The 57,671-nt window shown below is 55.2% G+C and carries 39 protein-coding genes and 1 pseudogene (2 of these 40 only partly in view); 29 read left to right on the top strand and 11 right to left on the bottom strand.

The window, feature by feature from the left end; genetic code table 11:
- The 3 genes from ACR0DU_RS10230 to ACR0DU_RS10240 form a co-directional block, all read left to right on the top strand.
- On the top strand, positions 1–493 hold the 3' portion of the coding sequence (locus ACR0DU_RS10230) for a hypothetical protein (protein ID WP_139056602.1). The gene continues 641 nt to the left of window position 1, outside the view; only the last 493 of its 1,134 coding nucleotides appear in the window; its start codon lies beyond the left edge, outside the window; it ends in the stop codon at positions 491–493.
- A 168-nt stretch (positions 494–661) separates the two neighbouring features.
- Entirely contained in the window at positions 662–1,735 is a 1,074-nt protein-coding gene (locus ACR0DU_RS10235) for a DegT/DnrJ/EryC1/StrS family aminotransferase (RefSeq protein WP_480874234.1), read from the top strand.
- A 581-nt stretch (positions 1,736–2,316) separates the two neighbouring features.
- Positions 2,317–3,531, top strand: a complete 1,215-nt coding sequence (locus ACR0DU_RS10240) for a glycosyltransferase (protein ID WP_480874237.1) — start codon at positions 2,317–2,319, stop codon at positions 3,529–3,531.
- Positions 3,532–3,548: 17 nt separating this feature from the next.
- On the opposite strand, the pseudogene ACR0DU_RS10245 reads toward ACR0DU_RS10240, so the two are convergent.
- A pseudogene (locus ACR0DU_RS10245) lies at positions 3,549–4,304 on the bottom strand (IS5 family transposase).
- 262 nt (positions 4,305–4,566) lie between these two features.
- On the opposite strand from ACR0DU_RS10245, the gene ACR0DU_RS10250 reads away from it, so the two are divergent.
- On the top strand, positions 4,567–5,802 hold the full coding sequence (locus ACR0DU_RS10250; RefSeq protein WP_480874238.1) for a glycosyltransferase: 1,236 nt from the start codon (positions 4,567–4,569) through the stop codon (positions 5,800–5,802).
- Between the two features lie 133 nt (positions 5,803–5,935).
- Here ACR0DU_RS10250 and ACR0DU_RS10255 read toward each other — a convergent pair whose 3' ends face one another.
- A complete protein-coding gene (locus tag ACR0DU_RS10255) occupies positions 5,936–10,942 on the bottom strand; it encodes a PA14 domain-containing protein (RefSeq protein ID WP_480874241.1) in 5,007 nt (1,668 codons plus the stop codon).
- Between the two features lie 729 nt (positions 10,943–11,671).
- Between ACR0DU_RS10255 and ACR0DU_RS10260 the strand changes: the two genes are divergently transcribed.
- Positions 11,672–12,463: a WecB/TagA/CpsF family glycosyltransferase gene (locus ACR0DU_RS10260; RefSeq protein WP_480874244.1), complete on the top strand. Its 792-nt coding sequence runs from the start codon at positions 11,672–11,674 to the stop codon at positions 12,461–12,463.
- A gap of 65 nt (positions 12,464–12,528) precedes the next feature.
- Here ACR0DU_RS10260 and ACR0DU_RS10265 read toward each other — a convergent pair whose 3' ends face one another.
- The 3 genes from ACR0DU_RS10265 to ACR0DU_RS10275 are packed head-to-tail and all read right to left on the bottom strand — an operon-like array spanning position 12,529 to position 15,860.
- The gene (locus ACR0DU_RS10265) at positions 12,529–13,365 is read right to left on the bottom strand and encodes a CpsD/CapB family tyrosine-protein kinase (protein WP_010442179.1); all 837 of its coding nucleotides are present in this window, start codon (positions 13,363–13,365) and stop codon (positions 12,529–12,531) included.
- Between the two features lie 15 nt (positions 13,366–13,380).
- Positions 13,381–14,937 carry a GumC family protein gene (locus ACR0DU_RS10270; RefSeq protein WP_480874247.1) on the bottom strand — a complete coding sequence of 519 codons (1,557 nt, stop codon included), beginning with the start codon at positions 14,935–14,937 and terminating at the stop codon, positions 13,381–13,383.
- Entirely contained in the window at positions 14,934–15,860 is a 927-nt protein-coding gene (locus ACR0DU_RS10275; RefSeq protein ID WP_010442181.1) for an ExeA family protein, read from the bottom strand. The genes ACR0DU_RS10270 and ACR0DU_RS10275 overlap by 4 nt, the downstream gene beginning before the upstream one ends.
- Before the next feature lie 839 nt (positions 15,861–16,699).
- On the opposite strand from ACR0DU_RS10275, the gene ACR0DU_RS10280 reads away from it, so the two are divergent.
- The 19 genes from ACR0DU_RS10280 to ACR0DU_RS10370 all read left to right on the top strand — a co-directional run bounded on the left by ACR0DU_RS10280 (position 16,700) and on the right by ACR0DU_RS10370 (position 44,888).
- Positions 16,700–17,665, top strand: coding sequence for an NAD-dependent epimerase/dehydratase family protein (locus tag ACR0DU_RS10280; RefSeq protein ID WP_480874250.1), 966 nt, complete (start codon positions 16,700–16,702; stop codon positions 17,663–17,665).
- A 3-nt stretch (positions 17,666–17,668) separates the two neighbouring features.
- A complete protein-coding gene (locus ACR0DU_RS10285; protein ID WP_480874252.1) occupies positions 17,669–18,511 on the top strand; it encodes a sugar phosphate isomerase/epimerase family protein in 843 nt (280 codons plus the stop codon).
- The gene (locus ACR0DU_RS10290) at positions 18,508–19,560 is read left to right on the top strand and encodes a hypothetical protein (protein ID WP_480874253.1); all 1,053 of its coding nucleotides are present in this window, start codon (positions 18,508–18,510) and stop codon (positions 19,558–19,560) included. Before ACR0DU_RS10285 ends, ACR0DU_RS10290 begins: the two co-directional genes overlap by 4 nt.
- The gene (locus ACR0DU_RS10295) at positions 19,557–20,732 is read left to right on the top strand and encodes an FAD-dependent oxidoreductase (protein ID WP_480874255.1); all 1,176 of its coding nucleotides are present in this window, start codon (positions 19,557–19,559) and stop codon (positions 20,730–20,732) included. The genes ACR0DU_RS10290 and ACR0DU_RS10295 overlap by 4 nt, the downstream gene beginning before the upstream one ends.
- Positions 20,713–21,132, top strand: a complete 420-nt coding sequence (locus tag ACR0DU_RS10300) for a GtrA family protein (RefSeq protein ID WP_480874258.1) — start codon at positions 20,713–20,715, stop codon at positions 21,130–21,132. Before ACR0DU_RS10295 ends, ACR0DU_RS10300 begins: the two co-directional genes overlap by 20 nt.
- Positions 21,133–21,136: 4 nt before the next feature.
- A complete protein-coding gene (locus ACR0DU_RS10305) occupies positions 21,137–21,973 on the top strand; it encodes a glycosyltransferase family 2 protein (protein ID WP_170546040.1) in 837 nt (278 codons plus the stop codon).
- A gap of 185 nt (positions 21,974–22,158) precedes the next feature.
- Entirely contained in the window at positions 22,159–23,811 is a 1,653-nt protein-coding gene (xrtD, locus tag ACR0DU_RS10310; RefSeq protein WP_480874261.1) for a VPLPA-CTERM-specific exosortase XrtD, read from the top strand.
- An 82-nt stretch (positions 23,812–23,893) separates the two neighbouring features.
- Positions 23,894–24,460 (top strand): dTDP-4-dehydrorhamnose 3,5-epimerase, encoded by a 567-nt coding sequence (gene rfbC / locus ACR0DU_RS10315; protein ID WP_480874264.1) that lies wholly within the window; start codon positions 23,894–23,896, stop codon positions 24,458–24,460.
- A complete protein-coding gene (rfbB, locus tag ACR0DU_RS10320; protein ID WP_010442191.1) occupies positions 24,460–25,500 on the top strand; it encodes a dTDP-glucose 4,6-dehydratase in 1,041 nt (346 codons plus the stop codon). Before rfbC ends, rfbB begins: the two co-directional genes overlap by 1 nt.
- Entirely contained in the window at positions 25,497–26,360 is an 864-nt protein-coding gene (rfbD, locus tag ACR0DU_RS10325; RefSeq protein ID WP_480874266.1) for a dTDP-4-dehydrorhamnose reductase, read from the top strand. Before rfbB ends, rfbD begins: the two co-directional genes overlap by 4 nt.
- 18 nt (positions 26,361–26,378) lie before the next feature.
- Positions 26,379–27,245, top strand: coding sequence for a glucose-1-phosphate thymidylyltransferase RfbA (gene rfbA / locus ACR0DU_RS10330; protein WP_010442193.1), 867 nt, complete (start codon positions 26,379–26,381; stop codon positions 27,243–27,245).
- Positions 27,246–27,489: 244 nt separating this feature from the next.
- Complete coding sequence (gene mprA, locus ACR0DU_RS10335; RefSeq protein ID WP_480874269.1) at positions 27,490–28,128, top strand: MprA protease, GlyGly-CTERM protein-sorting domain-containing form; 639 nt, start codon at positions 27,490–27,492, stop codon at positions 28,126–28,128.
- A gap of 433 nt (positions 28,129–28,561) precedes the next feature.
- Positions 28,562–29,254: a sugar transferase gene (locus ACR0DU_RS10340; protein WP_010442195.1), complete on the top strand. Its 693-nt coding sequence runs from the start codon at positions 28,562–28,564 to the stop codon at positions 29,252–29,254.
- A 294-nt stretch (positions 29,255–29,548) separates the two neighbouring features.
- Positions 29,549–35,995, top strand: a complete 6,447-nt coding sequence (locus ACR0DU_RS10345; protein ID WP_480874270.1) for a type I polyketide synthase — start codon at positions 29,549–29,551, stop codon at positions 35,993–35,995.
- A 2-nt stretch (positions 35,996–35,997) separates the two neighbouring features.
- Positions 35,998–37,008, top strand: coding sequence for a glycosyltransferase family 2 protein (locus ACR0DU_RS10350; RefSeq protein ID WP_480874274.1), 1,011 nt, complete (start codon positions 35,998–36,000; stop codon positions 37,006–37,008).
- Between the two features lie 2 nt (positions 37,009–37,010).
- Positions 37,011–41,627 carry a MupA/Atu3671 family FMN-dependent luciferase-like monooxygenase gene (locus tag ACR0DU_RS10355; protein WP_480874277.1) on the top strand — a complete coding sequence of 1,539 codons (4,617 nt, stop codon included), beginning with the start codon at positions 37,011–37,013 and terminating at the stop codon, positions 41,625–41,627.
- Positions 41,624–42,328 (top strand): 4'-phosphopantetheinyl transferase family protein, encoded by a 705-nt coding sequence (locus ACR0DU_RS10360; RefSeq protein ID WP_480874279.1) that lies wholly within the window; start codon positions 41,624–41,626, stop codon positions 42,326–42,328. The genes ACR0DU_RS10355 and ACR0DU_RS10360 overlap by 4 nt, the downstream gene beginning before the upstream one ends.
- Positions 42,325–43,263 carry a hypothetical protein gene (locus ACR0DU_RS10365; protein WP_480874281.1) on the top strand — a complete coding sequence of 313 codons (939 nt, stop codon included), beginning with the start codon at positions 42,325–42,327 and terminating at the stop codon, positions 43,261–43,263. The genes ACR0DU_RS10360 and ACR0DU_RS10365 overlap by 4 nt, the downstream gene beginning before the upstream one ends.
- 134 nt (positions 43,264–43,397) lie before the next feature.
- Positions 43,398–44,888, top strand: coding sequence for an O-antigen ligase family protein (locus ACR0DU_RS10370; protein ID WP_480874284.1), 1,491 nt, complete (start codon positions 43,398–43,400; stop codon positions 44,886–44,888).
- Here the strand turns inward: ACR0DU_RS10370 and ACR0DU_RS10375 are convergent.
- The gene (locus tag ACR0DU_RS10375; protein WP_480874287.1) at positions 44,885–45,412 is read right to left on the bottom strand and encodes a serine O-acetyltransferase; all 528 of its coding nucleotides are present in this window, start codon (positions 45,410–45,412) and stop codon (positions 44,885–44,887) included. The genes ACR0DU_RS10370 and ACR0DU_RS10375 overlap by 4 nt on opposite strands.
- Before the next feature lie 63 nt (positions 45,413–45,475).
- Complete coding sequence (locus ACR0DU_RS10380) at positions 45,476–46,315, bottom strand: 2OG-Fe(II) oxygenase (protein WP_010442203.1); 840 nt, start codon at positions 46,313–46,315, stop codon at positions 45,476–45,478.
- A 391-nt stretch (positions 46,316–46,706) separates the two neighbouring features.
- Here ACR0DU_RS10380 and ACR0DU_RS10385 point away from each other — a divergent pair, with 391 nt between their 5' ends.
- The 4 genes from ACR0DU_RS10385 to ACR0DU_RS10400 all read left to right on the top strand — a co-directional run bounded on the left by ACR0DU_RS10385 (position 46,707) and on the right by ACR0DU_RS10400 (position 51,137).
- Positions 46,707–47,843, top strand: a complete 1,137-nt coding sequence (locus ACR0DU_RS10385; protein WP_480874291.1) for a Gfo/Idh/MocA family protein — start codon at positions 46,707–46,709, stop codon at positions 47,841–47,843.
- Between the two features lie 3 nt (positions 47,844–47,846).
- A complete protein-coding gene (locus ACR0DU_RS10390; RefSeq protein WP_480874293.1) occupies positions 47,847–48,671 on the top strand; it encodes a glycosyltransferase family 2 protein in 825 nt (274 codons plus the stop codon).
- Between the two features lie 94 nt (positions 48,672–48,765).
- Positions 48,766–50,367, top strand: coding sequence for a GMC oxidoreductase (locus ACR0DU_RS10395; RefSeq protein WP_480874295.1), 1,602 nt, complete (start codon positions 48,766–48,768; stop codon positions 50,365–50,367).
- Positions 50,364–51,137 carry an SDR family oxidoreductase gene (locus ACR0DU_RS10400; RefSeq protein WP_480874297.1) on the top strand — a complete coding sequence of 258 codons (774 nt, stop codon included), beginning with the start codon at positions 50,364–50,366 and terminating at the stop codon, positions 51,135–51,137. Before ACR0DU_RS10395 ends, ACR0DU_RS10400 begins: the two co-directional genes overlap by 4 nt.
- A gap of 46 nt (positions 51,138–51,183) precedes the next feature.
- Here ACR0DU_RS10400 and ACR0DU_RS10405 read toward each other — a convergent pair whose 3' ends face one another.
- Together ACR0DU_RS10405 and ACR0DU_RS10410 are read right to left on the bottom strand one after the other, a co-directional pair.
- Positions 51,184–52,440 (bottom strand): protoporphyrinogen/coproporphyrinogen oxidase, encoded by a 1,257-nt coding sequence (locus ACR0DU_RS10405; RefSeq protein WP_480874300.1) that lies wholly within the window; start codon positions 52,438–52,440, stop codon positions 51,184–51,186.
- A 51-nt stretch (positions 52,441–52,491) separates the two neighbouring features.
- On the bottom strand, positions 52,492–53,721 hold the full coding sequence (locus tag ACR0DU_RS10410) for a glycosyltransferase family 4 protein (RefSeq protein ID WP_480874303.1): 1,230 nt from the start codon (positions 53,719–53,721) through the stop codon (positions 52,492–52,494).
- A 350-nt stretch (positions 53,722–54,071) separates the two neighbouring features.
- On the opposite strand from ACR0DU_RS10410, the gene galE reads away from it, so the two are divergent.
- Positions 54,072–55,073: a UDP-glucose 4-epimerase GalE gene (gene galE, locus ACR0DU_RS10415; protein WP_010442210.1), complete on the top strand. Its 1,002-nt coding sequence runs from the start codon at positions 54,072–54,074 to the stop codon at positions 55,071–55,073.
- Between the two features lie 47 nt (positions 55,074–55,120).
- Here galE and ACR0DU_RS10420 read toward each other — a convergent pair whose 3' ends face one another.
- Positions 55,121–56,521, bottom strand: coding sequence for an oligosaccharide flippase family protein (locus ACR0DU_RS10420; protein ID WP_480874306.1), 1,401 nt, complete (start codon positions 56,519–56,521; stop codon positions 55,121–55,123).
- Positions 56,522–56,554: 33 nt separating this feature from the next.
- Positions 56,555–57,671, bottom strand: partial view of an NAD-dependent epimerase/dehydratase family protein gene (locus ACR0DU_RS10425; RefSeq protein ID WP_480874309.1) — the 3' portion only. Its footprint extends 992 nt past the window's final position; the window shows 1,117 of its 2,109 coding nt (coding positions 993–2,109); its start codon lies off the right edge, out of view; the stop codon is at positions 56,555–56,557.

Raw genomic sequence — 57,671 nt, forward strand, 5'->3', positions numbered from 1 at the left:
CGATGCCATGTGCACGCGCTTGTTGAGCGCTGGATTGATTGATCGATTGTGTGGTGGAATATTTCCATGGCTGGTAGACGGATTTGGCGGCACGACTTCAGCGGTGAAGGTTATCGTTCTGGTTCGTGTGAACCTTGCAGTCGTAGCGCTGATGATCGCGCTGCTGCTGTTGTCCTGTCTGTGGATCGCGACCCGAGTTCTGAATGGGTGGTTCGAATGGGCGTTGTTTCTAGTCAGCGCCGGAACCCCTTTCATGCTGTATCCGATCGCTACTGACTGGAGCCGTTGGTTGTCGATGCAGGTATTCGTTATGACATTTCTGTTGTTGGTTTTGGCGGAAACACGCAAAGCCATAAACTTGCCAGTGCACAGGGCAACGTATGTTGTGGTTTTGAGTTTCAGTCTACTTGTAGGAATTAGTCATATAGCGCCAGAGCCAATCGAAGGTTTCGTTTTCCAATTCGTACATGCTGTAGGAGTCGTCTTAGGATGAGCCCGCCTTCACCTGAGTATCAACTGTTTTTGTATTGCGGACATTAGGCGCAGGTTCGATTGATTGTAGCAGCGCGAAGGGTTTCAGTAGACGGCCATAAGTATTTTTTTATGCATTTGTTGGCGGCTAGGGTAGAATCGGCAAGCATTTCTATTGTGGGATGACTCGATGCCTGGTCGCAAAGTACTGTTTGTTGAAGAAAAACAGCCAAATATGGCCCGTGTATCCGAGCTGCTGCAAGCCTGCGCCAACCAAAGCCAATGGGCGAACCGGGGACCTCTATATCACGAGCTGCGTGCGCTTTGCATTGATCATGTTGGGTTACCCGAAACCTGGGATGTCGTTCCATTGGCCAATGGTGGTATGGCTTTAGAGGCGCTGGCAGCCCTGCAATCGTACCGCGCAGGCCGCCGCATGAAATGGGTTGCTTCGGCATATACATTCCAAAACCTTGGACGGGGACGTTTCGATGATGTCCTGTTTCTCGACTGTGATGACAGAGGCCTGTTGGATCTGCACGCGCTCGAGGCGTTAGATCCGGTCACTTACGATGGTATCATCGTGACCAACCCTCTTGGTCTATACCAGGACTTTTCGGATTATTCAGCGCTAGCGCGTCGCCTGTGCAAACGGCTGCTGCTGGATAACGCGTCGGGGTTTCACACAAAACTTCCGAATGTGCCATGGCAGGCGATCAGCCTTCATCACACAAAACCCTATGGTTTGGGCGAGGGCGGTTTGGCGATCCTCCCAAAAGATCAGGCGGCCCATCTGGTCGAATTGACCAGCTATGGCTTCGATTTGGCCGACAGTGCCTTTTGGGTGGGCAATTGTAAGATATCAGACGTCGCCTGCGCCTTTTTGATCGACCGTATCGAAAGCGCTGGAACCTGGGGACCACCTTCGATTGAACAACGTGATCGAGTGATTTCGATCGCGACAGGTCTGGGTTTGAAGCCGCTGCATACGCCGGTTGCGAATATTCCAATGACCAGTATTCCCTTTCTGGCATCCGATCATGTACCTTATGAGCAGATGGCGCTTACCCGCCATCTGACTTTCCAGAAATACTATGTACCGGCAGCCCCCCGACCCAATGCTGTTGATATCTTCAACCGCGTCGTGAATATCCCTTGCCATAAGGATGTGGCCAAAGTGAACGACGACGAGATGCGTGACGATATCCAGAGAGTCTTGGCCCAATCTCGTCCAACGGAAAGTTGTCTAGGTATTGCCAGATGAACTTGACTTGGGATGTTTTGATAGCTCGGGTAGCCTCTGGTGTTAGCTGATCGCAAGTTGGGCGACCACTTTCGAAAAAGATATGGACAAGGATATCCATACCTGCGGACATCAAGACTTCTTTCCCATCTAACATTTCGTTTTGTCGGCGAAATCCCGTTTAAAATTGTTCCGCAATGTCGTGCACCTGCGGGTGCGAGAAATCAGCAAACAAGCGTGCCAGGACAAAGGTATCGAAATCTTGAGCGCATCCCCAGCGAGCATTGTGTTTTGCTCATCATGTCTGATTAAGCACAACGAGAGCTTCAAAATGCAGGTGCGAGGTAGCAAGAGGTGCAATTAAACTGCGTACTGGTACACGATTACGAAGCTAGTAGTTGAAAGATGGTGTAGTGGACACACAAGCGTTCTGTTCCACCTCTAGACTGGCGAGTGAAAATTGAATGGCTGTTCCACCACCCCCCTTGCAATGAGTTCAGAGACCGATAAGCTATCCTATTTGTATTCCTAGTGGGCCATCTCGCTGATGAGGGATTAGCAGTTGGTCACTATAGTTTCGACAAAATACCGGACATGATTTCTTGATTTACCCTAGCAAGCCAAATGAACTCATCCTGTTGCCGGTGTTGAAGGCCCACCGCGGTCCTGGCGGAGGGCTAGTTCTAACACAAAAGTACCTCGATGGGGCAGCCGAATACGCAAAGCACTGGGACGGTGAAGTAACAACTCTTGCTGAAGTTTCTCCGACCGCCTCTTCCGACATGGATCATGTCGAAGTTCACCCTGACCAAAACCTGCGTACTCGGGTTGAAGAACGACCCAAAGCATTGGCTGATTTGATTCAGCGTATAACTGGAGCGGGGGCTGTCGTTGGTTTTCTTGACCCGAGTCAAGCAGAACTGACGCGCCAGTGTTTTTCTCGTGGGATACCCGTGATTCACGTGTGTGAGTATACATTGAAAACCGAATTTCAGATTATTGACGCTATGCGGGTGAACTTTTTAAGAAAACTGCGCCGAAAAATATGGATCTGGAATGCAGAGCGTACCCGAAGGGAACTGCTCGGTTTCGTGGCCGGACTGCAATGCAACGGTGTGCCAATACATGATGCGTACAGACCCAACCGGCCTGATGCGTTTGTGTTTTTTGACAATCGGGTCCGCAGATCAGACGTTGCAAGTGACGACGACCTTGCAAGGAAGGCGGAAGCATTGCGCTCCGCAAAACCACTTCGCCTGATCTTTGGCGGGCGCTTTGTTCCGATGAAAGGGGTCCTGCATCTACCGCGCGTTGCGCGCGGACTTGTCGACCGTGGTATCAACTTCCAGTTTCGCATCTATGGATCAGGGCCGGAGGAAGCCCGTCTTGTCGACGCTATAAAGCGAAATGGCGTCGAAGACTGGGTCACAATCCACCAACCTATGGATTTTCTATCTGGTTGGGTTCCATTGCTCAAACGCGAGGCAGATTTGTTCGTCAGTTGCCACCCACAAGGTGACCCCTCAAGCACGTATTCAGAGGTAATGTCCTGCGGCGTGCCTATCGTCGGATTTGCAAACGAAGCTTTCATGGGCATAGCATCACATGCTGGCAGTGGGTTTGTCAGACCTTTAGGTGATGCCGAAAGTATGGCGGAGCAGATCGCAGTACTTGATCGCAATCGCGAAATGCTGATTGAATCCGCATATCGTGGCCGAAACTTTGCTCGCGAACATTGCTTCGAGAAGACTTTCAAGCGTCGCGCGCACCACTTCGCCGAGGCAGCAAAATCGTGGCGACGTAGCAGAACTCGCTAGGCTCCAGACTCATTGATTTACAGCCATAATAAGACTGTAGCAGCGAGAGCGATGGCCGAGAGGAATACCTTTGGGCATGTGTCTTATCGGGTGGCGACGCCGCCAATCCTTCAGGCGTCCGAACATGACCTCAATGCGGTTGCGTCGTTTGTAGCGGCGCTTGTCGTATCGGACGGGCTTATCGCGTGACTTTCGACCTGGGATACAGGGCTTTTTTCCCCTGTCATTAAGGGCTTCGCGGAACCAGTCGGCGCCATAGCCGCGGTCACCCAGCAGCCAGTCAGCCGAAGGCAGATTGTTTACCAGAATCCTGGCGCCCGTGTAATCGCTCACCTGCCCAGCGGATAGGAGGAAACGGATGGGGCGTCCCAGACTGTCAGTAACAGCGTGCAGTTTCGTATTCATACCACCCTTGGCACGCCCTATCAGCCTGCCACGCCCCCCTTTTTCAACCGCAGGCTGGAAGCCGTGCGGTGCGCTTTGAGGTATGTTGCGTCAATCATGATGGTTTTATGATCTGTTCCCTGCGCAGCCAGCCCGTTCATGATCCGAGCGAACACACTCATATCGCTCCATCGTTTCGAGCGATTGTACAGTGTTTTTGGCGGCCCATATTCTCGCGGCGCATCGAACCAACGTAACCCATTGCGACTGATGAAGATAATTCCACTCAGAACACGTCGATCATCAACCCTCTGCTTACCATGGCTCTTTGGAAAGTAATGCTGAAGCCGCTCCATCTGCTCGTCAGTCAACCAGAATAGATTGCTCATGTTATACCCCTGAAACTCACGGGTATGAATCACGCAGGCCGGATGACGGCAACCAAATTATTAGGTTCAGAACATAACAATCAACTTTGACCAGTCAGATGAGGCTGCTCATATTCAGTTAATGCCCTTCGGGGCTCTATTCAACGAACTAGGAACAAATCGTTGACAAATTATTGATGTATGAAAAATCTTGTAGTCCAAATATGATGATGAGCTAGGATCATTTTTCAGTCTGATAGTGTCAGTAAGATATAGGTTAAAGATGGAAACAGAGAAACATGGCACATTGCTTTTGTACGCCCCTGCCCCCCTTTATTCCCAAAATGACACTCTGTTTGCAGAGGATCAGGCTTTGAATGGTCTGAGACTTTGGGCGAAATCTTTTGAGCGCGTCATGGTGATGATGCCGCTTATGAAAGGGGCCCCACCTCAAGGTTGGAGTTCGATAGAAATCAGCAAGAATTTGCTTGATCGGGTTGAGATTATCCCAATGCCGGAGGCCTTTCGTCCGGATCAGTTTTATAGACAATTACGCGCAACCAGACGCCGAATAGCAGGGTATATCGCTCAAGCCGACTATCTCTCTTTCGCTATTGGCGGTCTGTTCGGTGATTGGGGATTAGTATCTTGCAGCGTTGCGGTTCAAATGAACAGACCGCATGCTGTTTGGACAGATAGTGTACACTCGCAAGTAGTGTGGAGGACACGAAACGAAGGAAACTGGCGTAGGCGCCTAATGGCACGTGTGACTTACCTTCCGATGGTGGTGTACGAGAGGAAAGCAATACGCCAAGCGAACCTCGGCCTTTTCCACGGGCGTGACACGTTCGAAACCTACAAACAATATTCGGTCAACCCGCAGATTGTGCACGATATTCATTATAGCGCTGAAGACCATATCACAGAGACAGCATTAAACCGTAAGATTGAGGGCGCCCAAAGTGGTCCGATTAAAATAGTCTATACGGGCCGAGCTGAAGAGTTAAAAGGGCCTCTGGACTGGATAGAAGTTCTGGAAAATCTCGCCTCGGATGGGATAGATTTTCAGGCTACGTGGCTGGGCGGCGGATCGCAGATGTCGCGGATGAAAGAGCGTATTGCCCGGAGCGGGCTGTCGGACAGGGTTCGAACGCCTGGGTTTGTCTCAGATCGAGAAGAGGTCTTAAAGGCAATTCAAGAGGCACATATATTCCTATTTTGCCACAAAACACCTGAGTCCCCCCGTTGCCTGATCGAAGCTCTTATTTCAGGCACGCCATTGATTGGGTATGATAGCGTATACGCTCGAGATCTCGTGGATGTCCATCAGGGTGGAAAATTCGCTAAAATCGGAGAAATTGATAAGCTATCAAGTCTTATCGAAGAGCTCGAAATAGATCGTACCTTCCTCGCGGACCTCATCACCAAAGCAAAACTGGATGGCGAGCCATTCGACGATGAAGCGGTTTTTATCCATCGCAGCGATTTGATCAAAAAGCACCTACCCGTTAATCCATGAAGCGTCTTCACGATTGTGATTTGGATCACTTTCTCCTTTCTATACAATTCTGAAAAAGCCCACCATTTTTCCAATGATGGGCCCTTATAATCACAAAAGCAGAGAAATTGTATCTGCGTTTAGCTCGCAGAGATCAGATATCGAAGACCTCAATGGTGACGGTTGCTTCGGTCAACTGACCGGAGGAATCCGCAACCCAGTAATCGAAGCTATCCGTTCCCTCATAGCCGAGATCTGGCTGATACAGCAAACTGCCATCTTCCTGCACGTATACGTCACCATGCTCAGGGTCAGTGAAACCGCTGACATTCAGCACCGCATCTTCTGCATCAGAGTCATTGGCCAGCACGTCAACCAGGATTCCCTGACTCACGTTGGTGGAGAAATTGTCATCCCGTGCATCCGGAGCTGATCCACCCAGATTGATCACACCATTATATCTGGCACCGTTTGCGGCATTGTTGATCATCCAGTTGTTGGCCAGCTCTTCATGGGTCATTTCCAGCGTCACAACGTGAGTGATCCGGGTCAATTCACCAGTGGCGCGGTCGGCAAGGAAATCGTCGATCAGAATGACATTTCGGCCATCTGGCGTGGAATAATATCCCTCTTCCGAGATGATGTGGATGATATGATTATAGAAATCGAGCTCCAGTGGATCCTGAGACAACACACGATCGCGGGTTCCGATCGAGTCCGTCTTGATCCCGTCGAAACTGAAGCTCTCACCCACTGCAAGGCTGGTGTCGCCATTGTGGATAAACTCCATCCGACCAGGTGTGAGATCATCTGATGTCAGCAATTGATGCTGGTTCGGATTGAAACCATAAAGATCAGTTCGGTTGTTGATGCCTTCATAATCAATAATGATGTGGGCGATGTCTTCATCCGGAACGGTCCAGTGCGGATCCCATTCCATGTCAACACCTCTGTCAAAGCCTTCGACACGCAGACCATTGAACACCATATCGGTCGTGTTGCTGCCTAGAAGTACCCCATAATGCGTGACATCGCCAAACCGCTCGGTCGTGTTGATCAGATCAAAGTCTATCAGCGTGTAATGCGATGTATAGCTCAGATTTACCCCGTTCGCGGTCTCCCAGTTCAGGAACCCGTCAAACACAGATCGGATTTCATGCGTCTCCTGCCAAGGCATGTCTTTGAGAACGATAATGCCTGTGTTTGTTCCAAAGGCTTCATTGTCACGGAAACCCTGAATCGGAGCATAGTTGTTCAGAATCTCATCTTGACCATACGCGATCTCGGGGTGATCCAGGTTTGCAGAGTCAGGATTCTCTTTGCTGTTGCGATGCATCCAGACGAAGCCGTTATTGGTGTTCGCCGCGACGTTTTCAGCCGCTTCCACCAGACGTCCGGCGAAAAAGAAACCGTCTCCAGTGTGGCCGGTGTCCTGCGCGGCGACGCGCGTTGCGTCTTTGACGTTCCAGTCACCCCAGTTGGTACCTTCGACGTTGATCGCCATATTTCTGAGCCAAATACCGGTTTCATCCCCGGCTTCTGCCGCGAAGGCTGCACCAAAAATGTCGAAGGCGACGTTATCGGTGAAATTCGCATTACTGGAGTGGTGCACAAAACCCCAACCCGGAGAGCCATCAACAACGTTCCCGACAGCCATTGCCGGATCATCTGGGTCCGACGTACCGGTTCTGTGGAAATGAAGAGAATAGCGTCCCTGAATATTGCTGTCTGGCTCTACAACCGCCAGATCCGCTGTGCTCTGAACGGCGAGGAAAGATTTATCGGTACGACCAAGATCCTCGAACGCTGCGTAACGCACATCGACATCATCGTTATGCATAAACATCACGTGCCCGCGATGATGAGTTTCGGTGGCGTCACCATCCTCGCTCGAGATCGTGATGTTGCGTGACATGTTCGAGACGTAAGCGAACAGATCTTCGCGCGGAGTATCATGATCATACTCCAAAGGAGGTTCAAAGATAATCTGGTTGCCGTTGATCGCCGTGATCGTCAGTTCTTCATCCTGAGGCTCGACATAACCCTCTATGGTACTGGAATGGCCCCTCTGGTGCGTGCCAGTAAGTACAATTTTGTCGCCCACTTGCCAGCCATCGGGCACCTCAGACAGAGACAAACTAGTATCTCCAGTCATCGGTGCTTCAGAGACATTCAAAAACGCGTCTTTCTCAGCGCCATAAATCTCAACCTGGCCGTGCGAAATCACCCCGCGCGACAGCAAGGATGGATCCCAGTTGACGTCGATATCACCATTGTTGGCAATGACAATGTCGACATTCACATTCGCCGCAATCGGATTCTCGGCGGTGCCAATTTCAAGCCGGCCCGATGTATCAACCACCAATGTGTCGACAACCATGCGGCTATCAATATCGGTTGCGAATGAAAGCTCACCATCGACACGAACCGTGAACAACGAAGCTTCACTTTCGCCATTATAACGGACCGCAATGTTTTTCGGGATCAGAACATTGGCCCCTGCATCCGGTATTCTACCTTCGTGCCATGTATTGGGATCGAACCAGTCGCCATCAGACACCGCCACATGCGTTGCCTCTGAGCGCGGAACCAGGTCCAGCAATTGGCCGTGTTCCACCATCCTGCTCGTGTCATCGCCATGCGCATGCGCATTCGGTTCGGCCATCACCGCTTCAACGAAAGCATCATACTCTTCCGGGCTGGTCGGTTCCGGGATTGTGCCCGGAATGTTGGCACCGCCGTGGTCCACATGGTCATCTCCACCATGACCGCCATGGCCACTGTGGTCGGTTCCGTCGGTGGTATCAGTGCCATCTGTGGTGTCAGTACCGTCGTCACCGCTATGATCCGTACCATCGGTGGTATCGGTCCCGTCTGTCGTGTCCGTGCCATCGTGACCGCCGTGGTCCGTACCGTCCGTGGTATCGGTGCCATCTGTGGTGTCAGTACCATCGTGACCGCCGTGGTCCGTACCGTCCGTGGTATCGGTCCCGTCTGTCGTGTCAGTACCATCGTGACCGCCGTGGTCCGTACCGTCCGTGGTATCGGTGCCATCTGTGGTGTCAGTACCATCGTGACCGCCATGATCCGTACCATCTGTGACATCAGAGCCGTCCGTGGTGTCGGTACCATCTGTCGTATCGGTACCGTCGTGCCCGGAATGATCCGTATCATCTGCACCGTTTGCCGGTTGCGTCAGGCTGTCGCCCGAGATAACTTCGGTCGCCCCGTTTGTATCGGGACCGCTCCATTCCAATCTGAGGACCTGTTCGCCCCAAATCTCGAAATACCGGATTTCGATGTCGTGTTCGCCCGCTTCCAGATCAAGTGTGACCGGGACAGTTACGCCAGCATGGGCGCCGTCATTGTCGATAACCTGCTCACCATTCAGATAAAGCGCAGAGCCATCATCAGACGTCAGATAAATCGTGTAAGTTCCGGCCGCTGCCACATTCAGTGTGCCAAAATAACGCGCCGCGAACTCATCATGCACACCGCTCTCCCAGAAAGGGTCATTTGAGCTTTGGAAGTTCAGTTCAGAAACGGAACCAGTGGCATCAGGCGTCGCATCGAAATCGATATCCGCAAGGCTCCAAGCCGCTGTTGGCAATACAAAATACTGAGCGGCAAGACCTCGATTTTGTGTCGCCTGATCGTCTGTGGTGCCAGTACCATCATGCCCACCGTGATCGGTACCGTCTGTCGTATCGGTACCGTCAGTGGTGTCCGTACCATCCGTGGTGTTGGTACCGTCGTGCCCACCGTGATCGGTGCCGTCTGTCGTATCGGTACCGTCTGTGGCGTCCGTACCATCCGTGGTGTCGGTACCGTCCTGCCCACCGTGATCGGTGCCGTCTGTCGTATCGGTACCGTCTGTGGCGTCCGTACCATCCGTGGTGTCGGTATCGTCATGCCCACCTTGATCGGTGCCGTCTGTCGTATCGGTACCGTCTGTGGCGTCTGTACCATCCGTGGTGTCGGTACCGTCGTGCCCACCGTGATCGGTGCCGTCTGTCGTATCGGTACCGTCTGTGGCGTCTGTACCATCCGTGGTGTCGGTATCGTCATGCCCACCTTGATCGGTGTTATCCTGATCCGCATCGGGGGCAGCGGCAGGTTCGCCATGACTCAAGCTGTTGCCACTAATCGGCACTTTGGCACCATCCGTATCCGGACCGCTCCACTGCAGCCTCAGCGTCTGTGCACCTGAGTATTCGAAATACAAAAGCTCAAGATCATGGGATCCCGCGGTCAAAAACAGAGTCTCGTGGATTTCGGTGGTCCCGTGACGTCCGTCATTGTCGATGATCTGCACGCCATCCAGAGACAAAGCTGAACCGTCATCCGATTCCAGATAAATCGTGTACTCGCCCGCCATTTCAACGTTTAGCTGGCCCGTTATCTCTGCAGCAAAACGGCTGCGTGGGCCATCTTCCCACCACGCTTTTCTGCTCTTTTCATAGTTAACCTCGGTCAAGATCTGTTCGGCAATCGGGTCAGCGTCAAAATTGATCTGATCCAACGTCTTATCCCCACGATTAATCTTGACGAACTTAGCTTCAAGACCGGGATTAGTCGTCGCCTCGGCTACAGTATCCGGCGCAGCCTCTGCGCTGGCCGCTACGCTGTCGGTGCCCTCATTTACCGCGTCGGTATCCGCCGGCAAGGAATAGTTAACTACACTGGAGTCGATCAGTTGCAGTTCATTATCAGTATCGGGTCCGCTCCATTCCAGCTTTAGCGTTTGCGCACCGCCACTTTCAAAGTAGCGGACTTCAATTTCATGAGCACCCGAGCTCAATTCCAGCGAAACCGGAACCAGTTTTGCGCCATGGTTACCGTCATTGTTGATGACCAACTCGCCATCAACATAGAGCGCCGAACCGTCATCCGACGTCAAATGGATGGTGTAAACGCCATCCTCAATCACATTGAGGCTTCCAGTGTAGCGCGCGGCGAAGGAATCCTGAGGTCCCCCATCCCAAAAAGCGTCATAGGACCACACCGCATCCAATTCTGTTGCGATCTCGACCGCATCGGGCGATCTGTCAAAGTCAATTTCACTCAGGCTGGAAACCCAATTAGGCAAAACGTAATATTCTGCGACGAAACCCAAGCCTTGAGTTGGGATCCCGAAATTCCGAATATCGATACTGCTCATGACGTTATCCTTGGTTCAGGCAACAAAAGCCGAATTTGGCTCCAATTGATGTGGTGGCGATTACGGGGTACGGAGACACAAAGGCGAAAGTGCGGCGGGACTCTGGCAAATGAACATATCCACGGCGGAATTGTGTCCATTCTGAGTACTCTTTTGATAAGGAATAGCTAATAGCCGCAAAATCGCAGTCATTGTTTTAGGGGCCTTTGCCCAGCTGCAAGCCATCTCTCACACATAGTCCTATTGTGCCCAGCGGTCCGTAACCCCCGGGAATCATGGTCGTTTAAACGCAACGAAGTACTAGTTCACCATCCCTGAACAATGGCATACTCAGGGGGCAAATTGCCCACAACCCAGAAATACTGAATGCCATAAACGCAAGCGGGACATTGCCGAGCGCGCCCAATTTTCCGCCGAATTTATGCCCAAGACGCCGATTTTTCCGTGTGCACAGGCCGTTTGGCGCCTATTGCCGCCCAAATTTCATTAATTTTTTCATAGAATCTTCATGTAAGTTGGCAGCAGTACACTGCCGAACGCGGGAAACATGCCCTAGCATTTCAACTACCGGTTTTTTGGGCCCACTGCGTGATAACTTTGAATCGCTTTGCAAAAAACCGCCGGAACAATAAACGTATTTTGGCCGCTCCAGCAAAATCCAGCAACTAACAATAGACAACAACACATTGCTGAGCCATCAAAGGTCATTGGTTCAATAAGAGTGGAATAGTGTTTGTGAATTCCGAAACTGACATTGCGACACAACAAACAGCGCAAGGCCCGGAGTTTCTGTCGCTGGTCAGTCAGCCAACAAAAGCAGGACTTTTTGAAAGTATCGTCAGCTGCTGGGATAAAGGGCAAGGCTTTACGCTGGCCACGTTGAATCTGGACCACATCGTGAAGATGCGTCAGATGCCCGAGTTTCATTCAGCCTATATTGCGCACACTCACGTCGTCGCTGACGGCAATCCCATTGTGTGGCTGTCGCGTCTGGCGGGACGATCCATCGAACTGATGCCCGGCTCAGACCTTATCGCCCCGCTCGCGCGGCTGGCCGCCGAGCACGGCATATCCGTCGCACTGCTGGGGGCAACTCAGGACACGTTGGATCGCGCAGCGGACCTACTGGAAAAGGATAATCCCGGGCTCCGCTTCGTGACAAAGATTGCGCCCCCCTTTGGGCTTGATCCCGATGGGCCCGAAGTTGCCACCTATCTTGAAACAATCCACACGGAAGGTGCGCGCCTGTGCTTCTTGGCCCTTGGTGCGCCCAAACAAGAAATGCTGGCGGTCCGCGGGGCGCAGCTTGCACCAGCCTGCGGTTTTGTCTCGATTGGGGCTGGGCTTGATTTTATCGCAGGCAGCCAGACACGGGCACCGTCCTGGGTTCGCAAACTGGCCTTGGAATGGGTCTGGCGCATGGTTAGCCACCCGGTTCGTTTGGCAACGCGCTACGGGCGGTGTTTGGTCATCTTGCCAAAGTTGTCGTGGCAGGCCTTGTGGGCGCGTTTCACGCGTTGAATCTCGCGCCAGCGGACATTGTCTTGCTCAAGCCTGGGCAACCCCACACCTGCTGACAACAATCGTCAGTAGCCGTATTTATCCAGCGTTTCGAGATAACGGCATTTATTCAATACCACGCCCAAGAGATTGCAGCGTGCCGAAATCTCGTCTTTGCACTTCTCCAGCTCCTCAGCAGTAGAATTTTCCGCAGCGGCCACCAGAAGCACGCAGTCAATCTGATCTAGAAAGGCATATGTATCGTCGCAGGTCAGCATGGGGGGCGTATCGAATAACATGATGTCGGGCTGATACCGCTCTTCCATCCGATCAATGACATGGGCCGCATCTTTGTCCTGAAGCAACTCGGCTGACTCCGGGACCGAGTGGCTATTCAGAGCAAAAGCCAACTTTTCATCATAGCAAACGATGTGATCTTCTGGCTGACTTTCACCTTCCAACGCTTTAGCAAAGTGATATTCACCTGTTTGCAGCAACTTGTGAATCGATGGGCGGCGCAGGTCGAGATCGACCAATATCACCCGGGTATTTCGCTGACGCGCAAAGCTAAAAGCTAGATTCAGACACAGAGTTGTCTTGCCACAGGCAGAACCGGGCGATGCGATTGCGACCCGGCGCCAGTTATTGCTTTGCATCTGATGCATCATACGTGTGCGCAACACATCGAAGGATACAGATTCTGTAGTCGCCTCGTGGCCGGAAATACGTGCCCGCATCAACTGCTTCGGATTCAATTTATACTTGGGCAGGTCTGCCCACAGCTTTTCCTTAAGTGAAGCAGGAGACCCCTCTGGCTGCAGTGTTTCGACCGGCGTCGGCGCGGAGGTCTGCTCCTTTTTATCTGCATCAGAAACTCTCCGCGCTTCGCGGGCTTTCTGGATGGCAGTTTGAATACGTTCCATAACCTTCGTGTCCCGTTATCCCAAATTCAACCGATCAAGCAAATATGTCGCGCCAAGCTTTTCGGCGACCTTTTCGATAACAAGATCAAGTGGCAAGTAATATAAGTGAATGAGATACAAAGCCGCAACTGCACCCACGATCGGAAGGCACAGCCCAGCGACAATCATGCTGCGACGGATAGCGATCTCGCGTCTCGTCCACATATATGGCACAGTTCCAAAAACAGGTTCGCCAAGACGCGAGGATATATCGACAGGTCTACGTACCGTCGAATTGAGGACCTCTAGTAGTACAAACAGCCCCCCTGCCAACGCCAAACCGGCGGCCATCCCAATGGCTGCAACTTTTTTGCGACTAGGTTCCGCTGGGAACGTCGGTACAGTGGCATGTTCTGTCACGGTGATGCGCTGGCCGCGAGATTGCGCCTCGATTTGATCGCCGGTGCGAGCCTCAGCGAGGCTGGCCGTCGCCTGAGTGTATTGCAATTGCAGATTATCATAGTCCCGCTCGAGCGTGCCAAGGGCAATCGCATTAGTTGGCGTGGCCTCGATGGATTGGGCCAGTAATTCCAGTTCGGTATTGATGTCGGTTTTTTGAGCCTCGATGAAATCGATCTGCCCATCGATATCGGAAACTTGGAGGTCGAACGCTGTGAAATTGGGTGCCGTTTCAGTGCCAAGACCCAATTGGATATTGGCCGCCTCCAACGCCGCGATCTGACCGTCCAGCGACCGAATGCGCGGATGATCAGATGAATAGATTACAAGAGCCGAGGCCCGCTCGTCCTGCAATTGCCGCAGACGGCGCTGTTCCGGCGTCAGGCTCTCACCGGCCAGGTCCGAACGCCCAGTCCGTTCGTAGACTTCAACAAGCCGGGAACGACGGTCGCGCAGACCCGACAGTTCGCGATCCAACTGCAATATACGTTCCTGCAACGAGGACTGGCGTTCACGGCTATAGGTCAGGCTGTCCGGCAAGGCATCTTTATGCGCCTCTTTGAATTCAAGGATCTTGCGGTTTTGCTCTGCCATTTCACCATCCAAACGAGCCACCTCTTGCACAAAAAAGTCCAGCGTTTGCGCCGCAACACCTGTGCGCATTGCCACGTTCTCTTGCAGGATCTGCGTGACCAGTTCGTTGGTAACCCGGGCCGAATTCTCGGCATCCGGTGCCGCAAAAGATACTGTCACGAATGCGGCCTGATTTCGGGTATCAAAGGGTAACTGAAGCTCAATCCGTTCTTCCATATCCCAGACGATTTCGTCCGATGTCAAATTTGGTTGGTCGTCATGCACGCCAAAGCGGCGCGACAATTCCAGCAAATTGGCCCTTGCCATAACCCGTTGCTGGATAACCTGCAGAATTTCGACGACGCTAGCCTGCACGGTTGTTGAGGCAAGATCTCCCGGGATCTGCGCGGATTCCACAACCAGCCGAGATTGGGCTTTGTAAACCGGCGGCAGCAAAAATGCCGCGTAAATGCCAGCAAGTGTGCAAAACACAATGATAGGGATAATGAAATAGAGCCTGCGCCACACCAAAGAAAGGTAAAACCGGATATCGTTCGTCATGATGTCAGGCCGTTTTTGTCCGAATCCAAACTCGCGGCGAAAAAGGCACCATCGTTGAGGACCATCTCTACCGTGTGCTGCACGACGCCTTTGCGGCCTCGCGTAAAGGCATAAACCATCGACAGATCGCAAAGCTGATTAACCAAACGCGGCACTCCTTTTGTGGACTCGTAGATCTGATCGGTTGCGGCCGGGCTGAAAAAATTGCGTTCGGCCCCTGCTACATCAAGTCTGTGTGCCACGTATTTGCGCACTGTTTTCTTATCCATTGACTTCAAGTGGAAACTCGACGCCACGCGTTGCGCAAACTGACGCATTTCTGGGCGACGGATGATTTCCTGTAGCTCGGGTTGCCCAACCAGGACCAACTGCAACAATTCATCCTTGTTTGAATTGATGTTCGTGAACATCCTGAGCTCTTCCAGCGATTCAGATGTCAGGTTCTGAGCTTCGTCAAATATCAGGATCACCCGGTGACCTTTGGCATATTCCTCAATCAAATGGGCCTGGAAATTGGCAAAGAGGTCGACATAGGTAGCATCAGCAGGGGCGGGCTGATCCAACGCCATTAAGACCCAGCGCAACAGCTCGCCACGATCGCCGTGGGCGTTTGAGATCAAGCCGATCTTCACATCACTCCCGACGCTTTTCAGAAGATGGTGCAACAGCGTTGTCTTGCCAGCCCCCACATCGCCGGTAATCAGGGTGATCGGCGCTCTTGTCAGGATGCCGTACTCCAGCATCGTGTACGCCTGAAGATGAGCTTTCGACCAGAAAATGAATTCCGGGTCGGGTAACAGGGAAAAAGGCCGCTCGGTTAACCCGAAGTGAGCGGAGTAGATGTCAAGCGAACTAGAGTTGTCGCTCGGTGTTTGGCTGGGACGAATATTCAAATCCTCGTACTCATTTACTTGCGCCAACATATCCGAACTCTCGGATATCCCCATAGTGGTTCGGGAATTCAGACTTTTTAGCGCTACACTCTAAACTACAGCTACTATTTACTTACCACCTCTCGTAGCAAACACATGTGATTTAGGCCACAACTTAAGCGGTTTTTCGGGCAACGCGTACAAGACCAGTCATCCTGCGGGGATGAGTATAAAGATATCAATCCCGAATCCCCGTCATTGTCTCAGAATTCCCTCGCACTTCAGCATAGCACAACCCGAGTGTGTGCAAAGTGAACGTTTGCTTCAGCATTTCAAGGGTTTTTGCGTCGAGAACAGACCATGACGCACCCACGCAAAGCGTCGTAATGTGCCGTAATTCATTTGCAAAGGTTGCTTCACTGGCATCTGCGGTCAGACTCATCGACTGAATTGGCTGCAAATTTGGAGCCTGCATGTCGGGCAGAGCAGCTGAATTTTATTCAGATTCGCCAATGAATTTTCGACGCGCATTGGAAACAATCGCGACCTGATGCCGCTATTGTGAAGAACTCGAGCGCTCGACGAGTCAGCGCTCGATACAGTGTGAGAGTTGTCCGGGCTAAAGCTTCTGCTTAGCCAACTTGGTAGAATCTCCGAAAAGGCGCTATCTGAACGGGGTTACCGGCCGGTTCTTTCTCTTTGACAGACTCGAAACCGGGGCTTACTCCACTTTTGGCGGTGTCCGATTGCTCTGGCATCATCGTCAACGGGGCCCAGGGGTCAGCCATCTGGCTGGTCCAAGTTTACCGGGCTCTGGTTTATTGTGTATCGCTGCGGTCCGTCCGCGATGTAAGTAATGAGTAACAAAGCCGATTGGAGACAATCTGACCATGGCGTTACAATTCGATATCGGCATTCTAGGACACTCTGGCTTTGTTGGTTCAACCCTCGCGCGAGCTCTGCCGGATGCGCATAGGTTTAACTCTCGCAACGTGCAAAACGCCGAAGGCCAGAGATTTGACACGCTCTATTGCGCTGCTGCGCCCGGTTCAATGTTTGAGGCCAACAAGTATCCGGACCGCGACGCCCAAAGCATTGATGCATTGATCGCCTCGCTTTCACGGATGCAAGCGCGCAGATTTGTGCTGATTTCAACAATCGCCGTACTGGACCGTTTCGATGGCAGATATACTGAAACTAATGCAAATTACCAGGAAACCGTCGCCTATGGCGTCAACCGCAGAAGGCTGGAGCAAGCCTGTCAAGCCCATTTCCCGCAATGCCTGATCGTTCGCTTACCAGCCTTGTTCGGGCCCGGGTTGATGAAGAACTTCATCTTCGACCTGATGAATCCCATGCCCACCATGCTGAATTCGGCCGCGTATGAAAAGCTGGAAACCCAGCTCCCGGCCTCATTGACCCCAACGTTAGGTAAAATTTACTCCGCCGATGATGCAATTGGTATGTACGTGATCGATCGTGCTGCACTGGCAGCCTTGCCGGATCGGGCTGAACTGACGGCCGAGGCGGATCAACTTGGCATTAACGCCGTCATGTTCCACAACTGCCAAACCACCTATCAGTTTTATGAAATGACGCGACTGAATTCGGACATCAACCTTGCGCTGGAGGCCGGGCTGGATGTTCTGCACCTTGCGCCGGAACCGCTTATGGCATCCGAAGTTCATCGCGCCCTCATCGGACGGAACATGCCCGAAACTGCCGGAAAACTCCACCAGGAAGACATGCGCACTCAACACGCTGGGCTTTTCGGCCAAAACGGTCCATACAATCGCTCCGGCGATGACGTACTGGCGGCACTGACCAGTTTCTTCTCAGCCTCGATGGAAGGTTGAGCAATGCAATATGCCGTTTCAAATATCGCCTGGACCGCAGATGATCGCCGCGACGCCTATGCCAGGCTACAGGCTGAGGGCATTACTGGGCTAGAGATCGCCCCTGGCCTGCTGTTCAACACTGCAGACGACCCTTTCGAGCCAACCGATGCCCAGATCGCGTCAGTTCGGGACGAACTTGAAGAATTCGGGCTGACACTCGTTTCGATGCAGTCTCTGCTTTTCGGAGTCGAAGGTGCCGATTTATTCGGTGAAGATACTGGACGGATGGCCTTTGAATGGGGATTGAAACGCGCAATCACTTTGGCAGGTCGGCTCGAGATACCCAATCTTGTGATGGGCTCACCCAAACAGCGCCAGCGACCACCGGAAATGCAACCGGTCGCAGCTGTCGACAGGGCCATCGAAATTCTGACACCGCTCGCTGACGCCGCCGCAGCTGCGGGCACAATAATCGCGATGGAGTGCAATCCAGAAGAATATGACACCAATTTCCTGATAACGCCCGATGAAACGCTTGATTTCGTGAAACGCGCTGATCATGCTGCAATCATGTTGAATTTCGACGTTGGTGCGACGCTGCTGACCGGCACATTTGATCGGGTCAAGGATCAGTTGACTGCGGCGGGCCAGATGCTCAGCCATGTCCACATCAGCGAACCTTTTCTCGCCCCCGCACCTGCAAGCCCGGAAGATGCGGCATTGGTGCTGAACACCCTGCGCACGCTTGGATACCAACGCGCGGTTTCGATCGAAATGCGTCGTCCCGAGGATGGGCTGACTGGTCTGGATACCGCGCTGAGAAACCTGTCGGCGGCACGTCATCTCAGCGGAGGCGATCCATGAGGGGACCGAAGCTGCGCGACGACATACTGATTTCTGTATGCTTCACAGACGCCTACGCTCCCGACACTGCGGTTCCGCATATCGCGGCGACTGCGGAAATATTAAAGAACAACTACCGTTATTGGGAAATACTCGTCGTCAACGAAACCGGCTACGATACCGCCTTGGAAGAGGCGCTGATCACAGTCCCGAACGTGCGCTATCTGTCGGTGGTACGCGGATTAGACAACAGTCAACGCCGGGTCATTGCCGCCTCGGAAGCGATCGGAGACTTTGTGGTCATCACCTCGGTGAACGAGGTGAACAGCTTCGATATTCCCGCAATGATCGACAAAGCACAGGACCACAACGCTGTTGTCTTGGGTCAGCGCAAGGCCATGGTGATGGCCGAACCTTTCATCGCAATTCTTGGCCGTGCCAGCGGATTTCAGGCCAGCACCCGCGACATGCAGACCATCACGATACCGCGTACGGCCCTGAATCGCCTGCTCAACGATGCGAACCCTGTGCTCGCCCTGCGCTTTCCGCCTCGGGACAACTCGTTGACCGTGCTTCGACGCGCGCCCGACGTCAAAGGTGCCGCATCCGTTCACGAATCCACCTGGGTGGCGCGCACAACCAGCCGGTCTGACCTGCTACTACGGATGGTGACCGAAGCGGGACCTTCACTGCTGAGTGCCGTGGCATTGTTTTCTGCATTCATGTTTGTCAGCGCGGTGCTTTTTGCGATCTATGTGGTGGTCATATATCTCACCAAAACGGATATCGCCGAAGGCTGGACCACCCTGTCGCTTTCGATTTCGGGTATGCTCGCGTTCCTGGGTGCCGCTCTGTTTGCGATTTGTGTGACCCTGCGCAAGGCGATGGAGATCATACGCGGCCGTACAGTCGACTATCTGGTGGCCGAGCGTAGTTCGGTTGATCTGTTTGAAAGCGTGTCGAATGCGCTCAATGTCGATACAGATGGCACCGAAAAGCTTGAAGATCGGCAAGAAGCCCCCGCGCCAACCGCATTAGTACAGAAGCGTTCGGCAGGTGGTGCACCGTGACCTCGCCGCGTCGAGTCAAGTATCTGGTGATAGGCGGCGGGTTCTATGGTTGTTGCCTGGCCCTGTTTTTACGCTCGACTACGCGCGATGTCGTTCTGGTCGAAGCAGGATCCGAGATCATGACGCGCGCATCGCGGGTCAATCAGGCGCGCTTGCACTCAGGCTTTCATTACCCGCGTTCGATGTTGACTGCGTTGAAATCACGCAAATTGTGCCATCGTTTCGCCAATGATTTTCCCGATGCGATCGTATCTGATTTCCAGATGCTCTATGCCGTGGCGCGTCAACGTTCGAAAGTGTCTGCCAATCGATTTCGCAAAATGTTCGAGAATATGAAGGCGCCGATTGCGTTGGCGTCGCGGCAGGAAGCCGCATTGTTCGATGACGACCGGATCGAGGCGGTTTTTCGCGCGAATGAATTTGCCTTTGACTACTCTGTCCTGGCAAATCAACTGGCGGCCCGGATGGATGCGCTCAATCTCGATTTGCGGCTTGGGACCGAGGTCTTGTCCATCGACGACAACTCAGATGCACATGCAGCGGTCGTTCATTTGTCGGATGGCAGCGAAATTTTTGCAGACCACGTATTCAACGTTACCTATGCCCAGATCAACCACGTGCTCCGTCAATCCGGTCTGCCTCAGGCGCGTCTTAAACACGAAATGACAGAGCTTGCCCTCGTTGATCCGCCCGACGAGATGCAGGGCTATGCGGTCACGGTGATGGATGGGCCGTTCTTTTCGCTCATGCCCTATCCAGCGGCAGGAAAGTATTCGCTGACCCATGTGCGTTACACTCCGCATGTCAGTTGGACGGATCAATCAAGACCGGTTTCACCCTACGACGCTTTCGCCCGGCTTGAGCCTGAAAGTCGACTCAGACACATGGTTCTGGACGCGTCCCGGTATCTGCCTTGCGTAGGGGGCATTTCGGACGGAGATTCGATCTATGAGGTCAAAACGGTTCTGGTAAAGAACGAAGTTGACGACGGACGCCCAATTCTTGTCCACGAAGAACCGCGCGGTGGTCGAGTCACATCTGTGCTGGGCGGTAAGATCGACAATATTTATGATCTGTTTTCCCATCTACGCACCCAGCATGATGCGCTGAAACGAGCGGACTTTCGATATATCCTTGCGGACAGAGACGGCCATGTCACGGAAACGGCATGAGTTTCTGCGATATGGCGCCACGGTGGCGCTTGGCCTGATCGTCGATCTGGCCGCCGCGCGCAGTGCGTTGGCGATTGGTGTCCCGATTGAACTCGCCGCCGTTATCGGTGTGGTCTTTGGTGCGATCTTTAACTTTGTCGTTCTCGATCTTTGGGCCTTTGCCGGGCAAAAGGCAAAAGGCTCCGGCTCGCGACGGCTTCGGTATCTGGGGGCGCTTGGCGTCACCATGGCAGTTCGAGCTGTAGCGGTCTGGGTATTGGCCGCCCTGCTTCCTGCACAGACAGCGCCTATGGTGATCTTGTGCCTGGCAGTCGGCGTGTCTTTCACCGCCAATTTTTTGCTTTCAAAACACTGGGTTTTTCAACGCAACGATCAGCCCCAATCAACATCTGGAGAATGATCGGATGTCCCCAAGTACCGACACCGAATATCAGGACGCTGCGCCATCGCTTGCCGCCGTCGACGATGCGAGTTGGCAGGTGCCGGACTTCGATAGCCTAGAGTTGAGCCCGAAACTGCATGACGCTGTGCTGGTGATACCTGTCTTGAACGAGGGCAAGCGGATTCAAGGGCAGTTGCGCAATCTTGCCGCGCTGAACCACCCAATTGACATCATTATAGCCGATGGAGGATCGACCGACGGCTCGCTGGAAGAGGATTTCCTGCGCGACGTCGGTGTACGCGCACGATTGACCAAAACCGGGCCCGGAAAACTCAGCGCTCAACTTCGCATGGCTTATGCTTGGGCATTGAAGCAAGGGTACCAAGGCATCGTGACTGTGGATGGTAACGGGAAAGATGGCATGGATGCCGTTCCTCTGTTTTTGCAGAAATTGTCGGAAGGCTATGACTATGTTCAGGGCTCGCGCTATCATCCGGATGGCGCCCACAAAAACACGCCGCTCGAACGTACGGTGGCAAACCGCATGATCCACGCGCCGATGCTGAGTCTGGCATCGGGCTCGAAGCTGACAGACACAACAAACGGCTATCGCGCCTATTCTGCAAGTTATCTTCTCAATCTTGCCGTGCAGCCGTTCCGTGACGTGTTCAACGCTTATGAGCTATTGTTCTATCTCAGTGTGCGCGCCGGGCAGCTTGGGCTGCGTGTCACCGAAGTTCCGGTGTCACGCAGCTATCCCAAGAGTGGCAAAACCCCCACCAAGATCGCGGGGTTTTCCGGCAAGTTGAAGATCCTGCAACAAACACTGGCTGCCGCGTTGGGGCGGTATTCACCTTAAAACTGATCCGGCGATAGTCAGAACAAGCTTTCTAGATATTTGCTCATCTGGAAAATCTCCAGCACCAAAGCTCACCATAAGGTGAGCGCCGTCAGACAAAAGCACATGGCTTTTTCAGCTGTTTTCGCTACACTGCGCCCGCAGGTTTAATTAGTTGTTTGTTTCATCACAGAGGCTCCCGAGCTTTGGAGAAAATAACGGTCCCCCAATCAACCAACGGCATCAACACGGGCCTTTCGTCCCTGTCGGGCTGGGGTATGTTCTGGCTGATCGTGATGACGATTGCCTCATTCATTCTGTTTCAGGACGGCATTAATGAACTGTTCGAGGCCTGGAGCCTGCCTGAATACAGCCATGGACCGCTCATCCCGCTATTGTCTGCGCTGCTGTTTCTGAGGCAACTCAAAACGGTGCCGGTCATCACCGGTCCGCTGCCCGACCGCAAACCGGGTGTGATCCTGTTTGCTTTTTCCCTGTGCCTGGCAATTGCAGGAAAGCTGATCCAGATCGGCGATATTGTCGCCTATGCGATGATCCTTTGGGTCGGAGCCATATTGCTGATCAGCTTTGGATGGCAGCGCGGGCGTAACTTCTGGCCGCCGGTCTTGCATCTGATTTATATGCTGCCTCTGCCCGTCGGCCTTTATTACGGGGTTTCAACATATTTGCAGGGGGTTTCGTCGGAACTCGGAGTTTATTTTCTGCGGTTTTTGCAGGTGCCAGTGTTTCTGCAGGGCAACATCATCGATCTCGGGGTCTACAAGCTGCACGTGGCCGAGGCCTGTTCCGGCCTGCGTTATCTGTTTCCGATCCTAAGTTTTTCTTACATCTTTGCGGTACTGTATCGAGGCCCAACCTGGCACAAGGCCGTTCTTTTGCTGGCCACCGCACCGATCGCGGTTTTCATGAACTCGGCCCGCATCGCCTTGGCCGGGCTGGTCGTAAACACGTATGGCATGGAGTATGTCGAAGGGGTTTCTCATTTCTTCGAAGGCTGGGTGATCTTCGTCGCCTGCATCCTGTTGCTGTTCGCACTGGCGTGGCTGATGCTGTTTCTGCGGCGTGACAAGATGGGTTTGGTCGAGGCACTGGATCTGGACACAAGCGGGCTGTTACAGCAGGCAGCCCGGATACGGCACATTCAGCCCTCGGGCGCCCTGATTGGATGCACCATCCTGGCTATGATAGTAGCGATCCTGTGGTCAGCCATCCCTACGCGCGACACAACCATCCCGATTGTACGCGACCCATTTGCCCTGTTTCCGACCCGCATCGGCGACTGGCAAAGCGGCCCGGCCCGGGTGCTCGATCCAACGGTCGCGCAGATCCTCGCCGCCGATGATTATTATTCGGCAGAGTTGCAACGACCAGGAGATCTGCAACAGGTCGATCTGTTCATGGCGTGGTACGCGGATCAGAACCAGGGGGGTGTTCATTCCCCAGAAGTCTGTCTGCCGGGTGGAGGTTGGGAAATTGCCCAATTGGAACAGATTGATGCGCCGGTTGCAGGGGATCAGGCCTTTACGTTGAATAAGGCGATCATCCAGCAGGGCCAGACCCGCATGCTTGTCTATTTCTGGTTCGAACAACAGGGGCAGCGCACCGCATCGGGATTTTGGGCGAAACTGCAGCTTCTGAAAGGCAAGATTATCAACGGGCGTAATGACAGCGCCCTAATCCGCCTGATCACGCCCATCGAGAGCACCGAGAACGACGCAATGGCACAGGCCAAGGCGCGCCTTGACGCCGCTACTCGGGACATTTTATCAGAGTTACCTCGTTTTTCTCCGGGACTCCCGAGTACCAAAGCATTCGATACAACGCCTTTAAGTCGTTGACAAAATCCCGGACTATACAAACAACTATCCCTGCGCTGCAAAGCTGCGCTCCGCAGGACCGTGAAACGGGAAATTTGGAATAATGGACATTAAATTTCTTGATATCCCCGATATCCGACTGATCACGCCCCGGCGTTTCGGCGATCACCGCGGTTTTTTTGAGGAAACCTACAACCACGACAGCTTTGTCAACCATGGCATCGAGACTGTGTTCGTGCAGGATAATCATTCGCTGTCCCGATCCGCAGGCACGGTGCGCGGCCTGCATTTTCAAGCCCCGCCGCGCGCTCAGGCCAAACTGGTTCGCTGCGGGCGTGGGCGGTTTTTTGATGTTGCCGTCGACATCCGCAGAGGGTCGCCGACCTTTGGTCTATGGGTTGGCGCAGAACTCAGCTTTGAGAATGGCCGGATGCTGCTGGTTCCTGCCGGGTTTGCCCACGGCTTCATGACGTTGGAGCCGGAGACAGAGATTGTCTACAAATGTTCGGACACCTACGCGCCGGAAACAGAAGGCGCCCTTCGGTGGGATGATCCCGATATTGGAATTAATTGGCCCCTCGACATGGCCGAATCCAAAATATCAGATAAAGATAAAGCAGCCCCATTTTTGCGAGATATAGAGTCCCCGTTTACGATTGAGGATGGTTAATGAAAATTATGGTCACGGGCGGTGCTGGCTTTATCGGCTCTGCCGTTGTTCGGCGAGCGATTGCCTATGGACATTCGATCGTAAATGTCGACGCCCTCACCTACGCGGCCTGTCTGGATAACGTCGCTTCCGCATCAGAGTCGCCTGAATACGCGTTTGAACATGCGGACATTCGGGATGCCTCGGCGATGTCTGCGATCCTGTGCAAATATCAGCCCGACGCGATCATGCATCTGGCCGCCGAAAGCCATGTCGACCGCTCAATCGACGGTCCTGCGACCTTTATCGACACCAATGTAACCGGGACATATGTGTTGCTGGAAGCGGCCCGCGCCTATTGGATGGATGCAGGTCGCCCCGAGACCTTCCGGTTTCACCATATCTCAACCGACGAAGTCTTTGGCTCGCTGGGCGAGACCGGGTTTTTCACCGAAGACAGCCCCTATCAACCCAATTCTCCCTATTCTGCCTCGAAGGCAAGCTCGGATCATCTTGTCCGCGCCTGGCGCGAAACCTACGGTCTGCCGGTGGTTATGACCAATTGCTCGAACAATTACGGCCCCTATCAGTTTCCGGAAAAGCTGATCCCGGTAGTGATCCTGAATGCATTGTCCGGCAAACCGATCCCGATCTACGGGGCTGGCGATAATATTCGCGATTGGCTGCATGTCGAAGATCATGCCAAGGCGTTGTTGCTGGTGTTAGAAAAAGGCAAACTGGGTCGAAGCTACAATATTGGCGGCGAAAACGAGATGACCAATCTAGATCTGGTCCGGATGATCTGTGCAATTTTGGACCAGTTGAAGCCAGGCAAGACGCCTTATGCCGATCTGATCACCTTTGTCACTGACCGCCCCGGTCATGACCGCCGCTATGCCATTGATCCGAAACGCATTCGGGAAGAGCTGAACTGGCGCCCCACCTTCACACCCGAAACTGGCCTTAAGCAGACCGTGCAGTGGTATCTGGACAACGACGCATGGCTCAACGCCCTGCATACCCGAAGCGGCGTAGGTGAGCGGCTCGGGATTGCGCGATGAAGGCGCTGGTCTTCGGCTATACCGGTCAAGTGGCGTCAGAGCTGCACAGACGTGCAGGCGTGCATGGTGTCACACTCGAAGCGTTAGATCGATCCCGGGCCGATCTGTCCGACCCCGTCGCTTGTGCTGAAATAATTCGTCGTGCGGATGCAGACGTGATCATCAATGCCGCCGCCTATACAGCGGTTGATGAGGCCGAAAAAGAACCGGATTTGGCCCAGCTGATCAACGGAGATGCGCCCGGTGCCATGGCACGCGCCGCGGCAGCGCGCGGTCTGCCGTTCCTGCACATCTCAACCGACTATGTCTTCGACGGATCAGGCAGAACCCCGCACGCGATCAAAGACTCGACCGGTCCACTAGGGGTATATGGCCGAACCAAGCTGGAAGGAGAACGCCGGATTGCCGAGGCCGGAGGCTGGCACGCCATTCTGCGCACAAGCTGGGTGTTTTCTGCACATGGGAAGAACTTTGTAAAAACCATCCTTCGGTTGGCCGAAAACCGGGACACGCTGTCTATCGTGGCAGATCAGATCGGGGGGCCAACGCCTGCCGCTGATATTGCCGAGACACTTTTGGCGATCGCCAAGGCAGCCCCCGCATTCGAGGGCGGCGTGTTTCATTACGCGGGCGCGCCGGATGTCAGTTGGGCAGATTTCGCCCGTGAAATTGTTTCACAAGCGGGTTTGGCTTCTCAGGTCAATGATATCCAAACCGTAGACTACCCGACCCAGGCCACAAGGCCACTGAATTCACGCCTCGATTGTTCACGGCTCATGGAAATACTTAATATCCCACAGCCCGATTGGAAAGCCGGCCTGACCGATGTTCTGGCCGAATTGAATGCCCTGAGCGACTAGTATTTGAGAGGATAAGCTATGCAACGCAAAGGTATTATTCTTGCCGGTGGATCCGGCACACGGCTTTACCCGATCACCATGGCCGTCTCAAAACAATTGCTGCCGATCTATGACAAGCCGATGATCTTTTATCCCCTCAGTGTTCTGATGCTGTCCGATATCCGCGAGATTGCGATCATCACCACGCCTCAGGATCAGGATCAGTTCCAGCGTCTGTTGGGCGATGGCAGCCAATATGGCCTGTCCCTGACTTGGATTACTCAGCCCTCCCCTGATGGCCTGGCGCAAGCCTACATACTGGCAGAGGAATTTTTGGCAGGAGCGCCATCCGCGATGATCTTAGGTGATAATATCTTTTTCGGCCATGGCCTGCCCGACCTGTTACGCGTTGCAGATGCGCAAGTTCAGGGCGGTACAGTGTTCGCCTATCGCGTGGCTGACCCCGAACGCTATGGCGTGGTCGATTTTGATGGAAACAAAGCACGCGCAATCATCGAAAAACCCAAGATACCACCGTCGCATTATGCAGTTACGGGATTGTATTTTCTGGATGCGGACGCGCCCGCCCGCGCTCGGCAAGTCCAACCCTCCGCGCGCGGTGAGCTTGAGATCACGTCTCTACTCGAAACCTACCTGGCCGAAGGGAGGTTGGACGTTCAAACCATGGGTCGAGGCTTTGCGTGGCTGGACACGGGCACGCATGGGTCACTGCTGGATGCCAGCAATTTCGTCCGCACGTTGACCGACCGCCAAGGCATGCAAACCGGAAGCCTTGACGAAATCGCCTGGGCTAATGGCTGGATCGATGATCAAGCCTTAGCCGAACGCGCAAAGCTGTTCTCTAAGTCCACTTATGGTGAATATCTAGAGCTGCTTCTAAAGTAATCGCTGAGTCGATACCAAGTCTTCTGCGGGCAGTACTCCGATTCAGTCTGATCGCATCACAGTCATTGAAGCTTTTTTGGCAACAATAAGACCTGCAAAGCGCTGATCGTTCATTCAACTTATGATACCGCCCACCAGAGGACACTTTTTTGTCAAAATTCAAAATTTTAGATGGTAACAACGGCTACTTTCTGACAATTTCGGATCAGTGTTACCGATTTACTTGGTTAGGATAGTTCGCGCCATGCTCAGAAGGCTTCTGGCAATTGCATCTGCCGTCGCATGTATAGCGACCACATCAAATGCCACTCCTGTAACTTTGGATTTTACCGGCACTCGCGGCGGCGACCTTGACCGTGTAGGAACACGCGCGGCAACTTTCGATGAGGGTGGTATTTCCGGATCTGTCTGGTCTGGCTCAACTGTGTACGGCGGCCTCTTCTCAACCATCACGGCCCATCGTAATGGGATTGGTGTTGATAATGGCTCGTATAACGACAATTCAAGGATTGATGGTAGTCGCGGCGACGATTGGCTGACCTTCACATTTGATTCCGCAGTTGAGCTTGTGTCGGTCACGTTCGCCAGCTTCACCGCATATCGAAAAGGCAGATTGGGTTGGCGGCGTGACGACGATGACGCCTGGGTCAATGTGCACGGAGACGGGCAGCCTGGCACATTCACCGATGAAAGGACTTTCTTCTTCGGCGATAACACCATTGCTCGCGGATTTTCTGTGGCAGCATTCGGCGCCAACGATGATTTCGTCGTCTCCAGCGCAACTGTTGCTGCGGTTCCTCTGCCCTCGGCAGCTCTGTTGCTGATGGGCGGTCTTGCTGGGTTTGGCCTGATACGTCAACGTCAACGTCGGCGTGTTGCCTGATATCAGCTTGTTTCAGAACCAATTCAGAGCCTGCCTGGACCGGCAGGCTTTTTAGCAACATGACAACCAACAGAGCGAATCAGATTGCACAACCCGGCTCACCCTCAAAGACAAAGAGGCAAAGATTGGCAATTTGCTGCACTTAGGAAAGTTAAGAAATGAACCTCAACTCAAAATTGTTTGCACTTCTACAATACGGAACAATGGCAGTTAAAGTGCTCAATTGTGCTTCAAATAAGGCGAAAAAATGTCGTTCGGACCAGATTCACGCTTTGAGAAGTTGCTAAAAACTGTATAAACTGGTTCACGTACTTGTGGCACAGTTTCGTAGTATATCGTGTCTGCAGCGGTCCGATTCTAAGGGGATATTTTTTTGCCCCACGGATTGCAGCGTAATGGTGAAGCCAGATTTGGCTTAAGGTTAAAGGTTGATATGTCTATTCAAGATACGAACATTCGCGCCGATTCCAGAGCCTGTGGCACTGTTATACAGGCCGGTCGAGCAGCCAGCGAAACAACTCAAATTTACCGCAGTGTATTCAAACGCCTGCTTGACTTGACTATCGTCCTGTTGGCTTTGCCAATCGTAGCACCCATCGTTTTGGTGTTGGCTCTTCTTGTTGCGCGCGATGGCTCGAACCCATTTTATGCTCAATCTCGTGTCGGCCGCGATGGTCGGATTTTCAAGATGTGGAAACTGCGCTCGATGGTTCCGAATGCGCAGTCGATGCTTGATGATTACCTGTCCGCAAACCCGGAGGCCCGCAGCGAATGGGACGAAACTCAAAAGCTGCAGAACGATCCCCGCATCACGCAGTTCGGCCTTGCGCTTCGCAAAACATCTCTGGATGAACTGCCGCAGTTGTGGAACGTGCTGATGGGTGAAATGAGCTTGGTCGGACCACGCCCGATGCTTCCCGAACAGCGAAAGCTGTATCCGGGCGAGGCCTATTTCTCATTGCGCCCCGGCATGACAGGGTCGTGGCAAGTATCCGAGCGCAATGCCACTTCCTTCGCAAGTCGCGCCGAGTTCGACACTTCCTACGCCAGAAATTTGAACCTCAAAACCGATCTGGGTATTTTGTACTCCACGGTTGGCGTGGTCGTCCGAGCCACGGGCATCTAAGCGAGTATTCTCAACTGCAGCGTAGCTGTGCCGCGCCAGCCCAAGGCTTCCCTGGACTGGCGCAATGAGTTTTCCACCTTAGGATTGTGGAGCATTCGGAAACCATTGATGTACGCTCTTCTTTCCTGAATATCCCGGCCCTAAGGCTCGAATACGACATTTTCTTAACGTTATAAGGCTCCTGCACCACAATGATGGGGATCGAGTGCAGCAAAGGCCATAAAATTCAGAGCACATGCACCACTTTCGTTTGGCAATCCCTACAGCGGGACATAAACTCAAACCGGTTTATTAATGGATGGTTCTACAGTGAGTATTTCTGCCAGGGACGGCGACATCGCAATCGTTGGCATGGCCGCGCATCTGCCTGGCGCGTCTTCGATTGAAGCCTATTGGTCCAATCTGCGTGAGGGGGTGGAATCGATCCGCCAACTCAGCAGAGAACAGCTTCTTGCAAACGGTGAAACACCGCACCTGCTTGAGCGGCCGGACTATGTTCCCTTCGCCGCGCCTTTGGACCGGTTCGAAGAATTCGACGCCGAGTTTTTCGGGCTGTCGCCGAAGGAAGCCGCCATCATGGATCCGCAGCACCGCCAGTTTCTGGAGGTGGCATGGGAGGCACTGGAAAACGCCGGTCATCCGCCTGAGAGCTTTCCTGGTCCCATCGGTGTATTCGCCGGATGCGGAATGGGCAGCTATTTCTATTTCAACGTCTGTTCGAACCGGGATCTGGTCGACGATGTGGGCATGTTTCTGTTGCGCCACACGGGCAATGACAAGGATTTCATGTCCACACGGCTCAGCCATATCCTCGACCTCAAAGGGCCAAGTGTGAACGTGCAGACCGCGTGTTCGACTTCGTTGGTTGCAACCCATTACGCAACACAGGCCTTACTGACTGGTGAGTGCGACATGGCAATTGCCGGAGGGGTCACGATCGAGCTGCCCCACAACAGGGGCTATGTATACAAAGAAGGCGAAGTACTGTCGCCTGATGGCCACTGCCATGCCTTCGATCATCGTGCGCAAGGTACTGTTTTTGGGTCAGGTGCAGGCGCTGTTGTCCTGCGCCGTTTGTCTGACGCAATTGAGGATGGGGACCATATCTGGGGCGTGATCCGGGGCACGGCGATCAACAATGACGGGGCAGCTAAAGCCGGGTATTTGGCTCCGTCTGTCGATGGTCAGGCTGCTGCGATATCGGAGGCCCATGTGATGGCCGACGTTCAGGCCGACACGTTGGACTACATCGAATGCCACGGGACCGGCACTTATCTGGGTGATCCGATCGAGGTTGCGGCCCTGACCCAGGCGTTTTCGGAAACCACGGACGAGACCGGTTTCTGCCGGTTGGGTTCGGTCAAGACCAATATTGGCCATTTGGATACCGCCGCCGGGGTCGCCAGCTTGATCAAAACCTCGCTGGCACTGCACCACAGGCAGATCCCGCCCAGCCTTGGGTATGAAAAGCCCAACCCTGCCATCGATTTCGAAAACAGCCCGTTCCAGGTGAACGACACCCTCACCGATTGGGTTCCGCACAACGGCCCACGACGAGCCGGTGTCAACTCTTTGGGCGTCGGCGGGACCAACGCACACGCTATTCTGGAAGAAGCGCCCGAGCGGGCCGCGTCCCAACCTTCGGACTGGCCGTTTCAGATCCTCACTCTCTCGGCACGAGGCAAGAAAGCGTTGGATGCCAACAGTGCCGCATTAGCCGAGCATTTGCGCGCCAATCCAGATCAGAATTTGGCGGACATCGCCTGGACCTTGAAAAACGGGCGGCGCGGGTTTGAAAAGCGGCGTGTAATCGTCGCTGAAACCCATGAAGAGGCAGCGGCCACACTGGAGGAAAATGATCCGCGCCGGGTATTCACGCACACGGTGATTTCGGACGCGCCCGAACAAGTCTTCATGTTTCCCGGCGGTGGGGCGCAGTATGCTGGAATGGCACGGGACCTCTATGAAACTGAACCGACCTTTGCCGACTGGATGGACCGCGGTCTGGATATTCTGCAGGCCAAGCTTGACTATGACATTCGTGCGATCTGGTTGCCAGAACCGGGTCAGGAAGAGGCTGCAGATGAGCGACTGAAAACACCCTCGGTGCAGTTACCGCTGATCATGATCACCGAATATGCGCTGGCGCAGCTCTGGATGGAATGGGGTGTTCAGCCCGCCGCTCTGGTCGGCCATTCGATGGGCGAAAACACCGCCGCTTGCGTGGCTAGTGTGATGTCATTCGAGGATTGCATCGGTCTGGTGCATCTGCGCGGGCGTCTGTTCGATACCGTCCCCGCTGGCGGCATGCTGAGCGTCCCCCTGCCCGCAGACGATCTGAGACCGCTTCTCGGAGACGAGCTTGATCTGGGCGCTGTCAACGCCCCGAGTCTGAGCGTTGCAACCGGACCTCAGGCAGCACTGGACGATCTGGAGGAACGCCTGCGCAATCAGGGTGTAGACTGCCAGCGTATACCGATTGATATCGCCGCGCATTCGCGGATGCTGGAGCCGATCCTGCAGGAATTCGGTGACTATTTGCGCTCGATCGAATTGAAGGCACCGCAGATCCCCTTCCCCTCGAACCGCAGCGGCAATTGGATCACCGAGGCCGAGGCCACGGACCCCGAATACTGGGTCGGCCATCTGCGCAACACCGTGCATTTTGCCGATTGCATTACCACACTGTCTGAAAACCCCGAGCGCATCTTTATTGAGGTTGGCCCGGGCAAAGCGCTGGCTTCGCTGACCGGGCAACATGACAAGGTAGACGCCAATCAGGTGATCAGCAGCCTGCGCCACCCGAATGATGATGTGGCTGACGATGCCTATTTCATGGCCATGCTGGGGCGTATCTGGGCTTTGGGCGGCACGTTCGACTGGGAACAGATCTGGGGTGAGGCGCGCCGCAACCGGGTACCCCTGCCGACCTATGCATTCCAGCGCTCACCCTATTTCATCGAACCCGGCAAGACGCAGGCGGAGACGGCCAGCCAGTGGTTGATGCGCACTGAAGATTCAGCCGATTGGGGCTATCGCGTCGCCTGGACGCCGAAATACGCGGCCTGCGATGTCGATGTTACCGGCGATCTGTCGGATGCGGCACAGGAAAGCTGGCTGATCTTTGCGGATGAGGCCGGGCTGTGCAGCAAGCTGACCGAACGTCTGAAGCAAGCCGGGCACAAGGTGGTCACGATCACGCCGGGCGATGCTTTTGCCCGCATCAGTGACGATCACTATCAACTGGCCCCGGAACGCGGGCGCGAAAGCTATGATGCTTTGATCCGCGATCTGGTAGCGCAAGAGCGTATTCCGACCCGGATCGTGCACGGCTGGCTGCTGACACAGGCCGAGACCTTCCGCCCCGGTGGCAGCTTTTTCCACCGCAATCTGGAACAAGGCTTTTACGGCCTGTTCTTTCTGGCACAGGCAATCGGCGATGAAGACCTGCCTATGCCCCTGCACCTCCATGTCCTCAGCTCGGGCGCATTACAGGTCCGGGATGAGGCTCTGCCCTATCCGGAAAAAGCCACCGTGACCGGCCCGACCCGGGTGATCCCGCGCGAATTCCCCGGCCTGACCTGTGCGCTGCTGGATATCGATCTACCACAAAGCGCTGGCAAACGCCGGACCCCTGCCTTGCCCGAAGGCCTGACGGATCAGGTGCTGGAAGACCTGCTGGCCCCGCCCGCCTCGTTCACGGCGGCAATCCGTGCTGGCAAGCGGTTTGAACAGGGGTATCGACCGCAGGCACTGGAAGAGCCGTCTCTGGAAGACCTACCCCTGCGTGACGGCGGCACCTATCTGATCACCGGCGGTTTTGGGGGTATTGGTCTGACACTGGCCGAGGCGCTAATTTCGAAGGTGAATGCCAATATCGTCCTGCTCGCCCGCGGTGAACTGCCGCCGCGGGACCAATGGGAAAACGTGCTGAACAATTCAGCGCCTCAGGACAAGACCGCCCGCCGTATCCGTGCCGTCGAAAAGCTGGAAGCCGTAGGCGGGAAAGTTCTGCCGATATCCGTGGATGTCAGCAATGTTGAAGAGATGCGTCGTTGCGTGGATCGCGCGACGCAGGAGTTCGGCCAGATCAATGGGGTGATTCATGCGGCCGGCCTGATCGATGACGCGCCGATCATGACCAAGACCATGATGGAGATTGAGGATGTGTTCACACCCAAGATCCATGGCACGCAGGTCATAGACCAGATCTTCCCCGACGGATCGCTGGATTGGCTGGTTCTGTTCTCGTCCAGCTCAACCGCGACAGCGCCTGTGGGTCAGGTCGATTACGTCGCCGCCAATGACTATCTGAACGCCTTTGCCCGCGCGCGCTCGGGCGGCAAAACGCAGGTTGTGTCAGTCAACTGGGGTATTTGGGCCGATGTCGGCATGGCCGCCGACGCGATGGAGGCACGGACCGGGTCCAGTGAACCGGCTCCTGTCACCTCGGCGGGCGTTCCGATGCTGGATCAGGCAAGCTTTGATGACGCTGGCAACCGCCTGCTGAGCGCGACCTATAACGCCCATGATCGCTGGTTCCTGAATGACCACAGAACCAAGGCCGGGCACGCTTTGGTACCCGGCACCGGCTATCTGGAGCTGGCCTCCGAAGCGCTGCGGGTACAGGGCGAAACCGGCCCGTTTGAAATCCGTGACCTGTATTTCCTGCGCCCCCTTGCGGTTGCGGACAGTAAAGATCAGCAGGTCCGTCTGCGCCTGCCACGCAGCGATGTTGGCTATGATCTGACGGTCGAGAGCGGATCGGATGACGCGTTCGAGCTGAATGCACAGGCCAGCCTGTCGCTGCTGCCGCTGATCGCACCCGCACCGCTGGATGTTGCGGCCATCGCGGCCCGTTGTGGCACGGCCCATCAGGCCGAGGGTGCGGGGCGCCTGCGGTCCCTGCAGGAGGCGCATCTGAACTTTGGTCCGCGCTGGCGGGTCCTGACCTCAACCGCGCTGGGGCAGGATGAAGGTCTGGCTCATCTGGCCCTGCCCGAAGGCTTGCAGACGGATATCGAGGCGGGCTATCACCTGCACCCTGCCCTGATGGATCTGGCCACGGGCTGGGCGATGGAGCTGATCGCAGGATACCAGGCCTCGCACCTATGGGTGCCGGTCTCGTATCGCTCGGTGCGTGTCTTTGCGCCGCTGCCCGCGCAGATCGTCAGTTGGGTCCGCAACGCGGGTGACAACCGGGCCGAAGGCGAAACCGCCAGCTTCGATGTCACCATCGCTGCGCCAGACGGCACGATCTGCATCGAGGTCGAGGGCTTCTCGATCCGCCGGATGGAGGATGCCGTGGATTTCGCCTTCACCGAAAGCGCGCCTGTCGTCACCTCCGAGGTCGACACCCCAGCGCCCCTATCCCCGGCCGAAGAACGGCTGCGCCATAACCTGTCTCAGGGCATTCCGGCATCAGAAGGGCCGGGCCTGTTCTTCAAGGCGCTGACCAGCGGGCAGTCTCAGATCATCCTGTCCTCGCTGGATCTTGACGGGCTGATTGCACAGGCTGCCGATAGCGGAGCCTCCACCGAAAGCTCGGATCAGAAATTCCAACGGCCCGAGTTGGACTCGGATTACGTTGCGCCGGAAAATGATATCGAACGCCGTCTGGCCGGGTTCTGGCAAGAGCTTCTGGGTGTGGACGAGATCGGTGTCGAGGACAGTTTCTTCGATCTTGGCGGGCACTCCCTGATTGCGGTGCGCCTGTTCGCGCAGATCCGCAAGGCCTACAATGTGGACTTCCCGATCTCGGTCCTGTTCGAGGCCCCGACCATCCGCACATGCGCCGACCTGATCGCCGCCCGCGGCGTGCCAATAGACGCGGGCGAAGACGATGCGCCGGCAACTGCGGCCCCGGCCACACCGGAACGTCGCTTTACCCATCTGGTTCCGATGCATTCCGGCGAGGGCGGACCGAAGACACCGTTCTTCCTGGTGGCCGGCATGTTCGGAAACGTCCTGAACCTGCGCCATCTGGCGCATCTGGTGGGCACCGACCGTCCCTTTTATGGGCTGCAGGCACGCGGTCTTTACGGGGATGAAGAACCACACCGTGATCTGCGCGAAGCGGCCAGAGACTACATCGCCGAAATGCGGCAGGTACAGCCGACCGGTCCCTATATGCTGGGCGGCTTCTCGGGGGGCGGCATCACCGCCTACGAGATCGCGCGTCAGTTGACCGAAGCCGGTGAAGAGATCGCAGCGCTTGTGATGCTGGACACACCCTTGCCCGTTCGCCACCCGCTGACGCGACGGGATCGTCTGGTAATCCAGTTGCAGGAGCTGAAGAACAAAGGCGCAAGCTATCCGATTCAGTGGGCAAAAAACCGGATCGCCTGGGAAATACAGAAGCGTCAGCCCAAGGATGAGATCGCCGAAACTGGCCAACAGTTCCACGATACCGAGATCGAAGCTGCGTTCATGGAAAGCGTGAACAGCTATCCCCTGAATGCCTGGGACGGACCACTAATCCTGTTCAGGCCACCGCTGGTCGGAAAATGGGAGGTTGCGCCCGGGAAGCTGGTTCACCACGAACGCTACTATCTGACCCATGACAATGACTGGACACCCTGGGCCCCGAATATCGAAGTGTTCGAAGTGCCCGGTGATCACGACTCGATGGTGCTGGAGCCGAATGTGCGGGTGCTGGCAGCGCAGATGAGATCCTGCCTTGAAAATGCAGAACGCCAAATTTTGCGCCCGCGACCCACTCTGCAAGAGGCAGCGGAATAGCCATGCCTGATCCTGTACTTCTGACCGTAATTCTGAACTATAAAACAGCGGACATGACGTTGCGGTCGGTCGAGGCGGCAAAAATAGCCATGGAGGGGATCCCCGGAGAGATCATCGTTGTAGACAACGACTCGCAAGATGGATCTTTCGCGGCGATCTCGACCCATGTTCATGATCAAGGCTGGGATCAGGACAATCGCGTTCGGGTCATTCAGTCAGGGCATAACGGCGGATTTGGCGCTGGCAACAATGTAGGTATGCGCGCGCGGCTTTCGGACGGAACGCGGCCCGATTACGTCTACATCCTGAATTCCGATGCCTTCCCCGCTCCAGATGCAATTCGCATTTTGCTGGAGCATCTTGAAACTACACCCGAAACCGGGTTTGCGGGCAGCTACATATTCGGCGACGACGACGAGCCCCACCTGACCAGCTTCCGCTTTCCTTCGGTCGCAAGCGAGTTTGAAAGCAGCATCAACTTTGGCCCCGTCACCCGGTTGTTCAAAAACCGGATCGTACCCATTCCGATCCCGTCCGAAACGCGAACAGTCGACTGGCTGGCCGGTGCCAGCCTGATGATGCGGCAACGCGTTCTGGATGAGATCGGTCTATTTGATGAGACGTTTTTTCTGTATTTCGAAGAAACCGATCTCTGCCTGCGAGCGGCGCGCGCGGGGTATCGCACCGATTATGTACGCGCCAGCGAGGTGATGCATATCGGATCTGTTTCAACCGGCATGAAGAACTGGAACCGGGTGCCGACCTATTGGTTTGACTCACGCCTGTACTATTTCGTCAAAAACCATGGCGCTTTTTACGCCGCCTGCGCTACCTGCGTACATTTGACTGGTGGCTTTCTGCACTGGCTGCGCTGCTTAATAACACGCAGGCGCACCGGTGTGCCGCCCCATTTTTTGCGTACTCTTGCCTGGCATGACCTGTCCGCATGCATGCGCGCGCCGTGGCGCAAGCGCAATCCGGATGCTCAGGCCAGGCCCGTTATTGGAGAATGAAGATGCCTTTCAGCACTTTTCTTGTCGGCCATGAATCCCTTGTCATTCAGTGCGGGGAAATGCTGCTGGAGGCGGGGCACAGCATTCAGGGCGTCGCCACGCGGAATTCCGATGTGGAAGCCTGGGCCAAGACTCACTCCTTGCCTCTTCATGCACCTGGCGAAGGATTGTCAGACAGGGTTGAAGGGGTCTCGTTTGATTGGCTGCTGAGCATCGCAAATCTCGATCTGCTACCAGAAGCGTTGCTGAACAAAGCTGCGAAAGGTGCTGTCAATTTCCACGATGGCCCGCTACCGCGCTATGCAGGGCTTAACGCGCCGGTATGGGCCATTCTGAATGGGGAGACACAACACGGGATCACCTGGCACATTATCTCGGGCGGCGTGGATGAGGGCGGGATCGTTGCCCAAAACCTGTTTGATATCAACAACACCGAAACTGCCCTGACATTGAACACCAAATGCTACGGTGCCGCCATCGAAAGCTTTGCCGAGGTCATCCGGGCACTGGAAGCGGATCAACCCCCTGCCCCACAGGATCTGTCGCAGCGCAGCTATTTTGCAAAGAACGACCGCCCTGAGGCGGCGGCCCGGCTGGATTTCGCAAAACCGGCGCATGAATTGGCCGCTTTGGTGCGCGCATTGGATCACGGAGACTATTGGAACCCTTTGTGTCGCCCGAAGGTCGAGCGCGATGGTCAGCTCTGGCTAGTCGGCGCGGCCAAGGTGAGTGAACAGCCAACCGATGCTGTGCCCGGCACCATTCTGGCCAGCAGCGCAGAAAGTGTGACCATCGCCACCCGTGAAGGCGCGATTGAGATCAGCGATCTGCGAAATGGCATGGGCGCACCTATGCCTACCGATGGTATTTTGAATGGCGGCAGCGCACTGCCTGCATTGACCGCGGAAAAGGCGACCGCGATCAATCAATCAATTGCTGAAACGCTTGCCTCCGAACCACAATGGCGGGCCCGCCTGGAATCGCTGCAAGAGGTCGACATTCCGCTGATCAATCCGGCGATGCCGTCCGGTGCCCCCCGCTCGCAAGCGCTGCATGCGCCGGATGGGCTTGCAGATGTGACAGTCAAGGCTGCATTAGCGGCCCTGATGGCACGCCTTGGGGATGCTTTCACCCTCGATCTGGCGCTCCGGCTGAACAGCGCATCCCCCTATCTCAACGACTGGGTTCCGGTGCGCTTTGCTGCGGACAAGACATTCTCAGCGGCGCAGGAGGAGTTTGATCAGACAATTACGCAAGCTCAGGCACTTGGTCCGTTCGCCCATGATCTGCCGGCGCGCCTACCCGGTGCGGCGGCACTGCAAACACCGGTGATCGGGCTATCCGATGATGTTTCGGAAGGTCTTGTTCCAGGCACAAGTCTGACGCTGGCCACGTTTGATGGACAGACAGTGCTGTTTGCCGACAGTGGACATGTCTCCGAAGCCGCGCTGCGCTTGTTCGCGGCACGTATCGAGAATCTGCTGGTGTCGCTGACAGATCCGGCCAAGGCGAGCCTGCCAATTGCCGAGCTTCCCATTCTGCCCGATACGGAACGTGCACAGATCCTGCAGGATTGGAACAATACTTCTATCGCCTATGATGAAGTCACCTGCGTTCACCAGCATTTCGAAGCCCAGGTTGAATGTACTCCCAATGCACCGGCACTGGTATTCAAAAATCTCAGCTTCAGTTATGCCGAACTGAATGCACGGGCCAACCAGGTCGCGCATATTCTGCGTGAGATGGGGGTTGGTCCGGACACGCTCGTGGGCCTGCATGTCAAACGCTCTCCACTCTTGTTGATCGGGGCGTTGGGTATTCTGAAGGCAGGCGGCGCCTATGTACCGATGGATCCGGCCTATCCCGCCGATCGAACCGCTCTTTATCTTGAAGACAGCGGCGCGAAGGTATTGTTGACCGAATCCGCCTTGGCACCCGCGTTGCCGGAACATAACGCACAGCCATTGCTGCTGGATACGGACCCGCGGCTGGGAACGACCGCGACAGACAATATCAGCAGCGGTGTGACCTCGGACAACCTCGCCTACCTGATCTACACTTCGGGTTCGACTGGTCGGCCCAAGGGTGTCATGGTCGAACATCGCAACGTGTCGAACTTCTTCACCGGTATGGACGATCGCATCAGCCATGATCCGGCCGGGGTTTGGCTGGCGGTGACCAGCCTATCATTCGATATTTCGGTGCTCGAGTTGTTCTGGACCCTCGCACGCGGCTTCAAGATCGTACTCAGCGATGATGAAAACCGCGCCCTGGTCGCGGGCGACTCGGCCCCCGGAAAATCCATCACCGGCAAAGGGATGGAGTTCAGCCTGTTCTATTGGGGCAACGACGATGGCGTCGGGCGCGACAAGTACAAATTGCTGCTTGAGGGCGCGAAGTTCGGTGATCAGAATGGATTCTGCGCCGTCTGGACACCTGAACGCCATTTCCACGCCTTTGGCGGCCCCTACCCCAACCCGTCGGTCACCGGAGCCGCGGTGGCCGCGGTGACCGAGAATATCGGGGTACGCGCGGGCAGCTGCGTCGCGCCACTGCATCACACGGCACGCATTGCCGAGGAATGGGCGGTGATCGACAACCTGACCAACGGGCGCGCGGGGCTGGCCATTGCCTCGGGCTGGCAGCCCGATGATTTCGTCCTGCGGCCCGAAAACACGCCACCCGAAAACAAACCAGCGATGCTTGAGGCGATCAGCACTTTGCGCCAACTTTGGGCTGGTGAAACGGTGGAATTCCCCACTAAGTCCGGCGATATGCACGGCGTGGTTACACAGCCGCGCCCGGTCTCCAAAAAACTGCCCGTCTGGGTCACCACTGCGGGCAATCCGGACACCTGGCGCGAGGCCGGGGCCATCGGGGCCAACGTCCTGACCCACCTTCTGGGCCAGAGCGTACAGGAGGTTGCCGACAAGATCGGCATCTACCACACCGCCCTGCGCGAAGCGGGCCATGATCCCGAAGACCACACGGTCACCCTGATGCTGCATACCTATGTAGGTCAGGACCGCGAAGAGGTGCGCGAGGTCGCGCGCGAGCCGATGAAGGATTACCTGCGCTCGGCTGCCGGGCTGATCAAGCAATATGCCTGGGCCTTCCCGGCCTTCAAGAAACCGAAAGGCGTGTCGAACCCATTCCAACTGGATCTGGGCAGCCTGTCTGATGAGGAACTCGAAGGCATCCTCGATTTCGCTTTCCTGCGTTATTTCGAGGATTCCGGCCTGTTCGGCACTGTTGAGGACTGTCTGAACCGGGTTGAAGAGCTGAAACGCATCGGCGTGGATGAGATTGCCTGCCTGATCGACTATGGCATTTCGGTCGATCAGGTGATGGAGGGGCTGAAGCCTCTGGCCGAGGTGCTGCGCCTGTCCAATCAGGATACAGACCTGGCTGAGGATGACTATTCCATCGCCGCCCAGATCATCCGCCATAAGGTCAGCCATCTGCAATGCACCCCCAGCATGGCGCAGATGATCCTGATGAGCGACGAGGCGCGCTTTGCCCTGTCCAAGATCAACCACATGATGATCGGCGGTGAGGCCCTGCCCGGCTCGCTGGTCAAGCAGATCAACAAACTTTCCCCTGCACATATCGAAAACATGTACGGACCCACCGAGACAACGATCTGGTCGACAACCGAGACCGCAACCGCTGCGGACGGCGTGGTCAATGTCGGAACCCCGATTGCAAACACACAGGTCTATGTACTGGACGAAATCAACCGTCCCGCCCCCATCGGCGTGGCCGGAGAGCTTTATATCGGAGGCGCAGGCGTGACACGCGGCTATTGGCAGCGCGAAGACCTGACGGCCGACCGCTTCGTGCCCGATCCATTCTCAGACACCCCCGGGGCGCGGCTCTATCGCACCGGCGATCTGGTGCGCTGGCGGACGGACGGACGGCTCGATTTCCTGGGCCGCGCGGATCACCAGATCAAACTGCGCGGCTATCGGATCGAGTTGGGCGAGATCGAAAGCCTGCTGGACGCGCAAGCCGGTGTACGGCAGTCGGTTGTCATCGCGCGCGAGGATACGCCCAATCTGGTGCAACTCGCGGCTTATATGACCGTCGATCACGCTGTGGATGAAAAGGCATTGCGTCAGGCGCTGGCGATGCAACTGCCGGACTACATGGTGCCAACGCATTTTGTGACGCTGGACAGCTTTCCGCTGACACCGAACCGGAAAGTAGATCGCAAGGCCCTGCCTGCACCTGCAGCACAGAAACCGCGTACCGAACCCACCGTATCTGAGCCGGCCTCGGGCGGTTCTGCCACACAGAAAATTGCGGCGATCTGGTCACGGATTCTGGGTGTTTCAGACATCAGCGGGCGGGACAATTTCTTCGATCTGGGCGGGCATTCCTTGCTGGCGGTACAGGCACATCGCGAAATCCGCACAGAGTTGAACGTGCCGGGGCTCAGCATAACGGATATTTTCCGGTGCCCAACTTTGGCGGCCCTTGCCGAAACGGTCGAAAAGAAATCAGGCTCCAAACCTACCGAAGCAAGCCCGACGCAGCCATCGCCAGAAAAAGCCAGCAGCCGTAGCGATGCTATGGCGCGCAGACGCGAGATGCGGGCGCGCAGACGGTCGGCGTGAACAGGTTTACAGCGATAAAGGCCGAGCTTCGCAAGATGCTCGGCCCGGAGATAGGTATCGGGGTGACCGATCCCAAAGCTTCGGGCGCTGCATTATTGCCCGGGGAAATTCCCGCAATGAAACGCGCGGTCGAAACGCGTCGATTGGAGTTCGCCGCCGGACGTAGCGCTGCTCGACAGGCGATTAGAGAACTAAACCTCAGCCCCGTCGCAATCCCGATGGCTGACGATCGCAGCCCAGTTTGGCCCGACGGCGTAATCGGCTCGATCACCCATTGCAACGATATCTGTATCGCAATCGTTGCACATAAGGGCTCTGAACACGGTATCGGTATTGATATCGAGCCTGACGGGCTGTTGGACCCCGACCTTGAGGCGGTGATCTGTACACCGTCTGAAAGAGAATGGCTGGATACCCAGAACACTGAGCGACGTGGACATCTGGCAAAACAGATTTTCTGCGTGAAAGAGAGCATCTACAAAGCGATCCACCCGCTGATTGGACAAATGATCGAATTCCAGGACGTCGAATTCCTGCGCCCTTTGCAACCCAACAGCCCCATTGCACTGACCATTGGTGATCGCACAACCAGGCTGGAGCTCAGACTGATGAGCCAGACTCTCGATGATAAATTCTTCAGCTTCGCCGCACTCGACGACATGTCAGCCATGTTTTTGCTCAGCCTAGAGAGCGTGTCTTGATCAAGCGATATATTCCAGGTCGTATCCGGGTGGCCACAGCCGCCATAGCCGGTGTTATGCGCCTAAACGGCGCAAGACCAATCGATATCGCCACGTTTGATTCGTTATATGACAATCCCGGCCCTATGCCCGCCATTCCGCAGAAGGTTTTCCATCTGGGGCACAGTCTGGTCGGCCCGGATATCCCTGAAATGCTAAAACAACTGGCGGGTAAAAGGCACGATTACACCAGCCAATTGGGCTGGGGCACACCGCTGCGGGCCCACTGGGATCCAGAAGAAACCATCAACGGGTTCGAGCTGAGAAATGCCCCAGCTGAATATGAGGATGCTAAACAGGCCCTCTCGTCCGGCGAATACAATACGCTGGTCATGACTGAGATGGTCGAAATCCGGGCCGCCATCAAGTATTATAACAGCGCAAAATACCTTCGCAATTGGATCCAACTTGGCCGCCAGTCCAATCCGGACATACGCATCTTTTTTTATGAGACATGGCACAATCTGGACGACAAGGAAGGCTGGCTGGAGCGGATCGACAAAGATCTTGAGCGCTATTGGTTCAATGGCATTCTTCGGGTTGCTTTGGGTTATGAGGGAACACCGGCCCCGGTCTATGTCATCCCTGCCGGGCAAGTCATGGCGCGTTTCGTGCGTGAAGTTGAGCACCGTGGCGGCGTCGGACCTATTGCCGACCGAAACCACCTGTTCACTGACACGATCCACCTGAGTGATTATGGCACCTATCTGGTCGCGTTGACCCATTACGCGGTGTTGTATCAAACCTCACCCCTAGGATTGCCACATGTATTGACCAAAGCCGATGGCACGCCCGCCAAAGACCCATGCCCCGAAGCCGCACGTCTGATGCAGGAGATCGTCTGGGATGTGGTGACTAATTTGCGGTTTACCGGGTTGGCCAGTCCTGATCCTTGATCTCGCCCACCCACAGACACGCTGGGCTGATGCCGGGACAAACAACCATCTTGCCGAATTGAAACGCTCAGGACAGAATCATCGCCAACGTGATACCTGACACTCAACCCCTTTAACGCCAAGACCTGATATATATGCCCAATTCACTCGCCTATCTGATGTTGATGGTCTGGCCGATCATCATGGTCGTATTGTTTAAGAAACTTCCGGCGCCACGCGCTCTGCTGATCTCGATATTGGGCGGCTATGTTATCTTGCCCCCAAACACATATTTTGATCTGCCGCTGATACCGACGCTAGACAAGCACACAATCCCCAGTTTGGCTGCATTAGTGTTGTGCCTGACAATGTTGGATCAGAAAATCAGGTTTTTTCCGCAATCCCGTCTGGTTTCGATCTTGATGCTGGGGTTCCTGCTCAGCCCGATTGTCAGCGCTTTGGGCAACCTGGAACCGGTTTTTGCCGGACCTGTCGTTCTGCCGGGGATGACTGCCCGAGATGCGATTTCAGAGTTCCTGAAGCACGTGATTATCATTATCCCATTTGTTCTGGGCTTCAATATTCTCTCAACACCCGACAATAAGAGAGAATTCCTAACACTCTACATGGTTATCGGGTTGATATACTCGATTCCGATCTTGCTCGAAGTTCGGCTCAGCCCGCAACTCAACAACTGGGTTTATGGGTTTTTTCCCCAGCTCTTTTGGCAGCAAGTTCGATTTGGTGGTTTTAGGCCCACCGTGTTTCTTGGCCACGGGTTGTTGGTGGCGTTTTTCGTCCTGATGTCGTTTCTGGCGACAGCCGCGCTTTTGCGAGGTTCGCGGGGCAATGATCGGTGGCAAAAATTTGGCATTCTCGTATATCTGTTCGCCATCCTGATTCTCTGCAAAACGGTGGGTGCGGTTTTATTTGCCGTCCTGTTCGCGCCCATCGTGCTATTTGCCAGTTCCCGTATACAACGCTGGGTAATGCTGATTTGTGCTGTATTCCTGATAGCTTACCCAATCTTGCGCGCAGAAGATGCAATACCCGTTGAGCGTATTCTCGGCTATGCGGCGCAGATTCAGGCTGAACGGGCCCAATCTCTGGAATTTCGCTTTGAGAACGAAAGCATGCTGTTGGAGCGCGCCGCCGAAAAACCACTCACCGGCTGGGCATTCTGGAATCGAAATCGAAACATGGATCCAGAAACCGGTCGCGTTCTGACTGTTCCAGATGGATATTGGGTCCTAATCATCGGTGTGCTGGGCTGGTTCGGGTATATCTGCATTTTTGGGATGCTGATCTTCCCACTTCTCCGGCTTTGGGCAAGACGCAAAAAGTGCATCGGCTCACCCGATGAGTATGTTACAAACGGCATTGCGCTCATGCTGAGTATCAACCTTGTTGATTTGATCCCCAACGCATCCATCAACAGCATGACTTGGATTATGGCTGGCATGCTGCTAGCCAAGTCCACGGCTGCGGTGCGGGACCGATCTGATGAGGCCGACGTAACGGTCCCCCAGCCAGATCCACCTCGTGTGGCTCATGTGCGCAAGCCGCGTGGTCAGGCGAAAGCAACCGCTTCCGCTCAGCTAAAGAACCCGCATAACAAACGACGTTCGAGGCAGACCAACACCTAAGTGTTCAGTTTTCTCGCGGGGACGCCAGCGACGGTCGCACCGCTTTCGACATCGCGGGTGACAACACTATTAGCGCCAACGGTCACGTCATTGCCGATCGTGAGCGGGCCCATGATCTTGGCACCTGCTCCGAGATCCACATGTCCCCCGAGAACAACCGTTGATACCAGCGTAACCTGTTGGAAGATCATGCAATTCGGTCCGATACGGGCGGTGGGGTGGATGATGATTCCAGTTGGATGCGGCAACCGAAGACCGCCTTCGATATGGGTATTCAGATGAATCTCGGATTGTGTGATCACCGACCAGAACCGGTGCACCAGAGCCCAGTATTTGCTGAACGCCCATCCGATTGGGCCACCCCGCGCCTTGGCCGCCTGATATCGCCTGATCGCGCGCAACAGCTTGTAACCCGGGTCCCAAAATTGCCGCACTTGTTCGCGCGACCAGTCCGGAACTGTCGCTGAGACCACCAACGGTTGCTCTAGCTCAACAGGTGACGTTTGCTGGATATTGCCTTGCATGGATCCGATCTTTTCAGCCTGTCACGCGCCCTAGCCGTTGGCATCGGGCGCGATTGGCGTTGCTCAGAATCCCAGACGCGCCAGACGGGGATAAATCCTGCGATAAACAACCGGTGGTAACCAGTTTTCCAGAACTTCCTGCCGGTGCGATTGGCGGTCGAACTGATCTTCTGTACCGGGACGTGGCTTGAAGATCGTCGAATGTGCCTTGCGGCTGGGGTCCCAGGTCGCTGTATAGTAGTACAGCGCTATGGACTGGCGTGGCTCACCATCGGGATGATTCACTTTTTCGGGGTTGCCATGGAATGTGCTTGTGCCTGTCGAGAAGCAGCACATGCGGTTGAAAGTCGGCACAAAGCTTTTGACCTTGGTAGTCATGTCGTTGCTCCAGATCTCGAATGAACCGCCCCATTCCTCGCGCCAGTCGTCGTTCAGATAGATCAACACGTTCAGGCGCCGTTCAACGACCATCTGTTTGTGCAGATTGAAATCCGCATGAATATCCAGATGCCCCCCGTTTTTAACCCGGTGGATGCCCGCGCCGATATAATAAGGATCGGGGATTAACCCTTTGATACCGGTCATTTCCTCAAGAAACAGGATAAACGGGCGGGAGTTGAAGGCGTGGAACAACTCGCGCGAATAGACCGGCAATCTCTCGGGATTGTACTGCGTTTTCAGGTTCTCCTGCGCCCGCTCAAATGTGTCGCTGTCTTCGCCTTCTTCAAGCGTGGCCACGTCCTTCTGAACTTTGCGCAGAACTTCTTCGGGAAGAAAATTATCGATGCAAATATGGTTATAGGGTTCGCCGCTCTGATATTCTTCGGCAAATGGGGCCGCCGCCGCGCGGGCGTTTTCAACACTGATACTTAGACGTTCGGGATCAATTTGATAGATCGCCATCTTCTTTTCCTATCTAAACAATAACACAACTCGAATTACCGGCCAGCTTCTGCAGCGGCAGAGCAAAGTGGGGATCAAGGTCTTCTATCAGAAAAATGGGGGGATTCCCCCCATTTCGCAATGTGACATATCCAACCATGCCTGACAAACACATGATCAGGATCAATAGGGCTATTTCAGAAGAAAAGTCTCATATTTTGCGACAATGAAACTTGAAACTCTGAAGCATGAAATACCCGGGTCTCCGGTTGGGAACAGGGTGATCTCACGTGATGTTTGAACGAATTGCGGGACACCGGCCAATTTACAGTGGCACATCCGCAATTCTGCCCATATTAAAGTATTCGTTGTTTATGAGTTCTCGCCCGTCGAATAAGAGTCCATTCTCTTTATGCCCAGGTTGTTGATTATCGGTACCGGATATGTCGCGGATTTGTATCTGCGCTCCCTCAAGCTCTATCCTGAAATCGAAATTGCCGGATGCTATGACCGCAACCCTGAGCGGCTGTCTCAGTTCTGTGCCTACTGGTCGCTGCCCGCGCTGAATAGCTTTGAGGCATTGCTGAAGCTGGCCGCACCAGGGGATATTCTGCTTAACCTGACCAATCCTTCTGCGCATTACGATGTATCGTGCAAGGGTCTGGAAGCCGGGCTTCACGTCTATTCCGAAAAGCCGTTGGCGATGAAGATGGATCAGGCCCAGGCACTGGCCGACATCGCTGCTGAGCGCGGGCTGCACCTTGCCTCGGCACCCTGCAGCTTTCTTGGCGAAGCGCCGCAAACGATCTGGGCCAGTTTGCGCGCCGGTGTAATCGGCAAAATACGCTTGGTCTATGCCGAGATGGATGACGATTTTATCTCGCAGGCCCCCTATCAAAAATGGTTCTCGGAAAGCGGCGCGCCCTGGCCGGCCAAAGACGAGTTCGAAGTGGGGTGTACTCTGGAACATGCGGGCTATTACCTGGCATGGTTGTTGCCCATGTTCGGCCCAGTGCGGACGGTTGTCGCGGCTTCGGCGGCGCTGGCAGATCTGTCCGATGTGACCGCCAGGGCAGCGCCGGATTTTTCGGTCGGAACGCTCTTTTTCGAAAGCGGCGTGGTGGCACGGCTCACCTGTTCCATACTGGCCACACATAACCACGAATTTCGGATCATCGGCGATACGGGCGTGATCGAGATGGACGAGTGCTGGAACAACTCCGCGCCGGTCCGACTGCGCCGACGTTTCTCGTTGCGCCGCAGACTGGTCAATGCGCCGCTGGCCAGGCGTCTTAAAATCAAGGGGCCGACCCACGAGAAACTTGGGCGCAAGGGTGCCGCGGCGATGAACTTTGCCCTCGGCGTGGCCGAGATGCGGGACGCAATCCGCGAAGAGCGGCCCTGCCGTCTGTCCCCCGACCTGTCTCTGCATATGAACGAAGTCACGCTGACCTTGCAAAATGCCGGAGAACACGGCGGAGCAGTCACGATGCAGACCCGCTTCGATCCCGTCGCGCCTATGCCTTGGGCCGAAAGCCTGGCACGTTGAACCATGTTTGAGATTTCGGTCATCATCCCTGCTAACAACGAAGAAGCTTATATCGGCCCCTGCCTCGAGGCTCTCTTGGCACAGGTCATCGCGCACCGGGCCGAGGTGATCGTTTCGGCAAATGCCTGCACCGACAAGACAGCAGATATCGCCCGTAGCTACGCACAGCGGTTTGCGCAGCGGGATTGGCATCTGGAGGTACTGGATTCAGAAGAGGGCGGCAAACCAGCGGCGCTCAACCGCGCCGACGCCGTGGCAACGGGTGGCACAAGGGTCTATCTGGACGCGGATGTTGTCATGTCACCGATGCTACTGGACGCGCTGGTGAAAGTGCTGGATCGTACTGAACCGGCCTATGCCAGCGGCGATCTGAAGGTCAGCTCGGCACAAAGCTGGGTCACACGGGCCTATGGCCGGATCTGGACCCGACTGCCCTTCATGACAGAGGGCGTGCCCGGTGCCGGGCTGTTTGCCGTCAATGCGGCTGGTCGCGCTCGTTGGGAGGCATTTCCGCAGATCATCTCGGACGACACCTTTGTCCGGCTGCAATTCACACCGGATGAGCGTTTGCCGGTTTCGCCTCCGTATTCCTGGCCGCTGGTCGAAGGATTTCAGGCTCTTGTACGTGTCCGGCGCAGGCAGGACGCAGGAGTAGCCGAGCTTGCGCGTTTATATCCGGGTATACTGGATCGGGAAGGCAAAGCCCCGCTTAAAGCGGGACATCTGCTGCGCCTTGCCCTGACCGACCCGGTTGGTTTCGGGGTATATGTCGCTGTGAGCCTATCCGTCCGCAGCCGCAGCGACTCTGCCTGGAGCCGGGGTCGATAATGCGGTGCAAGGTGGAGATATATTTGGCTGGAAGCATAATGCGTCATTCGCGCAATCCTCCGGCCTGTAGCAACACCGTGAAAGGAGGGTCCGGGTGATAACGCCAGATGAAGCGCAGTCACAGTCGTGGGATGTGATCGTCATCGGCGCCGGCATGGGCGGCGGCATGGCCGGGCGGCGTCTGACGGAACGCGGTTTGTCGGTTCTGTTTCTCGAGAAGGGCGTGACGGGCTACCGGAGCGAACGTCAGTACTATGCCGATGATGTCACGGAGCCGATTGCTCGCAAGCTCCGGGGGTATTGGCCCAAACCGGTCGAGGCACACGACGGCGGGGCGGTTTCACACTATTTCGCGCCATTGGGCAGCGGGGTTGGTGGCTCATCCGTCTTCTATGCAGCGGCACTGGAGCGTCCTGAACCGCACGATCTGGACGACGTACCGGGCATCACGCACCCGACTGGCGGTTGGCCCGTGGGATTTGAGGCGTTCCTTCCCTATTTCGATCAGGCCGAGGACCTGCTCTTTGTACATGGTGCGGAAGACCCGCTCTCGGATATTCCTTCGGTCAAACTGCGCCCGCCGCCAGAATTCACACCCCAAGAAGCGGCGATGATGGCCGATTTCCGTGATCGGGGCCTGCATCCGTATTATTCTCATATCGCACAGAAATGGATTGAGGGGTGTGCCAATTGCTTCGGCAGGAAATGCCCGCGCACCTGCAAGATGGATGGCCGCTCGGCCGGTGTAGAACCGGCACTGGCCAGCGGTCGCGCCGCTATCATCACCGAATGCGATGTCGAAGCGCTGGCAGAAGACCAGCCCGGACAGATCACCGGCGTCCGTGTGCGCCATGGTGACGAGACTTTCACCCTGCGGGCCCGGACCTATGTTTTGGCTGCGGGTTCGTTTGGCTCGCCCACCCTGTTGCTGCGGTCAACCGACCTATCCGCAACCGGATGTGCCAATTCAAGCGATTGGGTCGGGCGCGGGCTGATGTTTCATATTGATAATTTCTTTGCTGTCTGGCCAAGGCGGGGTGCGGAACCGATCGGCAAAAGCAGGGCAATATCTACACGCGACTTTTATGTTGTGAAAGGTGAGCGTATGGGCCTGGCGCAATCCATGGGATACGAGGCGGATTACGGAACCATCCTGCGCTTTTTGCTTATGCAGCTCGAACGCTCGCGGTTTGCCAAATACACAAAGCTGCGCCGCCTTCTGAACATACCCGCCCTTTTGGCCGCCAAACTGTTTGGAAACGCCGACGTGTTCGTGGCCCAGATGGAGGACTTCCCCGTCCGCGAAAACCGGGTAGTATTGAACCAGAAGGACCCCGAGGTCTTTACATTCGAATACACAGTCGCGCGCGACGTCTTCACCCGTCAAACCGGACTGCGCCGCGCCATCCGGAGCACAATCGGCCGGTGGCGTGTGATGTTTCTGTCAATAAAACCAATCGTTAACGTCGGTCACCCGCTGGGCACGTTACGCTTTGGAAGCGATCCCGCCACGTCGGTGCTTGATCCCGATTGCAAGGCACATGATCTGCAAAACCTCTATGTCGCCGATGGTTCGTTCATGCCAACATCGATGGGGGTCAATCCAAGCCTGACCATCGCCGCCAACGCATTGCGGGTCGCAGACATCATCGCTGATCGGACGAACCAGTCTAAACAACCCAAGGAGGCGTCATGACAGATATAAGCCAGCGAATTCGCGAAGGTATCGCCGTCGTCACAGGTGCCAGCGCGGGATTGGGACGAGAACTGTGTCGCACTCTGATTGCCGAAGACATCCGTGTCGCGGGCATCGGTCGCAACCCCGAACAGTTGACGGCCCTTGCGACCGAGCTGAGGGATGGATTCATGCCCGTCACAGCCGATGTTTCGGACCCAGAGGCCGTCGCACGGGCATTCGAAGATATCACTGCCACCTCAGGCGCGCCCACGATCCTGATCAACAACGCAGCCGTTTATCCGCGCCGCGACATTCTGGATGAAACCCCGGAAAGTTTCATGCAGTCGGTCAACATCAATCTCGGCGGCGTTTTTTATTGCTGCCACGCGGTCCTGCCCGGTATGGTCGAGCGTGGCTATGGCCGGATCGTCAACCTCAGCACCTTCGCCCACATTGCACCGGCGCCCACTGCCGCGGCCTATTCGGTGACCAAGGGAGCTGCGCAGACATTGACCAAATCATTGATTGCCGATCTTGCCGACCGTTTTCCGGATATCGTCATCAATGACTGGATTCCCGGTGCGTTGAAAACCGGAATGGGCATCCCCGATGGCATCGAACCGGCAGAGGCCGCAAAATGGGGCGTGCGACTGGCATTGTGGCATGATCCGATGCTCACCGGACGCCTGTTTAATCAGGACACCGAGTTTCTGGAGCCAATCTCTTTGAAACGAAAGATATTGAACAAGATTACCGGCAAAAAGCGCATCCCGCTGCACCTTTCGTAACAAGCGCTTGGCGCGATGTTTTGAAAGCCACCGCATTGCCAAAGGTTCAGTCCGCTTGCAATGAGGCAACCAGTTCCCGTGCCTCGATCATATTGTCCTCGATCGAGCAATAGGTCCAACCTCCGTACCGCCCGATGGAATAGACACCACGATCGTTGAGGACTTTGTTCAAACGCTCAACTTCGGACTTGGCCCGCTGGTTGATATGGACATAGGCCGGGTCCATCACCAAGGCGTGGTAGGCCACCAGCTCATGATCATCAATCAGACCTTCACGGGCCAGATCTTCAAGCACGCGGGCGCGGGTGGCTTCGACGTCAACCTCTGCACCACTCGTCAGGCCGACCTCAACATAAAGGCTCATCCGGTCGGCGTCGAAAATGTTGTCATAGAACCCAACACGGTAGAACACCCGCTCGCGATTAGGGTAGTAAACCCAATGCACATCGCGCGGCCCCTTCCGGTCGAAGCCCAGATTGAAGACCAGCACCTTGTTCCAGGTAAACGCCTCTTCCTGATGCTCCAGACCGGCAATTCTGGCCAGATGGTTGAACGGTGCGGACGACACCAGCCGCTCAAAACCAATTTCGCGACGTGTTGTGCGCGCCACCTTGCGGTCAAGGTCAATCCCGACCAGCGCTTCGTCCAAACAGATCGCATCAGGCTTCACGGCGCTGGCAATGGCATTCACATACTCGATGGCGCCGCCTTCGGGATAGGTGAACGTGGCATTATAACTCTGATTGTCGGGGGTCTTCATATTGCGGATGATGTCATCCACATCCGCGTGCGGAAAGAACCGCCCCATGGCGTCTTTGTCGAGCGAACTGAGGTCGCAAGCATAGAGCTTCTCGTTGTACGGAACCAGGAATTTTTCGCTGATACTCTTGCCGAAACGGCCATAGATCATGTCCAGAAAACTGCCCTCTGCCTGCTCGTTCGGTTTGGCAAAATACAGGTCATACAGGCAGTCGATGAAATCCGCCTTGGGCAATTGGTGGATGTTCTTCTGAAATGGAAAATCAACCCAGTCACCGCCATAGGCGATAAAGGACTTCTTTTCGCAGGTGATAATCTGCTGGCCCTGCATCCGTTCACGCAACCAGGCTTCGATTTCCGGGTTCTTGAAGTGGAAGAAATGACCGGAATAGTCCCAGACAAACCCATCCTTCTTGATGGTTTTGCAATAGCCGCCAATGGCGCTGTCCGCATCAATGACGAGGTAGTCGGCATCGCCAAGGGCTGCAGCAGTGGACAAGCCGCTAATGCCGGCCCCGATGATCAACGTCTGGGTCTTTTCCATGTGCAAGTTCCTACATTCAAATGATAACGTCTGTACGGGTTAATATCTGCGTCAGCCTTTAAAGGCACGGATCGCGGCCTTGTATCCTTCAACGGTTTTGGTCGCGACTGCATCGGGGCTGTAAAGCTCGCTGCAATCTGCCCAAGCCTGTCGCCCAAGCCGCGCGGCAAGGTCCGGATCGTCCAACAGGCGCTGACAGGCCGCAACCATTGCCTCTAGGTCCTGACTGGGGATTAAAAGGCCATTTCGCTCGTCTTCGATGACTTCGGGAATGCCACCCACCGCCGTTGTGACCAGCGGACAGCCCAGAGACATCGGTTCCAGCAACATATATCCCATCGTATCGTACTGGGCCGCAATCAGAGTCAGGTAGTGGCTTGTTCTCAGACTCATCAGCTCGGAATGAGTCATCTGTCCCCGGTAGTCGACACGATCACGCAACTTCGGTGGGAAATTCTGCTCGAAGAACTCCTCAAAATAGACTGTGCCATTCTCGGTTTGGATACCTTGATCCGGGCCGATGAAGGTCAAGGTCAGATCTGGGTTCGCCTCGGCAAGCCGCGCAAAGGTCCGCAGTACCAGATCCCCGCCCTTGATGCTGTCGAAACGCCCGACGAAAAACATCTTGTTCTTGTCACACCGGTCAACTTGCCAGGTCTCAGTTTCTGGCGACGAAACAATTGGAGTTGGAATAATGGTACTGCTCTCAATCCCAAGATCATAGTGTTTGCGAATTGTATCCAGCGTGTCGTTACAGTTGGCCGTCACATAATGCGCTGCTTTGATGGCCAGCCCTTCATATTTCGAACGCCCGTCATTGATGGACTGCGCGGATGTTGCGTCCTTGAAACCACCGGTCAGGACGAATGGGCCGTGCAAACGCACTGAAACGGGGACGATATTCATCATCGCAACCTCGGCACCCATTCCGAAGGATTCCTCGATCTCGAAAACCTCGATCCCTTTTTCGGCCACCAGCTTGCGAATGGCCATTGCGATCTTGGCCGAATGCCGCAACGCGTCGTAGGGGCGCGCCGTCAGCTTCGACTGTATTTTGTGCCAAATCCTTGAAAGAAAAGGAACCTGAACGTCACCGAGGTCAATCGTATACGGATCCTTCTCTCCAGCGTCAGGCGTCAGAATATAAACTTCATGTCCAAATGCCCGCAGCGAGGACACAAGCTGCGACGTGTATGTTACAATTCCGGACGCGACGCGTCCGGGCGGCCAAGATGAGACGTAAATCGCGATCTTCATCGGCTGGTCGGTTCTTTCATTCATGTCCAAAAATCTGAGCAAACGGTTCTCTGCCCATCTCCTTCTTGGGGCCTAAATCAAAATCTCTTAAAGATGGAACAACTGCCACCGGACGGCGCGGGTTGTGCACGTAAATGACTCGTAGCAGGGACTCTCTGTCCATGCTAGATTCCAGTTGCAGTTGTCATTGTCTGTGGCACAGTATCCACGCTGGATTCTAGCTTTAGTTGCAGTGATATGCGGCAATTTTGACCTCGAAAGAGGCGCCCCAACACAGGGGACAATCAAATAGGGTACGAGTTATTGTTGCAAAGGTTGGCTCGGGAAATCACGATGGCTTGCCCTCTCAGGTCGATCCCGCAAAAAGGTGAATCATGACAAAGCACATTCTTCTCACCGGCGGCGCCGGATTTATCGGCTCGCATACCTATGCAGCCCTTGTGGATGCCGGTTACGCGGTCACCATTTTGGACAATTTCGAAAACGCGCGCCATGATGTGCCTGACCGGCTGTCCCAAATCACAGGAAAAGCTGTACCGGTCATCGAGGCAGACATTCGCGACCAGGACGCCATCAAATCCGCATTTGCCACCAACGACTTTGATGCCGTTGTGCACTTTGCTGCATTGAAATCCGTCCCTGACAGCGAAGCCGATCCCATCGGCTATTACAATTCCAATTGCACAGGCTTGATCAACATCGTCGACGCAATGCAGGCAAGTGGCGTTAAAAATATCGTCTTTTCGTCATCGGCCGCAGTTTACGGCAGCGCTTCGCAAATGCCCTTAACCGAAACCAGCCCCTGCCTACCGGACAGTTGCTATGGCTCCACAAAGCTATTCGGAGAGGAATTTTTGGCGCGCGTCACCAAGGCGCATCCCGATGTCAAAACCGGCATACTGCGCTATTTCAATCCTGTCGGGGCTCACCCATCCGGGCTGATCGGGGAAGATCCCTCTCAGCCGCCCGGCAATCTCGTTCCGGTGATTGCCCGCGTCGCGCGCGGCGAAATCGAGGCGCTTTCCATCTTCGGTGGCGATTACGATACCCCCGATGGAACCTGCATCCGTGATTATATCCACGTCCTTGATCTGGCTCGGGGTCATGTACTGAGTCTCGATGCACTTCTGAACCAGAAAGAAAGCCATCTCGTCAATCTTGGCACCGGGCGAGGTAACTCGGTCCGTGAAGTTCTGAACACCTATTCGGAGGTGATCAATCGCGAGATACCCAATCGCATTGTGGATCGTCGCCCTGGCGACCCGCCGGTTTCTTATGCAGCGACAGACAGGGCAAGCGAAGTCCTTGGATTTGAGGCGAAGCACGGCCTCAGGGACATGTGTGAAAGCAATTGGAAGTTTTCAGGGGATAAGTGAAGAATGCTCTGAGTGCTTGGAACCATCATCCATGCACTTCCTCGAAATCATGTTGCTGCGGCCCAAAGTTCAGCCATTCCCCAGCCCACTGCTGCTCCGACCAGCACAAGCGGCATCAACCGGACCTCATGCAGCAGTGATACCCAGCCTTCCCGACGCCCCATCACCAAGAGCGCGGTGACCTCGGGTATGCGATGCAATGCGACAACGAATAGCGCAAGGGTCGTTGACCCGAAACCCCATATCGCGATGAACAGTCCGACCCAGATCGTTGCAGCGCTTACCAGGCTGAGAACCGTCATCTCGCGGAACCGGCGTTGCGCGCTATAGGCCTCGCGCAACAGGCGCGGGCCAATCAGGATCAGACCCACAGACAGGATCTGGATCATGCCCGCGACGTCCGCGTATCGGTCATCGTAGATAATACCTACCAATGTTGGGGCGAAAGTCATTAGCGTACCGGCTCCGAACATCGCCAGACTGTCAAACAGGATGCGGTATCGATAATAGCGGCGGCGCAAAGATGCCTCTTCGCCGTCTTTGTGCAATTCAGTGAACACCTGAAGTCCCATCTGAGCGTGTACCGTGTTCAAAAACGTCTCGACAATATCCACGATCTGACGGGCGATATAATAGAATCCAAACGAGCTTGCCGACATCGCAAAGCCTAAAACAAAGCGGTCAGCCATTACGGTGACGGCGGACAAAGCCGAATGACCGATGATCCATTTGCCGCGCTCGATGATCACCCGGAAATCATCAACGCTCCAACTCAGCCGCATCGCTGGACCGATAAACATCGCATAGCTAAGCGTAACCATGATAACTGCGCCTGCGAGATTACCCAGAACCAGCGCCCAGATATTACGCAGCCAGAAGGCCAGACCTATAGTTATGACCGTTGTCAGAACCACTCTGATCAGCGTCTCTTTGCTGACCTGACGGAACTTCATTTCGCGTTCATAGACAAACTTGGCTGGTGACGCGAAGCCGCTGATGATAGAAAACCCACCGATTGCGGCGATTGCAAATGGAAGCGTCGGGTCACCATAGCTTGACTTTGGATCGAACCACTCTGCCCCCTGCCCCCACGATATGCCAAACGCCAGCAGGATACAGACCAGCAGGATCAGAACTCCGCGCAATATCTGCGCCGTCCAGCAGGAGCGCAGAAACCCATCATCCAATTCGCCCTCGCGGGTCAGGATCAGCGAGCGCACGCCCAGATCGGAAAACATCTCGAGCACGAAGATGAAGGTCATGACGACGGCGAAGACCCCGAATATCTCGGGCGTCAGTATGCGGGTCAGCACGATGGTTGAGACGATCCGCGCCATTACCTGCATCACGAAGACCATTGTCGATAACGCGGCCGACGCCATGATCTTGCGCCGCAGACTGTCGCGGTCGGACATCAGCCCGGATATGCGCTGGCTTATGAACTTCATGCCGGTTCAGCCATGGTCTGACTCCACCACATCCTAAAAGCCGAACAGATTGGCCTGGGTGATGCCCTTGCGGATAAATTCATCCCGATCCGCTTCGGGCTTCCAACCCAGAACCTCTTTGGTGCGGGCATTGCTGAAGGGGGACAGATGGCCCCGGGATTTCCAATCGCTATAGGACTGGTTCTTCAGATCACGCAGCCCGACGACGTAGCGTTTGAGCAGGTATTTGATGCTGCCCGACAGGTAGAAGGTCCAGAAAGCGCCTTTTTTGACCTCGATCCGCGCGTCCAAAGCCTCATGTATCGCGTCAAAATAATCCCGCGCGCTCATCATCGGCTCACCAATCAGATTAAATGACTGCCCCACGGCAGCGTCATTGTCGATCATTGCGATCAGAGCATCCGAGATATCTTCGATCAGGACAAACGGTAGGATGTTGTGCCCATCCCCCCAGATCCGCACCGCCCCGGCCCCATGCCAGCGCCCGATGCCCCAATGTTGAAGCGGCCCGCCCTCACCGATGACAATGCCGGGCCGCGCAATTACCAGAGGCAGGTCCTGATTCCGGTGCATTTCAAGCAGTCGCTTCTCGCATTCCGCCTTTGAGCGGGCATAGAGGTTGCGGTCGCTCATATCCTCGCCAAATCCGGTGTCTTCTGTGATCGTGCGCGCTGGATCGGACATGTCATATGAGGCGATGGTTCCGGTGTAGATCAACCGCTTGACCCCGGCCTCTTGCGCTGCCTCCGCCACGCGCACAGCCACACCGACGTCGTTTTCAAGGCACCCTTCCCAGGTACTGTCCATGGATTTGGCCAGGTTATAGACGACGTCAATCCCTTCCATGGCAGCGGTCAGCGCCTCTTTGTCCCGCAACGAAACAGCAACAGTTTCAACCTGATCAGCAATGTCGGCGAAAGGTCCATGCCGCCCACGACTGAGGACCCGCACCCGACGTCCGCTTTTGACCAAAGCGCGTGTCAGATGGCGACCGATGAAACCAGTGCCCCCGATCACCATAACCGTAGGCTTCAAAGTTGCAGCAGGCACGACCGGGGCAGGCTTCGCAGTGAATTCATCCGGTATCAATTCGGCGGTTTGTTCAATGGCTCCGATGACGGCCCCGGCAGCAGCGGCCGAAAAACGGTCG

It is taken from the genome of Ruegeria sp. G2 (assembly GCF_056533505.1).

Bases quoted from the DNA above. Each gene is read 5' to 3' on its own strand.
- ACR0DU_RS10285 (WP_480874252.1), top strand. From the start codon at position 17,669: ATGCAATATGCCGTTTCAAATATCGCCTGGACCGCAGATGATCGCCGC.
- ACR0DU_RS10350 (WP_480874274.1), top strand. From the start codon at position 35,998: ATGCCTGATCCTGTACTTCTGACCGTAATTCTGAACTATAAAACAGCG.
- ACR0DU_RS10385 (WP_480874291.1), top strand. From the start codon at position 46,707: ATGCCCAGGTTGTTGATTATCGGTACCGGATATGTCGCGGATTTGTAT.
- ACR0DU_RS10275 (WP_010442181.1), bottom strand. From the start codon at position 15,860: ATGTTGGCGCAAGTAAATGAGTACGAGGATTTGAATATTCGTCCCAGC.
- ACR0DU_RS10265 (WP_010442179.1), bottom strand. From the start codon at position 13,365: ATGGAACGTATTCAAACTGCCATCCAGAAAGCCCGCGAAGCGCGGAGA.
- ACR0DU_RS10375 (WP_480874287.1), bottom strand. From the start codon at position 45,412: ATGCAAGGCAATATCCAGCAAACGTCACCTGTTGAGCTAGAGCAACCG.
- ACR0DU_RS10270 (WP_480874247.1), bottom strand. From the start codon at position 14,937: ATGACGAACGATATCCGGTTTTACCTTTCTTTGGTGTGGCGCAGGCTC.
- ACR0DU_RS10370 (WP_480874284.1), top strand. From the start codon at position 43,398: ATGCCCAATTCACTCGCCTATCTGATGTTGATGGTCTGGCCGATCATC.
- ACR0DU_RS10235 (WP_480874234.1), top strand. From the start codon at position 662: ATGCCTGGTCGCAAAGTACTGTTTGTTGAAGAAAAACAGCCAAATATG.
- rfbA (WP_010442193.1), top strand. From the start codon at position 26,379: ATGCAACGCAAAGGTATTATTCTTGCCGGTGGATCCGGCACACGGCTT.
- ACR0DU_RS10340 (WP_010442195.1), top strand. From the start codon at position 28,562: ATGTCTATTCAAGATACGAACATTCGCGCCGATTCCAGAGCCTGTGGC.
- rfbC (WP_480874264.1), top strand. From the start codon at position 23,894: ATGGACATTAAATTTCTTGATATCCCCGATATCCGACTGATCACGCCC.
- ACR0DU_RS10250 (WP_480874238.1), top strand. From the start codon at position 4,567: ATGGAAACAGAGAAACATGGCACATTGCTTTTGTACGCCCCTGCCCCC.
- ACR0DU_RS10400 (WP_480874297.1), top strand. From the start codon at position 50,364: ATGACAGATATAAGCCAGCGAATTCGCGAAGGTATCGCCGTCGTCACA.
- mprA (WP_480874269.1), top strand. From the start codon at position 27,490: ATGCTCAGAAGGCTTCTGGCAATTGCATCTGCCGTCGCATGTATAGCG.
- ACR0DU_RS10255 (WP_480874241.1), bottom strand. From the start codon at position 10,942: ATGAGCAGTATCGATATTCGGAATTTCGGGATCCCAACTCAAGGCTTG.
- galE (WP_010442210.1), top strand. From the start codon at position 54,072: ATGACAAAGCACATTCTTCTCACCGGCGGCGCCGGATTTATCGGCTCG.
- rfbB (WP_010442191.1), top strand. From the start codon at position 24,460: ATGAAAATTATGGTCACGGGCGGTGCTGGCTTTATCGGCTCTGCCGTT.
- ACR0DU_RS10380 (WP_010442203.1), bottom strand. From the start codon at position 46,315: ATGGCGATCTATCAAATTGATCCCGAACGTCTAAGTATCAGTGTTGAA.
- ACR0DU_RS10390 (WP_480874293.1), top strand. From the start codon at position 47,847: ATGTTTGAGATTTCGGTCATCATCCCTGCTAACAACGAAGAAGCTTAT.
- ACR0DU_RS10355 (WP_480874277.1), top strand. From the start codon at position 37,011: ATGCCTTTCAGCACTTTTCTTGTCGGCCATGAATCCCTTGTCATTCAG.
- ACR0DU_RS10290 (WP_480874253.1), top strand. From the start codon at position 18,508: ATGAGGGGACCGAAGCTGCGCGACGACATACTGATTTCTGTATGCTTC.
- ACR0DU_RS10305 (WP_170546040.1), top strand. From the start codon at position 21,137: ATGTCCCCAAGTACCGACACCGAATATCAGGACGCTGCGCCATCGCTT.
- rfbD (WP_480874266.1), top strand. From the start codon at position 25,497: ATGAAGGCGCTGGTCTTCGGCTATACCGGTCAAGTGGCGTCAGAGCTG.
- ACR0DU_RS10300 (WP_480874258.1), top strand. From the start codon at position 20,713: ATGTCACGGAAACGGCATGAGTTTCTGCGATATGGCGCCACGGTGGCG.
- ACR0DU_RS10420 (WP_480874306.1), bottom strand. From the start codon at position 56,521: ATGAAGTTCATAAGCCAGCGCATATCCGGGCTGATGTCCGACCGCGAC.
- ACR0DU_RS10345 (WP_480874270.1), top strand. From the start codon at position 29,549: ATGGATGGTTCTACAGTGAGTATTTCTGCCAGGGACGGCGACATCGCA.
- ACR0DU_RS10405 (WP_480874300.1), bottom strand. From the start codon at position 52,440: ATGGAAAAGACCCAGACGTTGATCATCGGGGCCGGCATTAGCGGCTTG.
- ACR0DU_RS10280 (WP_480874250.1), top strand. From the start codon at position 16,700: ATGGCGTTACAATTCGATATCGGCATTCTAGGACACTCTGGCTTTGTT.
- ACR0DU_RS10410 (WP_480874303.1), bottom strand. From the start codon at position 53,721: ATGAATGAAAGAACCGACCAGCCGATGAAGATCGCGATTTACGTCTCA.